This is a genomic window from Streptomyces sp. B1I3, assembly GCF_030816615.1.
GTDB lineage: Bacteria > Actinomycetota > Actinomycetes > Streptomycetales > Streptomycetaceae > Streptomyces.
Map to the genome: position 1 here is coordinate 6,201,863 of NZ_JAUSYD010000001.1, position 57,671 is coordinate 6,259,533.

Below are 57,671 nucleotides of genomic sequence, written 5' to 3' on the forward strand. Positions count from 1 at the left end.
GTCGGCAAGTCCCTGCCGCGCCCCCGTGATCCGGAAGACCTCCGCGCCACCTTGCTTCCGCATCATGTTCCACCACCAGATCGCTGTGCCGGACTCCCTGGACCGGGCCGCTTCCACGGTACGCCCGCGATCCGCCGCGTTCGAGAGCGGGGCGCGCCCACCGGACCGGATCGTCCCCGCCGTACCTCGTACGGACCTGTCCGGCATGCGTCGTACGTCCCCCTGGCCGAGACTGGCTGGACGTGCGCACACCGCGCCGCGCGAGGAGGCGACATGCATTGGTTGTGGGCAATCATCGTGGGTCTGGTGCTGGGTCTGATCGCCCGGGCGATCCTGCCGGGCAAGCAGGACATCCCCCTCTGGCTGACGGTGGTCTTCGGTATTCTCGGCAGCATCCTCGGTAACGCAGTCGCGACCTGGATCGGTGTCAACGACACCAAGGGCATCGACTGGACGCGTCACGTGCTGCAGCTGATCGGCGCCGTGGTCGTCGTCGGCGTCGGCGACATGCTCTGGCAGACGATCCGGGGGCACCGGGGCAGCCGGCAGAGGACCTGAACCGGGCGACGCGGCACCGCGGCCGGCCACGCGTGATGCGTGGCCGGCCGCAGCGCCGCGTTCCGGTGGCCGGCCGGAGTGATCCGGATCAGCCGGCGGTGACCTCGACGGCGGCGAGGTTCTTCTTGCCCCGGCGCAGGACCAGCCAGCGTCCGTGCAGCAGCTCCTCGGGGGCCGGGGCGGCCTCCCCGTCCGTGACCTTCGCGTTGTTCACGTAGGCCCCGCCCTCCTTGACCGTGCGGCGGGCGGCCGACTTGCTGGCCGACAGTCCGACCTCGACCAGGAGGTCCACCACCGGGCCCAGCTCGGCGACACGGGCGTGCGGCACCTCGGACAGGGCGGCGCCCAGCGTCGCCTCGTCCAGCTCACCGAGCTCGCCCTGGCCGAACAGCGCCTTCGACGCCGCGATGACCGCCGCGCACTGCGCGCCGCCGTGCACCAGAGTCGTCAGCTCCTCGGCCAGTGACCGTTGCGCCGAACGCGCCTGCGGGCGCTCTTCGGTGAGCTTCTCCAGCTCCTCGAGCTCCTCGCGGCTCTTGAAGCTGAGGATGCGCATGTACGTCGAGATGTCCCGGTCGTCCACATTCAGCCAGAACTGGTAGAACGCGTAAGGCGTGGTCATCTCCGGGTCGAGCCAGACGGCCCCGCTCTCGGACTTGCCGAACTTGGTGCCGTCCGCCTTGACCATCAGCGGGGTCGCCAGCGCGTGCACGGTGGCGCCGGGCTCCAGGCGGTGGATCAGGTCGATGCCCGCCGTGAGGTTGCCCCACTGGTCGCTGCCACCCTGCTGGAGGGTGCAGCCGTGACGCCGGTACAGCTCCAGGAAGTCCATGCCCTGCAGCAGCTGGTAGCTGAACTCCGTGTAGCTGATGCCCTCCTGGGACTCCAGCCGACGGGCGACGGAATCCTTGGTGAGCATCTTGTTGACCCGGAAGTGCTTGCCGATGTCCCGGAGGAACTCGATCGCGGACAGACCCGCGGTCCAGTCCAGGTTGTTCACCATCGTGGCGGCGTTCGGTCCCTCGAAGGTGAGGAAGGGCTCGATCTGCCCACGCAGCCGCTGGACCCACGCGGCGATGGTCTCCGGGTCGTTCAGCGTCCGCTCCGCGGTCGGCCGCGGGTCACCGATCTGACCGGTGGCCCCGCCGACCAGGGCGAGCGGCCTGAGCCCGGCCAGCTGGAGGCGGCGCATCGTGAGCACCTGCACCAGGTGGCCGACGTGGAGGCTCGCCGCGGTCGGGTCGAAACCGCAATAGAACGTGACCGGGCCGTCCGCGAGAGCCTTGCGCAGGGCGTCCTCGTCAGTGGACTGGGCGAACAGCCCGCGCCACTTCAGCTCGTCGACGATGTCCGTCACGGTCGTTTCTCTCCTCTGAGGGTTCGACTGGGCTCGATCGGGTGTCCGGTCAGTCTATGGGGGTCATACGCCCCGGCTGACCGAGCTCATGTGGAAGTCGGGGATGCGCAGCGCGGGCATGGCGGCCCGGGTGAAGTAGTCGCCCCACTCGCGCGGCAGCGTCTTCTCCGTCCGGCCCGCCTCCGACGCCCGCGACAGCAGCCCGACCGGCGACTCGTTGAACCGGAAGTTGTTCACCTCGCCGACGACCTCGCCGTCCTCCACCAGATAGACGCCGTCCCGGGTCAGCCCGGTCAGCAGCAGCGTCGCCGGATCCACCTCCCGGATGTACCAGAGGCACGTCAGCAGCAAGGCCCGCCCGGTCGTCGCGGCCACCATCTCCTCGAGGGAACGCTCACCGCCGCCGTCCAGGACGAGGTTGTCCATGGCGGGGGCGACCGGCAGGCCGGTCAGCCCGGCGGAGTGCCGGGTCGTGGTCAGCCGCTCCAGCCGGCCCTCCTTGATCCAGTCGGTCGGGGCCAGCGGCAGCCCGTTGTCGAAGACCGAGGCCCCGTCGCCCGACGCGTGGGCGATCACGAACGGGGCGGACTCCAGTCCCGGCGCGTGCGGGTCGCTGCGCAGGGTCAGGGGGAGTGGGGAGAGCGTCTCGCCCAGCCGCGTACCGCCACCGGGCCGGGAGAACACCGTGCGGCCCTCCGCCGCGTCCCGGGCCCCGGCCGACCAGTACTGGTAGATCAGCAGGTCAGCCACCGCGGTGGGCGGCAGCAGCGTCTCGTACCGCCCGGCCGGCAGCTCGATCCGGCGCTCCGCCCAGCCCAGGCGCTGCGCGAGCTCGGCGTCCAGGGCGGCCGGGTCGACGTCCTTGAAGTCCCGGGTCGCCCTGCCCGCCCAGGCGGACCGTGTCCGGTCGGGGGACTTGGCGTTCAGCTCCAGCGTCCCGTTGGGCTGGTCGTGGCGCAGCCGTAGCCCCGTCGACGTACCCACGTAGGTGGAGCTCAGCTCGTGATGGGCGAAGCCGTACAGCTCACGGCCGCCGGCGCGGGCGCGGGCGAAGGCGTCACCGAGCGCCGGAGCGAAGTCGGCGAACACGTCGGAACCGGTCTCGGCCGGAGCCTCGGTGAAATCGGCGGACACCGGCACCCCGGAGACCAGCGGCTGCGCGTCCTCGGCCGGCCCGGCGCCGCGGGCGGCGGCCTCCGCGGCCCGTACGAGCGGTTCCAGGTCGCCGGCGGCCACGGCCGAGCGTGACACCACACCGGACGCCGTCCCCTGCGCGCCGTCCACGGTCGCGATCACCGTCAGGGTCCGGCCCCGCGTCACCCCGTTCGTGGTGAGGGCGTTGCCGGCCCAGCGCAGATTGGCGGAGGAGTTCTCGTCCGCGATGACCACGCAACCGTCCGCGGTGGACAGCTCGAGTGCGCGCTCGACGATCTCGTACGGCTTGCTGACGCGGCTCATCGTCCGGCCTCCTGCGTCGTGTTGAGGATGTTCACGCCTCGGAAGAGGGCGGACGGGCAGCCGTGCGAGACGGAGGCGACCTGACCCGGCTGGGCCTTGCCGCAGTTGAACGCGCCGCCCAGGACGTACGTCTGCGGGCCGCCGACCTTCTCCATCGAGCCCCAGAAGTCCGTGGTCGTCGCCTGGTAGGCCACGTCCCGGAGCTGACCTGCCAGCCTGCCGTTCTCGATCCGGAAGAAGCGCTGCCCGGTGAACTGGAAGTTGTAGCGCTGCATGTCGATCGACCAGGACCGGTCGCCGACCACGTAGATCCCGCGCTCCACCCCGCCGATCAGATCCTCCGTGGAGAGCCCGCCCGGATCCGGCTGCAGCGACACGTTCGCCATGCGCTGCACGGGGACGTGGCCCGGCGAGTCCGCGTAGGCGCAGCCGTTGGAGCGGCCGAGGCCCGTCAGCTTCGCGATGCGCCGGTCCGTCTGGTAGCCCACCAGCGTCCCGTCCTTCACCAGGTCCCACGACTGGGCCTCGACGCCCTCGTCGTCGTACCCGACCGTCGCGAGACCGTGCTCGGCGGTGCGGTCACCGGTCACATTCATCACGGGAGAGCCGTAGGCCAGCTTCCCCAGCTGGTCGAACGTGGCGAAGGAGGTCCCCGCGTACGCCGCCTCGTAGCCCAGCGCCCGGTCCAGCTCGGTGGCGTGGCCGATCGACTCGTGGATGGTCAGCCACAGGTTGGACGGGTCGACGACCAGGTCGTACGTCCCCGCCTCGACGCCGGGCGCCCGCATCTTCTCGGCCAGCAGACCGGGGATCCGCTCCAGCTCGGCGTCCCAGTCCCAGCCGGTGCCGGTCAGGTACTCCCAGCCCCGGCCCACGGGCGGCGCGATGGTCCGCATCGAGTCGAACTCGCCGGTCGTGCCGTCCACGGCAACGGCGGTCAGCTGCGGATGGACCCGCACCCGCTGCTGCGTGGTGACCGTACCGGCCGTGTCCGCGTAGAACTTGTTCTCGTGCACGGTCATCAGCGAGGCGTCCACATGGGCCACCCCGTCCGCCGCCAGCAGCCGTGAGCTCCACTCGGCGAGCAGCCCCGCCTTCTCCTCGTCCGGTACGGAGAACGGATCGACCTCGTAGGCCGACACCCAGGTCCGCTCACCGTGCACCGGCTCGTCCGCCAGCTCGACGCGCTCGTCGGAGCCCGCCGCCGCGATCACCTTCGCCGACAGCTTCGCCATGGCGACGGCCTGCGAGGCCACCTTCGCCGCGGCGTCCATCGTGAGGTCCACCCCGGAGGCGAACCCCCATGCCCCGCCGTGCACCACCCGCACCGCGTACCCGAGGTCGGTGGTGTCCGACGTCCCGGAGGGCCGGGCGTCCCGCAGCCGCCAGGAGGCGCCGCGCACCCGCTCGAACCGGAAATCGGCGTGTACGGCGCCGAGCGCCCGCGCGCGGGCGAGCGCCGCGTCGGCGAGGGCACGCAGCGGCAGGGCCAGGAACGACTGATCTACCTCGTGGGCCACGAAGGGCTCCCCTCCTTTGACAGTTCTGGCAGTGAATCATGGAGCGGACGGTCATCGGGCGGCTACCGGTTTGCGGGGGGAGGGCGACGGGGGACGGCGGTCCGCCGGCGGAGCCCACGACTCCCTGGTCACCCGGGGGGCCTGCAGAACAGGCTGTAGGAACCCGACAGCGCCGCGCGGAAGCCACTGTCGGAGGCCGATTCCTTGTACGGCCGGTGGTACCGATAGGTTTTCGAGGTATCAGACCGTCAAGGAAAGGGTGATCTGTTGAGCCGCTCGGTTCTCGTCACCGGAGGAAACCGGGGCATCGGCCTCGCCATCGCCCGCGCCTTCGCCGACAACGGCGACAAGGTCGCGATCACCTACCGTTCCGGCGAGCCGCCCCAGGCGCTCACCGAAGCCGGGGTTCTCGCGGTCCGGTGCGACATCACCGATACCGAGCAGGTGGAGCAGGCCTACAAGGAGATCGAGGAGAAGCACGGTCCGGTGGAGGTGCTGGTCGCCAACGCCGGTATCACCAAGGACCAGTTGCTGATGCGGATGTCGGAGGACGACTTCACCTCCGTACTCGACACCAACCTCACCGGCACCTTCCGCGTCGTCAAGCGCGCCAACCGTGCGATGCTCCGTGCCAAGAAGGGCCGTGTCGTCCTGATCTCCTCCGTCGTCGGCCTCCTCGGCTCGGCGGGACAGGCCAACTACGCCGCGTCCAAGGCGGGCCTGGTCGGCTTCGCACGGTCGCTGGCCCGTGAGCTCGGCTCGCGGAACATCACGTTCAACGTCGTCGCACCCGGGTTCGTCGACACCGACATGACCCAGGCGCTCACCGACGAGCAGCGCAAGGGCATCGTCTCGCAGGTGCCGCTCGGCCGCTACGCGCAGCCCGCCGAGATCGCCGCCGCGGTGCGCTTCCTCGCATCCGACGACGCGTCGTACATCACTGGAGCCGTCATTCCCGTTGACGGCGGATTGGGCATGGGTCACTGATCACCATGAGCGGAATTCTCGACGGCAAGCGCATCCTCATCTCGGGTGTGCTGATGGAGTCGTCCATCGCGTTCCACACCGCGAAGGTGGCCCAGGAGCAGGGCGCCGAGGTCATCCTGACCGCCTTCCCCCGGCCGACACTGACCGAGCGCATCGCCAAGAAGCTCCCGAAGCCCGCCAAGGTCATCGAGCTCGACGTGACCAACGACGAGCACCTCGACCGGCTCGCGGGGCTCGTCAAGGACGAGCTCGGCTCGCTGGACGGAGCCGTGCACTCCATCGGCTTCGCGCCGCAGGACGCGCTCGGCGGCAACTTCCTGAACACGCCCTTCGAGTCCGTCGCCACCGCGATGCACGTATCGGCGTTCTCGCTGAAGTCCCTCGCCATGGCCTGCAAGCCGCTGATGGCGGACGGCGGCTCGATCGTCGGTCTCACCTTCGACGCGCAGTTCGCCTGGCCCCAGTACGACTGGATGGGCCCGGCCAAGGCGGCTCTGGAGGCGACCTCCCGCTACCTCGCCCGCGACCTCGGCGGCGACAGCATCCGCTGCAACCTGATCTCGGCGGGTCCCATCGGCTCGATGGCCGCCAAGTCCATCCCGGGCTTCGGCGACCTCGCGGAGGTCTGGAACACCCGGTCGCCGCTGGCCTGGGACATGGCCGACCCGGAGCCGGCCGGCCGCGGCGTCGTCGCGCTGCTCTCGGACTTCTTCCCGAAGACGACGGGCGAGATCATCCACGTCGACGGCGGCGTGCACATGATGGGCGCCTGACCCCACGCACGAACGCACGGCCGCGTGCCGCCCCTCACCGGGGCGGCACGCGGCCGTCGTGCGTCCCCGGGTTCGCCGCTGCGGCCTCTCGAGTCGAAAAGCGGGCTGTTCCACCGCAGAATGTGGTGGAACCGGACTTTCGGTCCGGCCGGTCAGGCTGTGGGGAGGAGACGGTTGTGCGCTCCACACATCGCCGAACCCGGGACCCGCGCACCACGCGCCGCCGGACCTGGGCCCTGATGGCCGCAGCGGCGGTCGTCGCCGGTCTCCTCGCCCCGGTCGCCGTGAGCGCGGCCGGCCGGGTGGGGAGCGGGGCGGCGGCACCCGCCGCGAAGGCCCCCGAACCTTCGGGATCCGAATGCCGTACGTCGGTCGCGGGCTCCCGGGTCGTCGCCTACTGCCACAACCCGTACCCCACCACCGATGTCGTCCAGCTCCACACCGAGTGCGCCCGCTGGTGGGACGTGGACGCCGACGGCAAGCCGGTGGCGGTGCGGCCGGGTGCGACCGTCAGGCTCGAGGACCGCTGCTGGAAAGAGGTCGGCTCGGCCTGGGTCAGCCACCACGACGGCTGACGCGGCGCCGCAGGCAGGGCCCGCCCTGTCAGGCGCGCTCCCGCAGCCGGGGCCCGCCCTGTCAGGCGCGCTCCCGCAGGCAGTTCAGTGCGTGGCTCGCGGCCTCGGCGGCCGCCGTCTCCGTGTCACCTGCCCGGATCGCCTCCACCAGCCGTGCGTGGTCCATGTACTGCTCGGGCCGCAGCTCAGGCCCGACGTCTTCGCGCAGGTAGTCGCGGAGCAGGTCGTTCAGATCGGCGTAGAGCTCGGTCAGCACGTCGTTGTGGGATGCGGCGACCACGGCCAGGTGCAGCGTCGCGTCGGCGGCCACGAACGCCTCGGCGTCCCCGGCGGCCCAGGTGGCCTCGCGCCGCGCCATCAGCGCGTCCAGCTGCCTCAGGTCCCGGTCCGTGCGCCGCAGGGCGGCGAGCCGGGCCGCCGACGACTCCAGCGTGGAGCGCAGCTCGGCCACATGACGGGGATCGGCGTCGGCGAACCGGCGCTGCATCACGCCGGCCAGCTCGCTCGTGGCGACCACGTACGTGCCGGAGCCCTGACGGATGTCCAGCAGCCCGTTGTGCGCCAGAGCGCGTACGGCCTCACGGACCGTGTTGCGGGCGACCCCCAGCTGCTCCACCAGTTCGGGTTCGGTCGGGATGCGCGAGCCCACGGGCCACTCGCCCGAAGTGATCTGATTCCTCAGCTGGGCAATCACCTGGTCGGCGAGAGCCGAACGCCGCGGAGACGTCAGCGCCATGATGCTCCTTGTTCGGGTCCGTGAAGCGTGTGCCGGATTCTCTCAGGCGGGAGGTGCCGGGAGTGGACAATCAATCATCCCATGATTCTATGATGGGTCCCATGTCCCACGACGAGACCCCGGCGACCCTGAGCCCCACGCCCACCCGCGGCGCGCACCCGCCCGCCCCGGCTCCCGCCACCGGCCCCGCCCCGTGGCTGCCGCGCCTGGTCGTCGTGGGTCTCGTCCTGGCCGCGCTCAACCTCCGGCCCGCCATCACCAGCCTCGGCCCCCTCCTCGAAGAGGTGCGGGACGGGCTCCACATGAGCGGCAGCGTCGCCGGCGTCCTCACGTCCGTACCGCCGTTCTGCTTCGCGCTCTTCGGCTTCATGGCACCACGGCTCGCCCGCCGGTTCGGCCCGGGCGCCATCGTCTGCGCGGGCATGGCCGCCATCGCTGCCGGCCTGCTGATCCGCCCGTTCGCCGGGAGTACGGCGGGCTTCCTCGCCGCCAGCGCCCTCGCCCTCATGGGCATCGCCGTCAGCAACGTCCTGATGCCCGTCATCGTCAAGCGCTGGTTCCCCGACCGGGTCGGCAGCATGACCGGCCTGTACTCGATGGCCCTGGCACTCGGCACCGCGCTCGCGGCCGCTCTGACCGTGCCCATGACGAACGCGCTGGGCGGCAGCTGGCAGACAGGCCTCGTCGTCTGGGCGGCGCTGGCCGCCGTCGCGATCGTGCCCTGGCTCCCGCTCGTACGGGACCGCGACGGCGCGTCCGGCAAGCCCGCGGAGCAGCTCCCGCCGGCCCCCGCGCTCAGGATCACCCGCAGCCGGACCTCCTGGGCCCTGGCCTGCTTCTTCGGTCTCCAGGCCACGGCCGCTTACATCACCATGGGCTGGATGCCGCAGATCTTCCGCGACGCGGGCATCTCGGCAGGGACCGCCGGAGTCCTGCTGGCCGTGACCATGGCCATGGGCGTGCCCCTCGCCTTCGTCATCCCCCGGGCCGCCGCCCGGCTGCGGAACCAAGGCCCGATCGTCCTCGTCCTGGGAGGCTGCGGCCTCCTCGGCTACGCCGGCCTCTACCTCGCCCCCGCGGGCGGCGCCTGGCTCTGGGCCGTGCTGCTGGGCGTCGCGAACTGCGCCTTCCCGCTCGCCCTCACCATGATCGGGATGCGGTCCCGCACCGGCGCCGGCGTGGTCCGGCTCTCGGCCTTCGCGCAGTCCACCGGCTATCTGCTCTCGATCCCCGGCCCGCTCCTCGTCGGCGTGCTCTACCAGCACAGCGGAGGCTGGGGCCTGCCGATCGGGCTGATGGCGGCCCTCATGATCCCGCAGATGGCGGCAGGCGTACTCGCCGGGCGGGACCGGACGATCGAGGACGAATGCTGAGATGCGAGACTGGGCACATGCCAGTGCTCGATCCGCATCCCCAGAACGGTCAGAAGAAGCTTCTCCTCGTGTTCGGGGCGATGCTCCTCATCTCGGTGATCATCGGTGTGATCGCCACGATCGCCTCCCCCTGACCCCCCGGGTAGTAGGGCTGGCCCCCCCGGTGGTAGGGCTGGCCCCCCGTCCCCTAGGGGGGCAGGTTCAGGGTCGACTGGGTGGATCACCGGATGGGGCCGCCCCCCGTTCTTCCGTAGGTTCTCCGTATCAGAGAGCCGAGGACCCACGGAGGCGGACATGTCGGCCCGTACACAGACCCGGACCCACCGCGCGGCCTCGGACACCGTCGAGATCCGGCTGCCGTGGTGGGCCGTCGCGCTGCCCGCGCTCGCCTTCGCCGCGCTCCTGCTGCTGATCGCGGGGCCCGGCCAGGCACAGGCCGCGGCCGGCGATCCCGCCGTCGGACGGCTGCTCGGGCGCGTCCTGGAGCTGCTGTCCGCCTGAGCGGAGCCGCTGCCCGCGCGACGGTCCCGAACAGGCGGACGGGCACGTCGCACGGCTTGTGTCACCCGCACCGGGCGAGCACGCCAACACCCTGCGCCCGGACGCGCAATTCGTGCGAAGCTGAGGTGTATGAGCGCCGACACACCTCGCAGGATCGTCCTTCTCAGGCACGCAAAGGCGGAATGGTCGCAGCAGTCCGACCATGAGCGGCCCCTCGCCGAACGGGGACGCAAGGACGCCCCCGTCGCCGGCCGCAAGCTCGCCGATTCCGGCACCGTCTTCGATCTGGCTCTGTGCTCGACCGCCGTCAGGACCCGCGAGACCTGGAAGCTCGCGGTCCACGAGTTCGCGCAGCGCCCGAAGACCGTGTACGAGGAGAGGCTGTACGAGGCCTCCCTCGGCGAACTGATCGCCCTGTTCGACGAGACCTCCGACGAGGTGCGAAACCTCCTGGTCATCGGCCACAACCCGGGCATGCACGGCGTGGCCGACGCCCTTTCCGGCCGGGGCGAGGGGGACACGCTCGCCCGGATGACCAAGGACGGGTTCCCCACCGCTGCCTACGCCGTCGTCGAGTTCTCCGGCTCCTGGAAGAACCTGGAACACGGCGTGGGCACACTCGTCGAGTACTGGACCCCGAACGACTGAGGCGGGTCCCCGTCGAGCGCGCCGTATCCCCGAGCCCCGGCGCGCCGTACCCCCCACCGGTTCGTTCGCATGACGGGGCCCCGGCACAGTCGCTGTGCCGGGGCCTTGTCATGCGCGATGCGCTCAGTCGACCAGGCCGTCGGCGGCCTCGACCTCCTCGCGGGTGATCCCCAGCAGATACAGCACGGTGTCCAGGAAGGGGACGTTCACCGCTGTGTGGGCGGCCTCGCGGACCACCGGCTTCGCGTTGAACGCGACACCCAGACCGGCCGTGTTCAGCATGTCCAGGTCGTTCGCGCCGTCACCGATCGCCACCGTCTGTGCCAGCGGGACCCCCGCCTGCTCCGCGAAACTGCGCAGCAGACGTGCCTTGCCGGCCCGGTCCACGACGTCGCCCACGACCCGGCCCGTGAGCTTGCCGTCGACGACCTCCAAGGTGTTGGCGGACGCGAAGTCCAGCCCCAGGCGCTCCTTGAGGTCGTCGGTGACCTGGGTGAAACCGCCCGAGACCACGCCCACTTGGTAGCCCAGCCGCTTCAGCGTACGGATCAGGGTCCGGGCCCCCGGGGTGAGCCGCACCTCGGCCCGTACCTTCTCCACCACCGACACGTCGAGCCCCGCGAGCAGCGCCACGCGTGCGTGAAGGGACTGCTCGAAGTCCAGCTCGCCGCGCATCGCCCGCTCGGTCACCTCGGCGACCTCGTCCTCGCAGCCGGCGTGCGCCGCGAAGAGTTCGATGACCTCGTCCTGGATGAGTGTGGAGTCCACGTCCATCACGACCAGCCGCTGGGCCCGGCGGCTCAGCCCGGCCGACACCACGGCGATGTCGACGCCGATCCCGGCCGCCTCGACCGCGAGAGCGGTCCGCAGCTCCTCCGTCCCGGTGCCGGACACCGCGAACTCGACGGCGGTGACGGGGTACTTGGCCAGGCGGAAGATGCGGTCGATGTTGCCACCGCTCGAGGTGATCCTGGCCGCTATGGCCGCCGTGGCCTGCGCGGTCAGCGGGTTACCCAGCACCGTCACATGGGAACGGCCGACGCCACGGGGCCGGTTGTCACCCGTGCCGGAGATGATCTCGGCCTGCAGCCGCAGCGACTCCGCCCAGCTGTGCACGGTCGCCCGGAGGTCGCCCTCGGTCGTACCGCCCGCGGCCGGGGAGGTCACCAGGGCGCACAGGACGATACGTCCACGGGTGACGACCTGCTCGATGTCCACGACGTCGACGGCATAGGCGGCCAGGGTGTCGAAGAGTCCGGCGGTGATGCCCGGACGGTCCTTCCCGAAGATCTTGACGAGAAGCGTGGGCGTCTCCGGGCCCTGAGGGGGCTCAGGAAGCTCAGGGGACCGGGGAGGCTGAGGGGGCTGAGGTGCGCTCATGGTGGGACCCACCGTATAGGTCGTGCGCGGGGCCGCCGAAGCCCGTCCCGAGTGGCGGACAGACTGTGACGGGACCGCGACCGGCGCACCACGGCCGGGTGCGGGCTGCCCCGGTTGCGGCACTCCGCACCGGTATCTTCCCCGGCCGGACGGCGGATACCGAGGCCTCCGCGCGGTCTTCACGCCGCCCGGCTTTCCGTTCCGGGACCGCTCCTGGAATAGTTCCCCACGATGTTCAGCATCCCTAGGCTCCCTGCGACGGGGGCGACACGGGGGACAACTAGTGGGGCGCGGAGTGCCGGAACTCGTACTGGAATTGAATGGCAGGACCTGGACGCTCGATCCGTCCAGGCCGTACACCCTCGGACGCGATCCGCAGGGCGACCTCACGATCGACGATGCGCGGGTGTCGTGGCGCCATGCCACGATCAGCTGGAACGGCCGCAGCTGGTTCGTCGAGGACCACGGCAGCACCAACGGCACGTACGTGCAGGGCCGGCGGATCCAGCAGATGGAGATCGGCGCGGGCATTGCGGTGCACCTGGGAAACGCCACCGACGGCCCGCGGCTGAGCCTCACCGCCGCGGCCGGTGCGGGGGTCGCCGGCGGGCAGGCGGCGGGGGCGCAGCAGGCTCCCGCGCAGCCGCAGCAGCACGGCGGCGCCCCGGGCCGGCAGGCACCGGTGCAGCAGCAGGCCGCCTGGCCGCAGGGGCAGCCGCAGCAGCAGGTGTACCAACCGCCGGTCCCGCACCAGCAGGGTGGCCCCGGCCCGGTGCCGGGAGCGGGCGGGCGCGGCGGCGGTGCGGGGGTGCCTCCGGTCTACGGCGACCGCAGTCCGACCACGTTCCACCAGCTGGATCTCGGGCGCGTCATGCGCATCGGCCGCGCGCTCGAGAACGAGCTGGTCGTCTCGGACCTGCAGGTCTCGCGCCTGCACGCCGAATTCCGTGCGACGCCGGACGGCCGCTTCGAGATCCGGGACCTCGGATCCCACAACGGCACGTACGTCAACGGCCAGCCGCTCAGCAAGTCCGGCTCCGCGCTCATCGGCCCGAACGACATCGTCGGCGTCGGTCACTCGACCTTCCGGCTGGTCGGGGACCGGCTGGAGGAGTTCGTCGACACCGGCGAGGTCTCCTTCTCGGCCCGCCACCTGACGGTGACGGTCGACGGGGGCAAGGACATCCTCAAGGACGTCTCCTTCGGCGTCCCGGAGAAGTCGCTGGTCGCGGTCATCGGGCCGTCGGGATCCGGCAAGTCCACCCTGCTCAAGGCGCTCACCGGTTACCGGCCCGCCAACCAGGGCGACGTCCTCTACGACAACCGGAACCTGTACAAGCAGTTCGCCGAGCTGCGGCAGCGCATCGGCCTCGTCCCCCAGGACGACATCCTGCACAAGGAACTCACGGTCACCAAGGCCCTCAGGTATGCCGCCAAGCTCCGCTTCCCCGCGGACACCACCGAGGCCGAGCGCACCGCCCGGATCCACGAGGTCCTCGCCGAGCTCAAGCTCGACATCCACAAGGACAAGAAGGTCACCTCGCTCTCCGGAGGCCAGCGCAAGCGCGTCTCCGTGGCCCTCGAGCTGCTGACCAAGCCGTCGCTGATCTTCCTGGACGAGCCGACCTCCGGCCTCGACCCGGGCATGGACCGTGACGTCATGCAGCTGCTGCGCGGTCTCGCCGACGACGGTCGTACGGTCCTCGTGGTCACGCACTCCGTGGCCGAGCTGGCCATCTGCGACAAGCTGCTGGTGATGGCGCCCGGCGGTTCCGTCGCCTACTTCGGCCCGCCCGAGGAGGCGCTGAACTTCTTCGGCTACACCAGCTGGGCGGACGTCTTCTCCGCGTTCGAGAACTACCGCGACTACGACTGGGCGGGCCGCTGGCGCGGCTCCCAGCACTACCAGATGTACGCCGCGGACATCGACGCCGTGGCCGCGCAGCCCGTCCACATGCCCTCGCCGCAGCAGATGCGCCCGCCGAAGCCGTCGGGCTGGGCGGCCCAGCTGTGGACGCTGATGCGCCGGTACGTCTCGGTGATCGCCTCCGACAAGGGCTTCCTCCTCCTGATGGTGCTGCTGCCTGCCGTACTCGGCGTGGTCAGCGTGGTCATCCCGGCGGAGTTCGGTCTCGCGGAGCCCGATCCGCCGTCGCGGTTCAACGGCAAGGCCGGGACCATCATGCTGATCCTCGCGGTCGGCATGTGCTTCGCCGCCGCGGCGAACTCCGTACGAGAACTGATCAAGGAGCGGGTCATCTACGAACGGGAAAGGGCCACCGGCCTCTCCCGTTCCGCCTACCTGCTGTCCAAGGTGATCGTCCTCGGCGTGATCACCGCCTTCCAGGGCGTGATCATCTGCGGGATCGGCTTCTCCACCCGCGAGCTGCCGGAGGAGGGCCTGTTCATGCCCCCCGCCGTGGAGATCTGCCTGTCGATCATCGTGCTCGGCTTCACCTCGATGATGGTCGGCCTGCTGATCTCCGCGCTGGTGAAGACCGCCGAGAAGACGATGCCGCTGCTCGTCATGTTCGCCATCGTCCAGGTCGTCTTCACCGGTGTGCTCTTCCAGGTCTACGGTTCCCCGGGCCTGGAGCAGTTCGCCTGGCTCATGCCGTCGCGCTGGGCGGTCGCCGCGGCCGGCACCACGCTGGACCTCGCCCACCTCATGCCGCCGTGGGATCCGAAGAACCCGACCGACCTGGACCCCCTCTGGGAGCACTCGGCCGGGCAGTGGGGGATCAACATCGCGGTCATGTTCCTCATGAGCGCCGTCCTGTTCGTCGCGGTCTCACGGATGCTGCGCCGCCACGAGCCCGAGGTGATGCGCAAGTAACGCACCGGGGCCGCGCCGGACCCGGAAACGCCCGAGGGCGGCACCCCACGGGGTGCCGCCCTTCGGCATGTGCCGGCCGGTCACGCGACGCTGCGGACCGGCGGGTCGGCTGCTCTGCCAGGCCTCGCTCGGTGCGTGGCTCAGTACGCGCTGTCGACGTTGTCGATCGAGCCGTACTTGTCCGCTGCGTAGTTGGCGGCGGCGGTGATGTTGGCGACCGGGTCGTACTGGTCGTGCTTGGTGCCCTTGACGTGGTAGAAGTCGAAGGTCGGCTTGATGACCTGCAGCAGGCCCTTGGACGGGACGCCGTTGATCGCGTTGATGTCCCAGTTGTTGATGGCACGCGGGTTGCCGCTGGACTCACGCATGATGTTGCGGTGCAGCCCCTCGTACGTGCCGGGGATGTTCTTCTTGTGCATGATCGAGAGGGCCTCGCGGATCCAGCCGTCGAGGTTGTCGGCGAAGACCGGCTTGCGGGCGGCCGAACGGCTGGCCTTCTCGGCGGAACGCTTCTTCGCGTCGGCCGCGGCCTTCGCCTTCTTCTCGGCAGCGGCCTTGCTCTTGGCCTCGGCCACGGCCTTGGCCTTCTCCTCGGCCTTGTCCGCGGCCTTCTTCTCGGCTGCGGCGGCCTTGGCCTTGGCCGAGTCGGCGGCCTTCACCAGCTGCTCGGCGGTGGAGTGCTGCTCGATGATGCTGGCCTGCACGGTCTTGGTCTGCGGCGTACCGGCGAACACGACCGGCGCGCCTGCGGCGGCCTGCGGCTCGGTCGTCGCCGAAGCGTCGTCCGGGACGAGCGAGAACGCGAGAGCGGCGGCGGCCAGGGTGGAAACACCCGCGACGGAGAGCTTCTGCGCCTTGTTCAGGCGACGGTTACGGCTGGTGATGCGGGAGACAGACATACAGTCGTACCTCTTCGAATAGCAGGAGTCCTCGGCGAGGACGCGGACGGAAGCGCCGGGGCGCATCTCCGTCGGGGACAGATGCAATTCTTAGCGCCAGCAAAATGGCCTGGCAAAGGTGTGACGTACGAAGCCGGGTAGTGGAAGAGGGAGCTGTTCATGCGTCCTTGTCCGTTTTGAGCACTGCCGTATTGACCGTTTTGGGACAACTATCCGTCTTCGTAAGTGATGTGGGTCCTATGCCTCGGCTCACATGCGGGGCCCTCCGACCTCACGAAATGTTGCTTGTGTAATGCGGAGAGTCAGCGTCCCTCTGAGGCGGGAGGAGGCGGACGCCCCCGGACTCGCGCCGGAGGCGGAGACGGCTCTCGCCCACCGCCGCCTCCGGGGCGCGCACAGCAGTGCCGTCGGCCCGTGGCACGTGCCGGGACCAGGAGCCCTAGGTCCACAGCCCCACTCCTCGGCCGTCCACAGGCGGATACGGCGGCCGGCTGCCCGCCGGTACGGTGAAGGCATGAGCCACCGCCCACCGTCGGGCCTCGCCGCGGTCAGCGCCGCGCTGCTCGCCATGAGCCGGCACCTCGAGATGCGGGACGTCCTCAAGACGATCGTCGCGTCCGCCCGCGAACTGCTGGACGCCGAGTACGCGGCCCTGGGTGTCCCCGACGACCACGGCGGCTTCGCGCAATTCGTCGTCGACGGGGTCAGCGACGAGGAGTGGAAGGCCATCGGCCCGCTGCCCCGGCAGCACGGCATCCTCGCCGCGATGCTCCACGAGGCGAAGCCCGAGCGGCTCGCCGACGTCCGCGAGGACCCGCGCTTCGGCGGCTGGCCCGATGCCCACCCCGACATGTCCGACTTCCTCGGCCTGCCCATCCAGGACGGCGACGAGATCATCGGCGCGCTCTTCCTCGCCAACAAGCGGTGTCCCCGGCCGCAGGGCGGCTGCGGGTTCACGGAGGAGGACGAAGAGCTCCTGGGCATCCTCGCCCAGCACGCGGCGATCGCCCTCACCAACGCCCGGCTGTACGAGCGCAGCCGCGAGCTCACCATCGCCGAGGAGCGCTCGAGACTCGCCCACGAGCTGCACGACGCCGTCAGTCAGAAGCTCTTCTCGCTCCGGCTGACCGCCCAGGCCGCCGCCGCCCTCGTCGACCGGGACCCGGCCCGGGCCAAGGGCGAGCTCCAGCAGGTGGCGACGCTGGCCGCGGAGGCCGTGGACGAGTTGCGCGCCGCCGTGGTCGAGCTGCGCCCCGCGGCCCTGGACGAGGACGGCCTGGTCGCCACGCTCCGCACCCAGATCCGCGTCATGGACCGGGCCCACAGCGCCCGGGTCACCTTCGGGAGCAGCGGTGTACGCGCGCTGCCCTCGGCCCAGGAGGAGGCGCTGCTCCGGGTCGCACAGGAAGCCCTGCACAACGCCCTGCGCCACTCGGGCGCCGAGCGGGTCTCCGTCACACTCGGCCGGGAGGCCTCCGCGACGGTGCTGCGGATCACCGACGACGGCCGCGGCTTCGACGTCCACGCGGTCCGGCGCGCGGGCCGGCATCTGGGCCTCGTCTCGATGCGGCACCGGGCGGGCAGTGTCGGCGGCAGGCTCACGGTCGCCTCGGAGGCCGGCAAAGGCACCACGATCCGGATGGAGATCCCCTGTGGCTGACAAGATCATCAGGGTGCTGCTGGTCGACGACCACCAGGTGGTCCGGCGCGGCCTGCGCACCTTCCTGGAGATCCAGGACGACATAGAGGTCGTGGGGGAGGCCTCGGACGGGGCCGAGGGCGTCGCGAGGACCGAGGAGCTGCGGCCCGACGTCGTCCTGATGGACATCAAGATGCCGGGCACCGACGGCATCGAGGCCCTGCGCCGGCTCAGGGAACTCGCGAATCCCGCCAAGGTACTGATCGTCACGAGCTTCACCGAGCAGCGCACGGTCGTCCCCGCCCTGCGCGCCGGCGCCTCGGGCTACGTGTACAAGGACGTCGACCCGGACGCCCTGGCCGGTGCCATCCGCTCCGTCCACGCCGGGCACGTCCTGCTGCAGCCGGAGGTCGCCGACGCGCTCCTCGCCCAGGAGGACGCCGGGAGCGGTACGGGCCGGGGGAGCACGCTGACGGAACGGGAGCGCGAGGTGCTCGGGCTCATCGCCGACGGCCGCTCCAACCGGGAGATCGCCCGGGCTCTGGTGCTGTCGGAGAAGACCGTCAAGACACACGTGTCGAACATCCTGATGAAGCTGGATCTGTCCGACAGGACCCAGGCCGCGCTCTGGGCCGTCCGGCACGGGGCGGCCGGCTGACCGGGCAAGCGGCCCGGCCCGGCACCCGCGGCCTCGTCGCCGAGGGTGCCGGGGCCGCCTCCGCCGCGGGCCACGAGGACGCAGGCGCCCACGGCACGGCCGTCGGCTCCCCGGGCGTCGCCTCGGGCGATCTCGCGCAGGCCCCGGTGCACGTCCCGGTGAACGCGGCCGGCACCACCGTCGACGCGGTGGGCCTGCTCGACCCGGCCCTCGGCGACGTCGGCCTTGAACGGCTGACCCGCACCCCGCACACCGCCACCGGGCGGGCCCCTCCAGCCCGCCCGGCTACCGGCGCCTACCGCCCCCGTTCCTCCACATACGCGTTGTACGCCGCGACCTGGGCCCGCCGGGCCACCCGCTCCACCGGCCGCAGCGCCTCGCCCCGGGCCGCGATCTCCGAAGCGCTCACCGCGCCCCCGGGGCCGTTCTCGTGAGCCACCGAGACCAGCAGCCCCACCCGCTGGGCCAGCTCGAGCACCCGTACGGCGCGCGGCGGGTAGCCGGGGGCCAGCACCTCCCGTCCCCGCTCCGCCCGCGCCCGGTACGCGTCCACCGCCGCCTCCGCGACCGGGCCGGAACCGGCGACATCCAGCCGGGACAGCACCGCCGTCGCGTCCCGTAGCGCCTCGGCGAGCTCCCGCTCCGCCTCGCCCAGCGACGGCACGTCGGCCGGGGGCGCCTCCCGTACCGGCAGGCAGTGCCACACCACCTCGACGTGCAGGTCCCCGGCGGGCCCCACCTCGGTCACCTCCGGTACGAGCCCGTACGGTGCCCCGGACGTGACCACCGCCTCCTCCGCCTCCAGCGCACGCGCGTTGAAGGCCGGTGGCCCGCTGAGCCCCAGCGGATGGCCGGGCACCGGCAGCGCGACCCGGTAACCGGTCGCACCGAGCCCCCTCAGCCGTCCGAGTGCCAGCGTGAGCCCGACGGGCCCCGCCTCACCCGGCAGACCCTCGACGCGGTGCACCGCGTCCTCACCGACGATCGCGAGCGCCGCGTCGTCCGGCGACACAAGTCCCGACAGAAGCGCGTTTCCCCATGCGGCGAGCCGCCCTGAGCGTGGTTCCGAAAGCATGGGAACAGCCTAGGGAACAGCCCCCGGGCCTGAGCACTCTCCGGGTGGCGTAGGTTTTCCCTGGGAGCTGTGCCCGCAGGCACGCGACGATCTCGACACTGCATGGGGAGACAACGCGCCATGAGCGATGTACTGGAGCTGGTGGACGTATCAGTGGTCCGCGACGGACGCGCTCTGGTGGACGACGTCTCCTGGTCGGTCAAGGAGGGGGAGCGCTGGGTCATCGTCGGCCCGAACGGCGCCGGAAAGACCACCCTCCTCAACATCGCGTCCAGCTACCTCTTCCCGAGCACCGGCACGGCCAAGGTCCTCGGCGAACAGCTCGGTGGCGTCGGCACCGACGTCTTCGAGCTCCGCCCCCGCATCGGCATGGCAGGGGTCGCCATGGCCGACAAGCTCCCCAGGCGCCAGACGGTCCTGCAGACGGTCCTCACCGCCGCCTACGGCATGACCGCCACGTGGCACGAGAACTACGAGGCCGTCGACGAGGAGCGCGCCCGGGCCTTCCTCGACCGGCTCGGGATGAGCGACTACCTCGACCGGAAGTTCGGCACCCTCTCCGAGGGGGAGCGCAAGCGCACCCTCATCGCCCGCGCCATGATGACCGACCCCGAGCTGCTCCTGCTCGACGAGCCCGCCGCGGGCCTCGACCTCGGGGGCCGCGAGGACCTGGTCCGCCGCCTGGGACGGCTCGCCCGCGACCCGTACGCCCCCTCCATGGTCATGGTGACCCACCACGTCGAGGAGATCCCGCCCGGCTTCACCCACGTCCTGATGATCCGGCAGGGCAAGGTGCTCGCCGCCGGCCCCATGGAGACCGAGCTCAGCTCCCGCAACCTCTCCCTCTGCTTCGGCCTGCCGCTCGTCGTCGAGCACCACGGCGACCGTTACACGGCCCGCGGGCTGCCCCTCTCCTGACTCCTGCCCGGCAGCCGCTTCCCCGGCGCCCTGTCGGCGGAGGTGACCGGCGCCCTACGATGACCGGGTGGACATCGACGCGTGGGTGTGGTGGCTGATCGGCGCGGTGGGACTGGGCATCCCCCTCGTCCTGACCGCGATGCCCGAATTCGGGATGTTCGCCGTCGGAGCGGTGGCCGCGGCCGTCGTCGCGGCCCTCGGCGGTGGCATCGTCGCCCAAGTACTCGTCTTCGTCGTGGTGTCGGTGGCGCTGATCGCCGTCGTACGCCCGATCGCCGCCCGGCACCGGGCGAGCCAGGCCCCGCACGCCACCGGCATCGACGCCCTGAAAGGCCGTCAGGCCGTCGTCCTGGAACGCGTGGACGGCAGCGGCGGCCGCATCAAGCTCGCCGGTGAGGTCTGGTCCGCGCGCTCCCTCGACAGCGACCAGAGCTTCGAACCGGGCCGCCAGGTCGATGTCGTGGACATCGACGGTGCGACGGCCGTCGTCATGTGAGCGAACCCGTCCCACGGCAGGCCACGGTCTGCCACACTCGAAGTCGATCATCATGAGACCGCAACTGTCATAAGGAACGGGACCGTTGTGACCGTTCGACCGCGAACATCGCGATCCGTCGGCAACCGAAGGGCACGAGGCACACGATGCAACCGATCATCATCGTCCTGATCATTCTGGTGGTGCTCGTCTTCATCGCCCTGATCAAGACGATCCAGGTCATCCCGCAGGCCAGTGCCGCCATCGTGGAGCGCTTCGGCCGCTACACCCGCACGCTCAACGCCGGGCTGAACATCGTCGTCCCGTTCATCGACTCGATCCGTAACCGGATCGACCTCCGCGAACAGGTCGTCCCCTTCCCGCCCCAGCCGGTGATCACCCAGGACAACCTCGTCGTCAACATCGACACCGTCATCTACTACCAGGTGACCGACGCCCGCGCCGCGACCTACGAGGTCGCCAGCTACATCCAGGCGATCGAGCAGCTCACCGTCACGACCCTGCGCAACATCATCGGCGGCATGGACCTCGAGCGGACCCTGACCTCCCGCGAGGAGATCAACGCGGCGCTGCGCGGAGTCCTGGACGAAGCCACCGGCAAGTGGGGCATCCGTGTCAACCGCGTCGAGCTCAAGGCCATCGAGCCGCCCACCTCCATCCAGGACTCGATGGAGAAGCAGATGCGCGCCGACCGTGACAAGCGCGCCGCCATCCTCACCGCCGAAGGCATCAGGCAGTCCGCCATCCTCACCGCGGAGGGCGAGAAGCAGTCCGCGATCCTGCGCGCGGAGGGCGAGGCGAAGGCGTCCGCCCTGCGTGCCGAGGGCGAGGCCCAGGCCATCCGTACGGTCTTCGAGTCCATCCACGCCGGGGACCCGGACCAGAAGCTCCTCTCCTACCAGTACCTCCAGATGCTCCCCAAGATCGCCGAGGGCGACGCCAACAAGCTCTGGATCGTCCCCAGCGAGATCGGCGACGCGCTGAAGGGTCTCAGTGGGGCCTTCGGCAACCTCGGCGGAGGCGTCCCCGGCTTCAACACCGGTCAGGAGCGCCGGGAGCAGCCCCCGGTCGACTGACCGGCCCACACCTTCGGGCATGATCGGTGAGGCCCCTCGACCTTCATGGCGGGGAGGCGTCACTGACCATCGAAGGAGATGGCCTTGTCCATCTGGGAAATGCTCGCGGTCCTCGCGGCCGGAGTCGGCGCCGGGACGATCAACACCATCGTCGGCTCAGGCACATTGATCACCTTCCCCGTCCTGCTCGCCACCGGGCTGCCCCCGGTCACCGCCACGGTCTCCAACGCCCTCGGACTGATCCCGGGGTCGGTCAGCGGCGCCATCGGATACCGCAAGGAGCTCGCCGGCCAGCGCCGCCGCATCCTCAAGCTGAGCGTCGCAGCCCTCATCGGCGGCCTCACCGGCGCCACACTGCTGCTGGCGCTGCCCTCCACGGCCTTCGAGACGATCGTCCCCGTCCTGGTGGCACTCGCACTCGTCCTGGTCATCCTGCAGCCCCGCATCAGCAAGGCGGTCCAGCGGCGCCGCGACCGCACCGGCACGCCCGCCCGTCCCGACGGCGGGCCGCTCCTGTTCACCGGACTCATGCTCGCCAGCGTCTACGGCGGCTACTTCACGGCCGCCCAGGGGATCATCTACCTGTCCCTCATGGGCATGCTGCTCGACGACACCGTGCAGAGGCTCAACGCCGTCAAGAACGTCCTCGCCGCCGTCGTCAACAGCGTCGCGGCACTCTTCTTCCTCTTCGTCGCGGACTTCGACTGGACGGCCGTCGTGCTCATCGCCGTGGGCTCCGCGATCGGTGGGCAGATAGGGGCGAAGGTGGGCCGCCGGCTCAGTCCGCGCCTGCTGCGGGCCCTCATCGTCGTCGTCGGCACCGCCGCCATCGTCCAACTGCTGCTGCGCTGAAGGCGGGAGGCCCGTCCCCGGCCGGGGACGGGCCTCCCGTGCACGCCGGTTACGCAGCGGACCGCGCCAGCCACTCCGGCAGCGCGGACCGGTCACCGGATCCCAGCGCGAGCAGCATGGCATCCGCGGGCGAGGGCACGAACGGCTGCCGCAGCAGCGGCATGCCCGCCTGCTCCGGGGTCCTGGCCGCCTTGCGGTGGTTGTCCTCGGCGCACGACGCCACGGTGTTCAGCCACGTGTCCTGACCCCCCTGCGCACGCGGCACCACGTGGTCCACGGTGCTCGCCCGCCGCCCGCAGTACGCGCACCGGTGCTGGTCCCGTATGAGGACGCCCCTTCTGGACCACGGGGCGTGTCTTCGAAACGGCACCCGTACGTACCGGCAGAGCCTGATCACCCTGGGCACCGGGATGTCGACGGCGGCACCACGCATGCGGAGCCCGGGATCCGCCTGCTCGACAACGGCCTTGTCCTGCAGGATGAGCACCACCGCACGGTTCAGCGTCACCGTCGACAGCGGCTCGAAGCTCGCGTTGAGCACCAGTGTGTCCCGCATCCTGCCCACCTCCCGTGTGCCGCCCGCCCCCCGGCGAGCCCGGATCAACTCTGTCCGGGTGAGCCGTGATGGACAACGCAATAAAAAGTGCCCTGCCCTGATCTCTCCAAGACCAGGGCAGGGCAAACAGGAGGAGAACTGTCAGCTGTCGGGAGACGTGTACTCACCGATCAGCTGGGCGCGGGCCAGGGTGTGGAACCGGAGGTTGAAACCGATCACCGCGGGCGATGCGTCGCTGTCCGGCCCGAGCTTCTCCGTGTCCACCGCGTACACGGTGAAGACGTAACGGTGGTTCTCACCGGCCGGCGGCGCGGCACCGCCGAACTCCTTCGCGCCGTAGTCGTTGCGCACCTGGACCGCGCCCTCGGGGAGCCCTTCGAACGTACCGCTGCCCGCGCCCGCCGGGAGCTCCGTCACCGTCGCCGGGAGGTCGAAGACCACCCAGTGCCAGAACCCGCTGCCCGTGGGGGCGTCCGGGTCGAAGCACGTCACCGCGAAGCTCTTCGTCCCCGTGGGGAAACCCTCCCACCGCAGGTGCGGCGAAGTGTTCCCCGCCGACAACACCTGTGCGTCCGCCAGTACGGCTCCCGGCGCGAGATCGTCGCTCACCACGGTGAACGAGGGGACCTCGGGATGGAAGTCGTGCGGCAGTGGCGCCCTCTTCGACTCGGTCACGTCAGCACCTCTCCTGATCGGCTGCGATCTGTCTCCCACCGACCCTAGGGGGTGTCAGAGCCAGTTGCGCTGTCCGCCGACCTGGGCGAGCCACTGGTTGAGGTACGCGGCCCAGTCCGTGTTCCGGAAATCGTCCAGGCCGACCTTGAACGCGCGGTACGAGTCGCTGCCCTCACTGAAGAGCCCGGGCTTCTTGTCCATCTCCAGCACGACGTCCATCTCGCGGTCGTCCGCGACGAACGTCAGCTCGACCTGGTTCAGTCCGCGGTACTGCTGCGGCGGGAAGAACTCGATCTCCTGGTAGAACGGCAGGCGCTGGCGCGTCCCACGGATGTGGCCGCGCTCCATGTCCGCGCTGCGGAAACCGAAGCCCAGCTGCCCGAAGGCGTCCAGGATGGCCTGCTGGGCCGGCAGCGGGTGCACGTTGATCGGGTCCAGGTCACCGGAGTCCAGTGCCCGGGCGATCTCCAGCTCCGTGGTCACACCGATGTTCATGCCACGCAGGTGCTGTCCGGCGAACATCGTGATCGGCGTCTCCCAGGGGATCTCGAGGCCGAAGGGCACGACGTGCACGGCGCCCGCCTTCACCTCGAAGGCACCGCCTAGGCGCTGCTTGGTGAACTCGATGTCCTGCTTCGTCTCCTGGTCCCCGCCCTCCACCTCGACCCGCGCCTGCAGACCGACCGAGAGGCCCTCGATCTGCTGATCCACGGAACCGCCCTGGATGCGCACCTCACCCTGGACGACCCCGCCGGGGACGACGTTGAGTTCGGTGAGCTCGGTCTCGACCGAAGCACCGCCGGCACCCATGCTCGCGAGCAGCCGCTTGAAGCCCATGATTTCTCCTCCTTGGTCCTGACCTCTACATACGCGCCACGACCGTAGCCGGTTCCCGGTGCGGCCTTCCCAGTACCCTCGGACGCCATGAACGAGGGCATGGACCGTACGCCGCTGACGCGGGACTTCTTCGACCGATCCGTACTGGACGTGGCACCCGATCTGCTCGGCCGCACCCTGGTGCGCACGACCGACGAGGGCCCCATCGAACTACGGCTGACGGAAGTGGAGGCGTACGCGGGGGAGATCGACCCCGGCTCCCACGCGTTCCGCGGCAGGACGGCGCGCAACAGCGTCATGTTCGGTCCGCCGGGCCACTCGTACGTGTACTTCACCTACGGGATGTGGCACTGCCTGAACCTGGTGTGCGGTCCCGAGGGCAAGGCGAGCGGGGTCCTGCTCCGGGCCGGCGAGATCCGGGTGGGGGCGGACATCGCCCGCGCGCGCCGGTTCTCGGCCCGCAACGACCGGGAACTGGCCAAAGGGCCTGCCCGGCTGGCCACCGCCCTCGACGTCGACCGGGCACTCAACGGCGTCGACGTCCTGGACGGTCCGCACGGGCCGCTGTCCGTACTACGGGGCACCCCGCCGCCGCGCGAACAGGTGCGGAGCGGGCCGCGCACCGGTGTGGGCGGAGACGGTTCCCACCAGCCGTGGCGCTTCTGGATCGACGGCGATCCCACGGTGAGCCCGTACCGGGCCCATGCGCCTCGCCGCCGAGCAACTTGACTCGACCCCGCCGGTTCCCTAATGTAGTCCGAGCCGCTTGAACGGATGCAGTTGTTGTTGGCACGGTCCATGGGACCGGTCCGAAGCATCGTGAGAGGGCCAACCACTACCTACGATTCGCCCTGGCGGGCGTAATTTCGGCATGCCGGAATTCGTCCTGACGGCTCGATTATGAGCCGCAGAGGAAATCGGCTAACGTAGTGGACACGCCGAAAGGGAAACGCGAAAGCGAAGAACTGGAAAGCGAAACAGCAGGAACCCGCTTCGGCCGGGAATCGGACACGAAAGAGTCTGATAGAGTCGGAAACGCAAGAACGAAGGGAAGCGCCCGGAGGGCCCCGGTGAAACGGGACCGAAGGAAGCGTCCGTTCCTTGAGAACTCAACAGCGTGCCAAAAGTCAACGCCAGATATGTTGATACCCCGGCCTGCTTCGGCAGGTTGGTGGTTCCTTTGAAAAAGTCCTGCCGGCCTTTACCGGTCCGGTAGGCAACAACAGCGAGGACGCTGTGAACAACCGTTCTTATTCCGATCGGTTGTTCCGCTCTCGTGTTGTGATCCCGATTACGGGAAAACATTCACGGAGAGTTTGATCCTGGCTCAGGACGAACGCTGGCGGCGTGCTTAACACATGCAAGTCGAACGATGAAGCCTTTCGGGGTGGATTAGTGGCGAACGGGTGAGTAACACGTGGGCAATCTGCCCTTCACTCTGGGACAAGCCCTGGAAACGGGGTCTAATACCGGATAACACTCTGTCCCGCATGGGACGGGGTTAAAAGCTCCGGCGGTGAAGGATGAGCCCGCGGCCTATCAGCTTGTTGGTGGGGTGATGGCCTACCAAGGCGACGACGGGTAGCCGGCCTGAGAGGGCGACCGGCCACACTGGGACTGAGACACGGCCCAGACTCCTACGGGAGGCAGCAGTGGGGAATATTGCACAATGGGCGAAAGCCTGATGCAGCGACGCCGCGTGAGGGATGACGGCCTTCGGGTTGTAAACCTCTTTCAGCAGGGAAGAAGCGAAAGTGACGGTACCTGCAGAAGAAGCGCCGGCTAACTACGTGCCAGCAGCCGCGGTAATACGTAGGGCGCAAGCGTTGTCCGGAATTATTGGGCGTAAAGAGCTCGTAGGCGGCTTGTCACGTCGGATGTGAAAGCCCGGGGCTTAACCCCGGGTCTGCATTCGATACGGGCTAGCTAGAGTGTGGTAGGGGAGATCGGAATTCCTGGTGTAGCGGTGAAATGCGCAGATATCAGGAGGAACACCGGTGGCGAAGGCGGATCTCTGGGCCATTACTGACGCTGAGGAGCGAAAGCGTGGGGAGCGAACAGGATTAGATACCCTGGTAGTCCACGCCGTAAACGTTGGGAACTAGGTGTTGGCGACATTCCACGTCGTCGGTGCCGCAGCTAACGCATTAAGTTCCCCGCCTGGGGAGTACGGCCGCAAGGCTAAAACTCAAAGGAATTGACGGGGGCCCGCACAAGCAGCGGAGCATGTGGCTTAATTCGACGCAACGCGAAGAACCTTACCAAGGCTTGACATATACCGGAAAGCATCAGAGATGGTGCCCCCCTTGTGGTCGGTATACAGGTGGTGCATGGCTGTCGTCAGCTCGTGTCGTGAGATGTTGGGTTAAGTCCCGCAACGAGCGCAACCCTTGTTCTGTGTTGCCAGCATGCCCTTCGGGGTGATGGGGACTCACAGGAGACTGCCGGGGTCAACTCGGAGGAAGGTGGGGACGACGTCAAGTCATCATGCCCCTTATGTCTTGGGCTGCACACGTGCTACAATGGCCGGTACAATGAGCTGCGATGCCGCGAGGCGGAGCGAATCTCAAAAAGCCGGTCTCAGTTCGGATTGGGGTCTGCAACTCGACCCCATGAAGTCGGAGTTGCTAGTAATCGCAGATCAGCATTGCTGCGGTGAATACGTTCCCGGGCCTTGTACACACCGCCCGTCACGTCACGAAAGTCGGTAACACCCGAAGCCGGTGGCCCAACCCCTTGTGGGAGGGAGCTGTCGAAGGTGGGACTGGCGATTGGGACGAAGTCGTAACAAGGTAGCCGTACCGGAAGGTGCGGCTGGATCACCTCCTTTCTAAGGAGCACTTCTTACCCGGTTCTCCGGGTCAGAGGCCAGTACACCGGCGAATGTTCGGTGCTGGTTGCTCATGGGTGGAACGTTGACTATTCAGTACCTGGTGGTTCAACCGGGTCGTGAGTACTGCTCCTCGGAGCGTGGAAAACGAATCGGGTGAATTCCGGGTACTGGGCACGCTGTTGGGTGTCTGAAGGTATGGCCGTAAGGCTGCCTTCGACGCCGGCCCCAGTGAACTCGTCGGAAGACGGGGTGATGGGTGGCTGGTCGTTGCTTGAGAACTGCACAGTGGACGCGAGCATCTGTGGCCAAGTTTTTAAGGGCGCACGGTGGATGCCTTGGCACCAGGAACCGATGAAGGACGTGGGAGGCCACGATAGTCCCCGGGGAGCTGTCAACCAAGCTTTGATCCGGGGGTTTCCGAATGGGGAAACCCGGCAGCCGTCATGGGCTGTCACCCGCTGCTGAACACATAGGCAGTGTGGAGGGAACGAGGGGAAGTGAAACATCTCAGTACCCTCAGGAAGAGAAAACAACCGTGATTCCGGGAGTAGTGGCGAGCGAAACTGGATCAGGCCAAACCGTATGCGTGTGATACCCGGCAGGGGTTGCGCATACGGGGTTGTGGGAGTTCTCTTGATCAATCTGCCGATTGGTCGGCAAGTCAGAAACCGTTGATGTAGGCGAAGGACATGCGAAAGGTCCGGCGTAGAGGGTAAGACCCCCGTAGCTGAAACATCAACGGCTTGCTTGAGAACCACCCAAGTAGCACGGGGCCCGAGAAATCCCGTGTGAATCTGGCGGGACCACCCGCTAAGCCTAAATATTCCCTGGTGACCGATAGCGGATAGTACCGTGAGGGAATGGTGAAAAGTACCGCGGGAGCGGAGTGAAATAGTACCTGAAACCGTGTGCCTACAAGCCGTGGGAGCGTCGCTGGCAGCACTTGTGCTGTCAGTCGTGACTGCGTGCCTTTTGAAGAATGAGCCTGCGAGTTAGCGGTGTGTAGCGAGGTTAACCCGTGTGGGGAAGCCGTAGCGAAAGCGAGTCCGAATAGGGCGATTGAGTTGCACGCTCTAGACCCGAAGCGGAGTGATCTAGCCATGGGCAGGTTGAAGCGGAGGTAAGACTTCGTGGAGGACCGAACCCACCAGGGTTGAAAACCTGGGGGATGACCTGTGGTTAGGGGTGAAAGGCCAATCAAACTCCGTGATAGCTGGTTCTCCCCGAAATGCATTTAGGTGCAGCGTCGTGTGTTTCTTGCCGGAGGTAGAGCACTGGATAGGCGATGGGCCCTACCGGGTTACTGACCTTAGCCAAACTCCGAATGCCGGTAAGTGAGAGCACGGCAGTGAGACTGTGGGGGATAAGCTCCATGGTCGAGAGGGAAACAGCCCAGAGCATCGACTAAGGCCCCTAAGCGTACGCTAAGTGGGAAAGGATGTGGAGTCGCAGAGACAACCAGGAGGTTGGCTTAGAAGCAGCCACCCTTGAAAGAGTGCGTAATAGCTCACTGGTCAAGTGATTCCGCGCCGACAATGTAGCGGGGCTCAAGCGTACCGCCGAAGTCGTGTCATTCATACACATATCCCCAACGGGAGTATGGATGGGTAGGGGAGCGTCGTGTGCCGGGTGAAGCAGCCGCGGAAGCGAGTTGTGGACGGTTCACGAGTGAGAATGCAGGCATGAGTAGCGATACACACGTGAGAAACGTGTGCGCCGATTGACTAAGGGTTCCTGGGTCAAGCTGATCTGCCCAGGGTAAGTCGGGACCTAAGGCGAGGCCGACAGGCGTAGTCGATGGACAACCGGTTGATATTCCGGTACCCGCTTTGAAACGCCCAATACTGAATCAGGCGATGCTAAGTCCGTGAAGCCGGCCCGATCTCTTCGGAGTTGAGGGTAGTGGTGGAGCCGACGAACCAGACTTGTATTAGGTAAGCGATGGGGTGACGCAGGAAGGTAGTCCAGCCCGGGCGGTGGTTGTCCCGGGGTAAGGGTGTAGGCCGTGTGGTAGGCAAATCCGTCACACATTAAGGCTGAGACCTGATGCCGAGCCGATTGTGGTGAAGTGGATGATCCTATGCTGTCGAGAAAAGCCTCTAGCGAGTTTCATGGCGGCCCGTACCCTAAACCGACTCAGGTAGTCAGGTAGAGAATACCGAGGCGTTCGGGTGAACTATGGTTAAGGAACTCGGCAAAATGCCCCCGTAACTTCGGGAGAAGGGGGGCCATCACTGGTGATTGGATTTACTCCATGAGCTGGGGGTGGCCGCAGAGACCAGCGAGAAGCGACTGTTTACTAAAAACACAGGTCCGTGCGAAGCCGTAAGGCGATGTATACGGACTGACGCCTGCCCGGTGCTGGAACGTTAAGGGGACCGGTTAGTGCACTTTCGGGTGTGCGAAGCTGAGAACTTAAGCGCCAGTAAACGGCGGTGGTAACTATAACCATCCTAAGGTAGCGAAATTCCTTGTCGGGTAAGTTCCGACCTGCACGAATGGCGTAACGACTTCTCGACTGTCTCAACCATAGGCCCGGTGAAATTGCACTACGAGTAAAGATGCTCGTTTCGCGCAGCAGGACGGAAAGACCCCGGGACCTTTACTATAGTTTGATATTGGTGTTCGGTTCGGCTTGTGTAGGATAGGTGGGAGACTTTGAAGCGGCCACGCCAGTGGTTGTGGAGTCGTCCTTGAAATACCACTCTGGTCGTGCTGGATGTCTAACCTGGGTCCGTGATCCGGATCAGGGACAGTGTCTGATGGGTAGTTTAACTGGGGCGGTTGCCTCCTAAAGAGTAACGGAGGCGCCCAAAGGTTCCCTCAGCCTGGTTGGCAATCAGGTGTTGAGTGTAAGTGCACAAGGGAGCTTGACTGTGAGACCGACGGGTCGAGCAGGGACGAAAGTCGGGACTAGTGATCCGGCAGTGGCTTGTGGAAGCGCTGTCGCTCAACGGATAAAAGGTACCCCGGGGATAACAGGCTGATCTTCCCCAAGAGTCCATATCGACGGGATGGTTTGGCACCTCGATGTCGGCTCGTCGCATCCTGGGGCTGGAGTCGGTCCCAAGGGTTGGGCTGTTCGCCCATTAAAGCGGTACGCGAGCTGGGTTTAGAACGTCGTGAGACAGTTCGGTCCCTATCCGCTGTGCGCGTAGGAATATTGAGAAGGGCTGTCCCTAGTACGAGAGGACCGGGACGGACGAACCTCTGGTGTGCCAGTTGTCCTGCCAAGGGCATGGCTGGTTGGCTACGTTCGGAAAGGATAACCGCTGAAAGCATCTAAGCGGGAAGCCTGCTTCAAGATGAGTATTCCCACCACCTTGAGTGGTTAAGGCTCCCAGTAGACGACTGGGTTGATAGGCCAGATGTGGAAGCCCGGTAACGGGTGGAGCTGACTGGTACTAATAGGCCGAGGGCTTGTCCTCAGTTGCTCGCGTCCACTGTGTTGTTCCCGGGTTGCGAACAGTCGCACCGGTTGAACAGTTTCACTTCTTAATTGAAAAGTGTGCTTGTTCGCTAGAGCCCGATAGGGTTTCGGTGGTCATTGCGTTAGGGAAACGCCCGGTTACATTCCGAACCCGGAAGCTAAGCCTTTCAGCGCCGATGGTACTGCAGGGGGGACCCTGTGGGAGAGTAGGACGCCGCCGAACAATCTTTCAAGGACCCTTGGTCCCAGCGTTCATGCTGGGACCAAGGGTCCTTTTTTGTTTTCCCCGAAGCGCGTCGGATGGTCGACTGCGCGAGAATGTCTGTGGTACCCGATGACAGGAGTCACCCCCATGTCCACCAACTCTTCCGACGACCGTCCGGAGCGCGAGCCGCGTCGCCGGGACGCCGGTGACGGGGGCGGCTCCCGAGGCGGTCGCGACGACCGGTCCGGTGCGCCTCGACGTGACAGTGACCGCGGCCCGCGTCGCGACGACAATCGAAGTGGCGGCGCCGGCGGTGGGTTCCGTCGTGATGATCGTGCCCCGCGTCGTGAGGACGACCGTGGTGGATACCGTGGCGGCCAGCGTGACGACCGTGGTGGGCGCCCCAGTGGCGGCTTCGAGCGTCGCGACGACCGCCCCCGCCGTGACGACAACCGTGGTGGCAGCACCGGCGGTGGCCCCCGTCGTGACGACAGCCGCGGTGGCAGCACGGGTGGCGGGTTCCGTCGTGACGACAACCGCGGTGGCAGCACGGGTGGCGGGTTCCGTCGTGACGACAGCCGTGGTGGCAGCACCGGCGGTGGGTTCCGTCGTGATGATCGTGCCCCGCGTCGTGAGGACGACCGTGGTGGATACCGTGGCGGCCAGCGTGACGACCGTGGTGGGCGCCCCAGTGGCGGCTTCGAGCGCCGCGACGACCGCCCCCGCCGTGACGACAACCGTGGTGGCAGCACCGGTGGCGGGTTCCGTCGTGACGACAACCGTGGTGGCAGCACCGGTGGCGGGTTCCGTCGTGACGACAACCGCGGTGGCAGCACCGGTGGCGGGTTCCGTCGTGACGACAGCCGTGGTGGCAGCACTGGTGGCGGTTTCCGTCGTGATGATCGTGCCCCGCGTCGTGAGGACGACCGTGGTGGATACCGTGGCGGCCAGCGTGACGACCGTGGTGGGCGCCCCAGTGGCGGCTTCGAGCGTCGCGACGACCGCCCCCGTCGTGATGACAGCCGTGGTGGCAGCACGGGTGGTGGCTTCCGTCGCGATGACAGCCGCGGTGGCAGCACGGGTGGTGGGTTCCGTCGCGATGACAGCCGCGGTGGCAGCACCGGCGGTGGGTTCCGTCGTGATGATCGTGCCCCGCGTCGTGAGGACGACCGTGGTGGATACCGTGGCGGCCAGCGTGACGACCGTGGTGGGCGCCCCAGTGGCGGCTTCGAGCGCCGTGACGACCGCGACCGTGGCCCCCGCCGCGACGACGACCGACCGAGCAGCTTCCGCCGTGACGACCGCGCCCCGCGTCGTGAGGACGACCGCGGTGGGTATCGCGGGGGTCAGCGCGACGACCGTGCCCCGCGTCGTGAGGACGACCGCGGTGGATACCGTGGCGGCCAGCGTGACGACCGTGGCGGGCGCCCCAGTGGCGGCTTCGAGCGCCGTGACGACCGCGACCGTGGCCCCCGCCGCGACGACAACCGTGGTGGGAACGCCGGTGGTGGGTTCCGCCGCGACGACCGGAGCAACGACCGTGGGCCGCGCCGTGACAACGACCGGGGCAACGACCGCGGCGGCTTCCGCGGCCGGGACGACCGCGGCGGTTACCAAGGACGCGACGAGCGCGACCGTGAGCCGATCAAGCGCCTGCCCATTCCGGACGATGTCACCGGCGACGAGATCGACAAGGACGTCCGCCAGGAGCTGATGAGCCTGCCGAAGACGCTCGCCGAGGACGTCGCACGGAACCTCGTCATGGTGGCCCGCCTGATCGACGAGGACCCCGAGCAGGCGTACGCGTACTCGCGCATCGCTCTGCGTCTGGCCTCGCGCGTCGCCGCGGTGCGCGAAGCCGCCGGCTTCGCCGCGTACGCCACGCAGAAGTACGCGGAGGCACTGGCCGAGTTCCGGGCCTCCCGTCGGATGACGGGTTCCGTGGATCTGTGGCCCGTCATGGCCGACTGCGAGCGTGGACTCGGCCGCCCCGAGCGTGCCATGGCCATGGCCGGCGAGCCCGAGGTGCAGAAGCTGGACAAGGCCGGCCAGGTCGAGATGCGGCTGGTGACCGCAGGGGCCCGCAGGGACATGGGACAGATCGACGCCGCGATCGTCACGCTGCAGAGCCCTGAGCTCGCGTCCAGCGCCGTCCACTCCTGGACGCCGCGTCTGCGGTACGCCTACGCGGACGCCCTTCTGGAGGCCGGGCGCGAGGACGAGGCCCGTGAGTGGTTCACGAAGGCCATGGAGGCCGACAAGGACGGCGCGACCGACGCGTCCGACCGGCTTGCCGAGCTCGACGGCGTCGAGTTCGTCGACGCCCTCGGTGAGGACGACGACGAGCACGACAGCGTGGCCCCCGCCGCTGCGGACGTCCCGGACGCGCAGGACTACGACGAGGACGAGGACGACGTCGACGTCGACGTCGACGTCGACGTCGACGATGACCACAATGACGATGACGTGGACGGACCCGCGAAGGCGTAAGCGCTGAGGCGCGACGAACACAAGGAGGAGGGCGGCACCCCGGCGGGTGCCGCCCTCCTCCTTCGTGGCGGCGCGTCAGTCGGTGCCGAGGTCCCGCAGGACCAGGCCCGTGGCCGGTTTGGGGCCGAACGAGGTCGACTTGCGGGGCATGGTGACGCCCTGTCTGGCCAGGTCGCGGACGACGTCCTCGCTCACCGGATGCATCAGGACGGCCGTGGCGTCGTGCCGCTCCGCCTGCTCGACCGCCGCCTCGGTGTCGTGGATGTAGGCGATGTGGTCCGGGGCGTCCGGTATCCGCCAGACGTGGTCGAGGAGCACGGAGTGCAGCACGGTGGCATCGAGCGCCCGCCAGGCTGCCGGCCGGTCCGCCGGCACCGTGCGGGCCAGGAGGTGTTCATCGGGCCGGTCGACGAGGTGGAAGCGTCCGTCGCCCGCGAGCAGGAAGGCGTTGCCCTCGGCCGCGGCCTCTGCGAGCGCGTCGAGCGCTCCGCGGAGAGGGCCCTCGACGCGCCGGACCCTGAAGGCGTCGTCGAGAGCGCTCAGGGCCTGTGCGACGGGCAGGCGGTGCAGCAGACGGTGGATGGCACGGACCTGCAACGGGTAGCGGGCGGTGTCGACGAGCAGGACCAGGCCGAAGTCCCACGGGCCCGGCCCGGACTGCTCCGCCTGCAGCCTGAGATAGGTCGCCCAGCGGTGATGCCCGTCGGCGATCAGGGCCTGGCGCCGCGAGAGATCGGACTGGATCTCCGCCCGTTCCGCCGGATCCGTCACGGCCCAGAGGCGGTGGGCGACGCCGTCCTCGGTCGTCGTGGCGAGCACCGGCAGGCGCTTCGCCACCCGTTCGATGACGGCCGTCGCACCGGTCGGCCCTCCGTCACCGGCGTAGCTGAGGAGCAGTGGTTCGAGGTGGGCCGCCGCCGTACGCATCAGGGCCGCGCGGTCCGCGACGATGTCGGCCATGACGTCCTCGTGCGGCAGCACGACGCCCTCGGTCGCGGGCGAGAGAGCCAGGGCCCCGATCACACCGCGCTGCAGGAGATCGCCGGTCCGCTGCTCGTAGACGTACAGCACCGGCTCCGGATCAGGGGCGAGGACTCCCTCCGCGAGCCAGCGCTGCAGGGTTTCAGCCGCCTGCCGGTGGCGTGCGTCGGCGCTGTCCGCCTGGGGAAGGATCAGCCGCACGATGTTGTGCGGGTCCGCCGACTCGAGGTGGTGCAGCCCGTCGGGCCGTACGACGACGTCGTACGGCGGAGACGTCACGGCGGCCAGACTGCCGACCCTCTCGGGGACGTACCGCAGTCCGCGGAAGGGGATCAGCCGCAGTCCACGGCCGCCGGCAGGCCCGGGTGTGTTCATTCGTGCATCGTATGTGCGCCCCGGGATGGGCGATGATCGGGGGAGAGCATGGACAGAGGAGCGCAGGCATATGAGTCAGCAGTACAGGTCCCGGCCGCTCGGGAGCAGCACGGCGCTGAGCGAGGCGTACGACACGGCCCTGCTCGATCTCGACGGTGTGGTGTACGCCGGCGGGCACGCGATCGACCATGCCGTCGAGTCGCTGGGCACCGCGAGCGCGGGTGGCATGCGGCTGGCGTACGTGACGAACAACGCCCTGCGGACCCCCGACGCCGTCGCTGAGCACCTGACGGAGCTGGGCATCCCGGCCGAGGCGGCCGATGTGATCACGTCGGCGCAGGCGGTGGCCCGGCTGATGGCCGATCAGCTGCCGTCCGGCGCGCGGGTGCTCGTGGTCGGCGGGGAGGGGCTGCGCGTCGCCCTGCGTGAGCGGGGCCTGGTGCCCGTCGAGTCGGTGCAGGACGAGCCGGTCGCCGTGGCACAGGGGTACGGGGGACCCGGCCTGGAGTGGGGGCGTTTCGCCGAGGCGGCGTACGCGATCGCAGGTGGGGCCGTGTGGTTCGCCTCCAACACGGACCTGACGATCCCGAGTGCCCGGGGCATCGCGCCGGGCAACGGCGCGGCGGTCGAGGTCGTACGGATCGCCACGGGCGCGGAGCCGCAGGTCGCCGGCAAGCCGTTGCCGCCGATGCACCGCGAGACGGTGCTGCGGACCGGGGCCGAGCGGCCGCTGGTCGTCGGGGACCGGCTGGACACCGACATCGAGGGCGCGTTCAACGGGGGTGTGGACTCGCTCCTGGTGCTCACCGGGGTGACCGACGCGGCGCAGCTGGTCGCGGCCGAACCGAAGCACCGGCCGACCTACGTGGACCGGGATTTGCGGGGCCTGCTCACCGGACAGCCCGAGGTCTCGGTGCGCGACGGGGTGTTCGGCTGTGGCGGCTGGACGGCCGAGGCGCGGGGCGACGCGCTCTCGCTGGAGGGCGACGGTGACGCACTGGACGGGCTGCGGGCCCTGTGCGGGGCGGCCTGGACGCACGCCGGAGAAGAGGCGTGCGGGCTCGACGCGGGGAAGGCGGTGGCCCGACTCGGCCTGTAACCGATCGGTGCACCACTCCGGGGAGGCCGGGCACCACACCGGGGGGGCCTGGCACAGCACCGGGGAGGCCGGGCACGCGGAGGCCGGGCACCGGGAAGCCGGAGGCACCGACAAGGCCCGCACCGGAGGGACCCGGCACCGGCCGGCCCGAACCAGCCCAGGCAACCCGAACCAGCCCAGGCACCGGCCAGGCACCCAATCGGGAGGATAGGCTAACCTAACCCGGTGTTGGTCGAGAGTCCCCCCGAATCGAGCGCCGGCCCGGCAGCCGCGCCGGACAGGCCGGTGCGCGCCGGGCGTCACGCGCTGCGCGCCGCCGGGCTGCTGGCAGCCGTGGGCATGCTGGTGGTCGTATGCCTCGCGAGTGTCGCCGTAGGCGCGAAGGCCCTTCCCCTTTCCGACGTCTGGCACGGTCTGTTCCACTTCTCGGGAACCAGCGGTGACGTCCTCGTACGGGACGTGCGCGTGCCGCGCACGGTGCTCGGGCTGATCGTCGGAGCCGCGCTCGGCCTCGCCGGTGCGGTGATGCAGGCGCTGACCCGCAACCCGCTCGCCGAACCCGGGCTGCTGGGGGTCAACGCGGGGGCGTCGGCGGCCGTCGTATCGGCCATCAGCTTCTTCGGCGTCACCTCGCTGACCGGGTACGTCTGGTTCGCCTTCGGCGGCGCGGCGATCGTCTCGGTCGCGGTCTACGTCCTCGGCGGCAGCCGATCCGCGAATCCGGTACGGCTGGCGCTCGCGGGTACGGCGGTCACCGCCGCCCTCTACGGCTACGTCAACGCCGTCCAGCTGCTCGACGCGGCGGCGCTGGACCGGCTGCGGTTCTGGACCGTCGGATCACTGGCCTCCGCGAACACGGAGACCGTCGGCAAGGTGTGGCCGTTCGTCGCGCTCGGCGTGCTGCTGTCGCTGCTGATCGCCCGCCCTCTGAACGCGCTGGAGATGGGCGACGACACGGCCAGGGCGCTCGGGGCACACCTGACCCGCACCCGCGTCCTCGCCATGGTGGCCGTCACCCTGCTCTGCGGGGCCGCGACCGCCGCCTGCGGGCCGATCGTCTTCATCGGGCTGATGATCCCGCACCTGGTCCGCACCATCACCGGCCCCGACATGCGGTGGATCCTGCCGTACGCGGCCGTGCTCGCGCCCGTGCTCCTGCTCGGTGCCGACGTGGTGGGCCGGATCATCGCCCGCCCCTCCGAGCTGCAGGTCGGCATCGTCACCGCGCTGCTGGGCGGACCCGTCTTCATCCACCTCGTACGACGCAAGAGGATGGCCCAGCTGTGAAGGCCGCGCAGGACACCACGAGGACGGTCCGTGCCGTGCGGACCACCGGGGGGTACTCCTTCCGCGTCGACTCACGGGCGTTCCTGGTCATCGCACTGCTCGTCGTCGCGGCACTCGCCGCCGCGGTGGTGCTGATCGGCAGCGGCGACTACTCCATGTCGCCCGGCGAGGTCCTCACCACGCTGTCCGGCAACGGAACGTTCCAGCAGGAGTTCGTCGTCACGGAACTGCGGCTGCCGAGGGTCCTGGTCGGCCTCCTCGTCGGCGCCGCGCTCGGCGTGGGCGGCGCCGTCTTCCAGAGCGTCTCCCGCAACCCGCTGGGCAGCCCCGACGTGCTCGGTTTCGGCCAGGGGTCCGCCGTCGGCGCCCTCGTCGTGATCGTGCTCCTGGGCGGCGGGGCCACCGAGGTCGCAGCCGGCGCCGTGGGCGGCGGCATCCTGACGGGGGCCGCCGTCTACCTGCTGGCCTGGAAGAAGGGCGTGCACGGGTACCGGCTCGTCCTCGTCGGCATCGGGGCGGCCGCGATGCTCACCGCCGCCACCCACTACCTGATCACCAAGGCCGACCTCGTCGACGCCACCCGTGCCGTCGTCTGGATGACCGGCTCCCTGGACGGCAGGGACTGGGCGCAGGTCTGGCCCCTGCTCGCCGTCTGCGCGGTCCTCCTCCCCGTGGTCCTGGGGCACGGCCGGGCGCTGCGCATGATCGAGATGGGGGACGACGCCGCACACGCCCTGGGCGTACGGGTGGAACGCACCCGGCTCCTCGTGCTTGGCTGCGCCGTGCTGCTCGTCGCGGTCGCCACCGCCGCCGCGGGCCCGATCGTGTTCGTGTCCCTCAGCGCCCCGCAGGTGGCCCGGCGGCTCACCCGCGCGCCGGGCCCCAACCTGGCCGCGTCGGCAGCCGTGGGCGCGGCCCTGCTGCTCGTCGCCGACTGGACGGCGATGAACGCCTTCGGCGACCGCCAGCTCCCGGTGGGCGTGGTCACCGGCGTGATCGGCGGCTGCTACCTGCTGTGGCTGCTGGTCTCCGAGCGCAGGGCGGGCCGCATATGAGATCCGGTACCCCGGCGACCGCGCCGGACGGCGACACCGCGCAGACGAACCCACTCGACTCCGGGAGCACGACCATGCAGCGCCTCACCGCAGACTCGGTGACCCTCGGCTACGACCGGCGGATCATCGCCGAGAACCTCTCGGTCGAAATCCCCGACAACTCCTTCACGGTGATCGTCGGCCCCAACGCCTGCGGGAAGTCGACCCTGCTGCGCGCGCTCTCCCGGATGCTGAAACCCAGCGGGGGAGAGGTGCTGCTGGACGGGCGGTCCATCCACCGGATGCCCGCCAAGAAGGTCGCCAGGACGCTGGGCCTGCTGCCCCAGTCCTCCGTGGCCCCCGACGGCATCACGGTCGCCGACCTCGTCTCGCGCGGCAGGTACCCGCACCAGGGACTGCTGCGCCAGTGGTCGCCCGAGGACGAGCGGATCGTCGTCGAGTCCATGGCCTCCACCGGCGTCGGCGAGCTCGCCGACCGTTACGTCGACGAACTCTCCGGCGGCCAGCGCCAGCGCGTCTGGATCGCCATGGCGCTCGCCCAGCAGACCCCGCTCCTGCTCCTGGACGAGCCGACGACGTACCTCGACATCCAGCACCAGATCGACGTGCTCGACCTCTGCGCCGAACTGCACGAGGCCGAGGGGCGCACGCTCGTCGCCGTGCTGCACGACCTGAACCACGCCGCCCGGTACGCGACCCACCTGATAGCCATGCGTCAGGGCGAGATCATCGCCGAGGGCGCGCCCGTCGACATCGTCACCGCCGAGCTCGTCGAGCGGGTCTTCGGGATGCGCTGCCAGGTCATCGACGACCCGGAGACGGGCACCCCGCTGGTGGTGCCGGCCGCCCGCAGGAAACGGGCGGGGGCCACCGCCTGAGCCGGCGGCGTTTCAGAGGAGGGACTTGAGTTTCAGCAGGTCGCGGAAGCCCGCCTCCAGCCGGACACGCCCCGAGGCCCAGGCCTTCGCGAAGTTCAGCTCGCCGTCCACCATCGCCACCAGGTCGTCCCCGGCCATCGCGAGCCGGATCTGCGCCTTCTCGCGGGGTGGGCCGTCGTACGTGTCGAGCACCTGGATCCGGCCGTTCGCCAGCCGTCCGGCGAACGTGCCGTCGAGATCCGTGATGTGGCAGCTCAACGAGCGGTCGAGGGCAGCAGCGCTGCGTACGTCGCCGTCGGCGCCCGCCAGGGTGCCGGAAAGTGTGTCGAGTGCGCTGCGGCACTCCGCCATGGTCGCCATCGTCACCGACGGTACACCGGCCCTTCGGGGTAGCGTTCCGGCATGAGCGACTGGATGCCGGAGCCGGGGACGGTGCGGGAGGACGTGGCGGACGACGTCGCCGCACCGCCCGCCGCGCCCGAGACGCCTTCCTTCGACCCCGCGCCGCCCGCCCCGATCGGTGTCGCGCGCACCCCCACCGGCCACGCCGGGGTGGACGCCCGGCTGGAGCGGCTGGCCGACGCCGACCACCTCCCGGCGGACGGCCACACGGAGGTGTACGAGGATGTACACCGTGGGCTGCGTGACCAGCTGACCGAGCTGGACGCCCGGCCCGCACCCGCACCGACGCCCGCGCACGACAACAGGAGCTGAACCGAACGTGGCAGGAGTGGCACGTCGCCGCCTCGACGCCGAGCTGGTACGCCGCAAGCTGGCCCGCTCACGCGAGCACGCGAGCCAGCTGATCGCAGCGGGGCGGGTGACCGTCGGCGGCAGCGCCGCGACCAAGCCCGCCACCCAGGTCGAGACGAGCGCGGCAGTCGTCGTCCTGAAGGACGACAGCGACCCCGAGTACGTCTCGCGCGGAGGGCACAAACTCGCGGGCGCCCTCGCCGCCTTCGTGCCCCTGGGGCTGGAGGTGGAGGGGCGGCGGGCGCTGGACGCCGGGGCGTCGACCGGCGGCTTCACCGACGTGCTGCTGCGGGCCGGCGCCGGCCATGTCGTCGCCGTCGACGTCGGCTACGGGCAGCTCGCCTGGTCCCTGCAGTCCGATGAACGCGTCACCGTCAAGGACCGTACCAACGTACGGGAACTGACGCTGGAGCAGATCGACGGGAAGGCGGTGGATCTCGTGGTCGGCGACCTGTCGTTCATTCCGCTCGGCCTGGTGCTGCCCGCCCTCGCGCGCTGCTCCGCCCCCGATGCGGACCTGGTCCTCATGGTCAAGCCGCAGTTCGAGGTGGGTAAGGAGCGCCTGGGCAGCGGCGGTGTGGTCCGCAGCCCCGAACTGCGGGCCGAGGCGGTACGGGAGGTGGCGCGGCGGGCGGGTCTGCTGGGTCTCGGCGTCCGGGGGGTCACGGCGAGTCCGTTGCCCGGGCCTTCGGGAAATGTCGAGTACTTTCTGTGGCTGCGGGCCGGAGCACCTGAACTGGATCCCGCGGATGTCGACCGTGCAGTGGCGGAGGGGCCTCGTTGACGACGCATGCGGCACAACCCGGGAACGCGGAACGCACTGTCTTCCTGCTGGCACACACCGGCCGCCCGGCGGCCATCCGTAGCGCCGAGCTGGTCGTCCAGGGCCTGCTGGCGCACGGCCTGGGGGTGCGGGTGCTGGCCGTGGAGGCGGCCGACCTCCCGCTGCCCCCGTCCGTGCAGACGGTCACGGACGCCACCCCGGCGGTCCTGGACGGCTGTGAGCTCCTGATCGTGCTCGGGGGCGACGGCACGCTGCTGCGGGGCGCCGAGATCTCCCGGGCCTCCGGCGTACCGATGCTCGGTGTCAACCTGGGCCGTGTGGGCTTCCTCGCCGAGGCGGAGCGCGACGACCTCGACCAGGTCGTCGACCGGGTCGTCACCCGGGCCTACCAGGTCGAGGAGCGGATGACGCTCGACGTCCTCGTCCACAGCAACGGCGACGTCGTGCACACCGACTGGGCCCTCAACGAGGCGGCCGTGCAGAAGGTGTCGCCCGAGCGGATGCTGGAGGTCGTCCTCGAGATCGACGGCCGGCCGGTCACCGGGTTCGGATGCGACGGCATCGTCTGCGCCACCCCGACCGGCTCGACCGCCTACGCCTTCTCGGCGGGCGGCCCCGTCGTCTGGCCCGAGGTCGAGGCCCTCCTCATGGTCCCCATCAGCGCCCACGCCCTGTTCGCCAAGCCGCTGGTGACCTCGCCCACGTCCGTCCTGGCCGTGGAGGTCCAGCCGCACACCCCGCACGGGGTGCTCTGGTGCGACGGGCGCAGGACCGTCGAGCTGCCCGCCGGAGCCAGGGTCGAGGTGCGGCGCGGAGCGGTGCCCGTACGGCTCGCCCGGCTCCACCAGGCCTCGTTCACCGACCGTCTGGTCGCCAAGTTCGCGCTGCCCGTGCAGGGCTGGCGGGGCGCGCCGCATTGATCCGGCAAGGGACGCGGGAGCCCCGTGTACCCGGGCGGGCCGCCGCGGCCTCGCCCACGGGGGGAACGGGCTCCCGCCTCCGCCGTGCGCGCGGAGCCGCAGGACGCCGCTAGCCGATCCGGCCCCCGTCGCGGGCGAGGCCGTTAGCGCGCCGGGGTCCGGACCTCGTAAGGTCATGTCCGTGCTGGAGGAGATGCGGATACGGTCGCTCGGAGTCATCGACGACGCGGTGGTGGAGCTGTCACCCGGTTTCACCGCGGTGACGGGTGAGACCGGCGCAGGCAAGACCATGGTCGTCACCAGCCTGGGGCTGCTGCTCGGCGGACGCGCCGACCCCGCCCTGGTGCGGGTCGGGGCCAAGGCGGCGGTCGTCGAGGGGCGGATCACGGTCTCCCCTGGCGACGCGGCGGTGGTGCGCGCCGAGGAGGCCGGCGGCGAGGTCGAGGACGGAGCGCTGCTCATCAGCCGTACGATCTCGGCGGAGGGGCGCTCCCGGGCACACCTCGGAGGCAGATCCGTGCCCGTCGGGGTGCTCGCCGAACTCGCCGACGAACTCGTCGCCGTACACGGCCAGACCGACCAGCAGGGGCTGCTCAAGCCCGCCCGGCAGCGGCAGGCCCTCGACCGGTACGCGGGTGACGGCGTCGCCGTGCCCCACACCGCGTACGCGGCGGCCTACCGGCGGCTGCGCGCGGTCAGCACCGAGCTCGAGGAACTGACCACCCGGGCCAGGGAACGGGCCCAGGAGGCGGACCTGCTGCGCTTCGGCCTCAACGAGATCGCGGCGGTCGAACCGCTGGCCGGGGAGGACACCGACCTCGCGGCGGAGGCCGAACGGCTCGGCCATGCCGAGGCCCTCGCCTCGGCTGCGGCCCTCGCACACACTGCGCTCGCGGGCGACCCCGAGGATCCCGAAGGGGTGGACGCCACCACCGTGGTCGCCGCAGCCGGGCGGTCCCTGGACGCCGTGCGGGCCCACGACCCGGCCCTGGCCGCGCTGGCCGACCGGATCGGCGAGATCTCGATCCTGCTCGCGGACGTGGCCGGGGAACTCGCCGGGTACGCCGACCAGCTGGACGCCGACCCGCTGCGGCTGGCCGCCGTCGAGGAACGGCGTGCCGCGCTGACGGCGCTCACCCGCAAGTACGGCCGGGACGGTCAGGACGCAGCGGCGGTGCTCGCCTGGGCGCAGGAGGGTGCAGCCCGCCTGACCGAGCTGGAGGGCGACGACGACCGGATCGGTGAGCTGACGGCGGAGCGCGACGCGCTGCGCAGCGAGCTCTCCGGGCTCGGGCAGACGCTGACCGACGCGCGTACGGAGGCGGCGGCACGTTTCGCCGAGGCGGTGACCGAGGAACTGGCCTCCCTCGCGATGCCGCACGCCCGGGTCTCCTTCGCCATCCGGCAGACCGAGGCGGCGGACGAAGCCTCGGGCATCGACATCGCGGGCCGGAGCGTGGTCTACGGGCCGTCCGGGGCCGACGAGGTCGAACTGCTGCTGGCCCCCCACCCCGGCGCGCAGCCCAGGCCCATCGCCAAGGGCGCGTCCGGCGGTGAGCTGTCCCGGGTGATGCTCGCCGTCGAGGTCGTCTTCGCGGGCTCCGACCCGGTGCCGACGTACCTCTTCGACGAGGTCGACGCGGGCGTCGGCGGCAAGGCCGCCGTCGAGGTCGGCCGGCGGCTGGCGAAACTCGCCCGGTCCGCGCAGGTCGTGGTGGTCACCCATCTGCCCCAGGTGGCCGCGTTCGCCGACCGGCAGCTGCTGGTCGAGAAGACGGTGGACGGCTCGGTCACCAGGAGCGGTGTCACGGTCCTGGAGGGCGAGGACCGGGTGCGGGAACTCTCCCGGATGCTGGCGGGGCAGGAGGACTCCGAGACCGCACGGGCGCACGCCGAGGAACTCCTCGCGACCGCGCGGGCAGGCGGATAGGGCGGGCAGCGGACCGGGCGGCGCATACCGGCGGGTGGACGTCGGCGTCGCCCGGCCGGACTCACCCGTACGAGTGGGGCTGGGCGGCACGGCTGTCGCCACCCGGAGGGGAAGAACGTTTCGCCGGTGCCTGAACGCGCGTACGGGCTGGCATCCTTGGCGCTGTACATTCCGCCGACTCGGGATCCCCGGGAGCCATCCAACGTGTCAGAGCTGCGTACGGTCCAAGTCCTGGGCGGCGGTGCCGGAAGCAGCGCACATGTCACCGCGCTGGCGGCCGGGCTGGTCGCCCGGGGGGTGCAGGTCACCGTCTGCGCTCCGCCCGGTGCGGACCGGGCCCACGGCTTCCCCGCCACGGGGGCCCGCTTCGCCCCCGTGCCCCGGCGCAGTGATCCGGCGGCCGTGGCCGCCCTGCGCGCCGCCTGCGTGGACGCGGACGTCGTCCACGCGCACGGCCTGCACGCCGCCGTCCGCGCCGGGATCGCGCTCAGCGGCCGCAGCACCCCACTGGTCGTGACCTGGCACACCCGGACCCCGGTTGCCGGTGCCCGTGGCCGGCTGCTGCACCTCCTGGAGCGAAGGGCCGCGCGCGCGGCGTCCGTCGTGCTCGGTACGTCGACGGAGCTGGTCGACCGGGCGCGGCGCCGGGGTGCCAAGGACGCCCGGCTCGCCCGCACCGCCGTCCCCGCGAGCCACTCCGCCTCCGCGGACCCCGCGGAGGCGGGCGGCGACGTGACGGGCCGTGACGGCGCGGCCGGCGAGGCGACGGCCGACGGGCGCCCCCGGCGGGACGACGGCAAGGTCCGAGCCGAACTGGGCGCGGTGGGAAGCCCGTTACTGGTGTCGGTGGCGGGTCCCGCACCGCACCACGGCTACGACACGCTGCTGGACGCCGCACGCGTCTGGCGTGCGCACGACCCCGTGCCGCTGCTGGTCGTCGTGGGGGAGGAGCACCGGACCGCGGCCCTCGGCCGTGAGGCCGCCGAGGAGGGGCTGCCCGTCGTCCTGGCCGGCCGGGACCGTCTCGGGGAGATCCTCGCCGCCGCCGACCTGGCGGTGCTTCCCGGCCGCGGGGAGCACCGGCCGGTACTGGGGCGCGAGGCGCTGCGGCTGGGGGTGCCCCTGGTCGCGGCCGAGTCCGGCGGCCTGTCCGAACTCGTCGGGGAGGCGGCCGTCCGGGTGCCGTACGGGGACGCTGAGGCGCTGGCCCGCACGGTGACAGAGCTCCTCGACGACGCCGGACGGCGGGAGCGGCTCGCGAGGGCGGGCCTGCTCCAGGCCGTCGGCTGGCCGACCGAGGACGACACGGTCGCCCATGTGCTGTCCGTCTACGACGAACTGGCCCAGCCGTTGGCGACGCTGCGCACCTGAGGCCTTCAGGGGACGTGGCGGCGGGCCCGCAGCGCCAGGCCGAGCGCCAGCACGGTCTCCGGGTCGTCGAGGTCGGCGGTGAGCAGTTCCCCGATGCGGGCCAGCCGGTTGTAGAGCGTCTGCCGGTTCAGATGCAGCTCACGGGCCGCCTCCGCCTTGCGGCCGGCGTGGGCGATGTACGCCTCGAGGGTGGGCAGCAGCGGGGGCCGTGAGTTCCGGTCGTGCTCGCGCAGCGGCCCGATCGCCCGGTCCACGAAGGACGCCAGGTCGGGCTGGTCCCGCAGTCGCCACAGCAGCAGATCGATGTCGAGGCGCCGTGCGTCGTACCAGGGCAGCTCGCCGAGCCCCTGCGCCGCGGTGGCCGCCTCCGCCGCGTGCCGCAGCCCCGCGCCCGCCGCCGCCCAGCCGCCCGCGTCCGAGACCACGACGACCGGAGTGCCGTCGCCGGCCCGCTCGAGGCCCGCCCGCTCCACCCCGGCCCGCAGCGCCGCCGCCACCCGGTCGGCGGCCGCGGCACGCCCGGTTCCCGGGCGCAGCGCCAGCAGCAGCGGGATGCGGCCCTCCACGGGCCGTACCCCGAGCAGTGCGGGCACCCCGACCGTCGACAGCTCCTCCGTCATCGCCCGCGCCAGCAGGGCCCAGCTGCCCGCCGGGGCGGAGCCGGGGGCGAGCCGCATCACCACCGGCAGCAGCGGATCGGTACCCGGCCTGAACCCCAGCACCCTGGCCTGCGCGGGCGCGTCCTCGGGGGCGATCCGGCCCTCGGCGAGATCGGTGAGGAAGTCCCCCCGCCCCCGCGCCGCCAGCTCCTCCTCCTGGCGGGCCTGCATCAGGACGACCGCCAGGATGCCCGCCGCCCGCTCGGCCGCCATCCGGTGCACCGTCACCAGCGGCCCCGCCACGGCGAGCAGCACCAGCCGGGCCCGTACGGAGCCCGCGCCCTGCCCGCCACCGGGCACCTCCACCAGGACCGCTCCGGCAGGCGGTGTCTCGCGGTCCTCCCGGTCGCCGCGCAGCCCGTCCCAGACCTGCAGCGGATCGGCGCCCACCGGCGCGGTGCCGGTGCCGGCCGCGTACAGCAGCCGGCCGTCCGGGGTCTCCAGGAAGACCGGGTTCGCCGTGAAGTCCGCCAGGATGCCCAGCACCTGTGGCGCACCGCCGCCGTCGAGCACCGCCCGCGTGCAGCGCCGGTGCACCTCCTCCGCCCGCCGGAGCAGGGCGTAGTGCCCGTTGACGATCTCGGTGTGGATCTCCTCGGTCACCGCGACGAACGGCACCTCGCGGTGCAGTTGGACGAGCGGCAGCCCCGCGGTGCGCGCTGCGTCCACGATCGCCGCCGGCAGCCGGCTGAAGCGCGGGCCGAGCTCCACGACCAGGGCGGCGATGCCCCGGTCGGCGAGCCTGCGGACGAAGGACCGCTGTTCGGCGGGGCGCGAACCGAGCGTCAGTCCCGTCGTCAGGAGCAGCTCCCCGCCCTTCAGGAGGGCCGGGATGTTCGGTGCCTCACCCGCGTGTACCCAGCGCACCGTACGGTCCAGCCGGTCCGCGCAGGCCAGGACCTCCGGTAGCCCGCCGCGCAGCCCCGGCAGCTCCAGGGCCCGCCGCACGGTGATCCCGCCTTCTGTCTCCACTGGCTCCGGCCTCGTGCTTCCGCTCGCGTGCGACGGGGCGAACGCCCCGGTCAGGAAGCTACCGGGCCGGGAGGAGCGCGTCACACCAGGGCCACGGCCGGCTTGATGTTGTGGTTCAGGTGGAAGACGTTGCCGGGGTCGTAGCGCGCCTTGACGACGGCGAGCCGCTCGTAGTTGTCCTCCCCGACGCCGGCCACGACCCGCTCCTGGCCCTCGCGCCCGATGAAGTTCAGGTACACGGCGCCGCTCGCCCACGGCCGCACGGCGGCACGCACCTCGCGCACCCACTGCTTGCCCCGCTCGTCGTCCGCCTCGCTCTCCCAGATACCGAACGGATGCACCGCCCAGGGGGAGGAGCGCCAGGGCAGCGGATAATCGGCAGGCCCCCTGGCGACCGCGCCGCCCATCGGGAACAGCACGTGCTGGGAGCCGGAGGGGACGGGCATGGCGGCGGCAGTGGTGCAGAAGGCGGACACGGCTTCGTCGGGAAAACTGTCGAGGTACTCGGCGGACCAGTAGTTCCGCAACCCGGACGGATCGTCCAGCATGCACTGCAGGTCCGCGTACGGGATCTCGGCGACGACTTCCGACTCGTGGTCCAGCGCGAGCAGCGGCGCCGCCACGTCGCGCACCTGCGCCTCCGTTCCGGCGAAGGTGATCAGGACCCCGCAGAGAAGCTTTCCCACCAGGGCTTCGGGCACGAACTCCTCGGGCGGGCCGGTGAGACAGAGACAGCCTCCACCCGCCTCGTCCGGTGCGGACTCCATGAGGTCGCGGTACGTACGGACGACCTCGGGGGCGTTCTCGGGCAGGAAGAGCAGCAGCACCATGCTCATCGCCGGAAGCTCGTGCAGCCGCAGAGTGAGCGAGGTGACCACGCCGAAGTTGCCGCCGCCGCCGTGCAGGGCCCAGAAGAGGTCCGGGTTCTCGTCCGCCGCGGCGCGCACCTCGCCGCCGTCGGCGGTGACCACGTCGGCCGCCAGCAGGTTGTCGCAGGCCAGCCCGAACTTCCGCTCCAGCCATCCCGACCCGCCGCCGAGGGTGAACCCGCCGACCCCGGTGGTGGAGGCCCGGCCGCCCGTGGTCGCCAGTGCGTAGGGCTGGGTCGCCCGGTCCAGGTCGCTCATGGTGGCACCCCCGCCCACCCGGGCGGCCCCGGCCTCCCGGTCGACGGCCACGTCGTGCATGCGGCGCAGGTCGATCACCAGGCCGTCCTCGCACAGCGCCGACCCGGACACACTGTGGCCACCGCCGCGCACGGCGACCTCCAGGTCCTGCTCACGGGCGAAGCGGAGCGCCCGCACGACATCGGCCCGGGAGGCGCATCGGGCCATCACCGCGGGTCTGCGGTCGATCATGCCGTTGAAGACGGTGCGGGCCTCGTCGTAGCCCGGGTCACCGCGGACCAGGGCTTCACCGGCGATGTCGGAGCGCAGGCCGGTCAGATCGGCCTGCGTGAACGGTGTACGGGGCGACATGGCACCCCCCTTCGCAGGGCGTGACTGGACGCCTCCATCGTAGGTCCGGCCGTGGGAAGCGGCCGTCCCGCAGACGTCCGGTCACGCCCGGATCCGGCGTGGGGACCTGTGGATTCCGGTAGCGCTGTCCTGCGGAGACCGAGTGCCTGCGCCTTCACGGCCGGATTCCAGGGACGGAACCACCGGCCGCCGGCCGGCGCCCCCTCCACCCGACGGAGTCCGGCCGGTGGCGCGGCAGCCGGCCGCCGAGCAGCACGAGGCAGGCCGCGGCGGTCAGGAGTCCGCCGACGAGGAAGGCGCCCCGGACGCCGGCCGACGGCAGGATGAACCCGCCGAGCGCGGCGCCCGCCGCGATACCGGCGTTGTAGGAACCGGAGTTCGCCGCGAGTGCGATGTCCGTGCGGCCCGGCGCGCAGTGCAGCATCGCATTCTGTGTGGTCATGAACACCGGTCCGAGCGCACCGCCCATCAGTAGCAGGAACACGACCACAGCCACCGGCTCGCTGCCGGCCGAGTACAGACCGAGCATGCCCACGGCCTGCGTGGCCACGGCAGTGGTCAGCGTGGCCTGCGGAAAGCGGTCCAGCAACGCCCCGGTGATGACCACCCCGGCGAGACACGCCATGCCGAAAGCCACGAACAGGACGCTGACCGCGCCCGGGGAGAACCCACCCACGTCGCCCAGGAACGTCACGACGTAGGTGTATCCGGCGAACGCTCCGGTGGTGGACAGGGTCCCGGCCACCAGCACGATCCCGAACCGGCGGGCGTCGGGGCTGATTCCGTAGGCGGCGGGTTCTTCTTCCGGGCGCGAGGTCGGCAGCAGGACGGCGATCGTCACCAGAGAGACGAGCCCCAGCGCCGCCGGCAGAGCGATGGGCACCGGCCAGCCGCTCTGCCGGCCCAGCCAGGTCCCTCCGGGAACGCCGAGCACGAGGGCGAGCGAACCGGCGACGGACAGCGCTCCGATCACACGCCCACGGACCTCGGGGGTGAACAGGCCCACCGCGACCGGCCCCATCACGGCCCAGAACAACGCCTGGGCGAGCGCGGTCAGCAGCCGCGCGAAGAGGAGCACCCAGTAGGAGGTGGCCAGCGCCGCAACCAGGCTGGACACGACCAGTGCGGCCAGCAGTCCGGTGAGCACATGGCGTCGGGGCACGGTCCGCACGATGTGGGCGAGCGGCAATGACGCGACGGCCACAGTGACGCCGTAAACGGTGACCAGGAGACCGACCGCTGACACCGGCACCCGCAGGCTCTCGGAGATGAGCTCCAGAAGGCCGATCGGCAGGTTCTCCGCGGTGTTGAGGGTGAAGGCGGCCAGCATCAGGGCCACGAGCACCGCCGACCTGTGCCACGGAGGCGGATGCGTCGTGGTCTTGCGGTCTCTTCCTGACCTCGCCCGTCGCGCTTGCTCGGTGGCATCGTTCACGTAGGTAGCTCACCGGGCTGCCCGGTCCCGCCGCAACCGGATTCCTGCCGTGCAGGGAGCTGCCGGGCCGCCCCGGTCGTACACATGGATGACGACCGGGGCGGCCCGGTACACAAAGAGGGCAACTGCTCGGGTGGGAGGCATGGATCCCGCTCACCTGTCGTACCCGACACGGCTACGACGTGCCCGCGCGAACGCCGGCACGGAAAGCGGGATCCCCCGGGGGATCAGCCGACGTACGCCCCGCTCGCCGTCAGCCGCAACGCCGTGTCGATCAGCGGCACGTGGCTGAAGGCCTGCGGGAAGTTCCCCACCTGGCGCTGGAGCCTGGAGTCCCACTCCTCGGCCAGCAGCCCCAGGTCGTTGCGCAGGGAGAGCAGCTTCTCGAAGAGCTGGCGGGCCTCGTCGACCCGGCCGATCATCGCCAGGTCGTCCGCCAGCCAGAACGAACAGGCGAGGAACGCGCCTTCGTCGCCCTCCAGGCCGTCCACACCCGCGTCGTCGCCCTCGGTCGGGTAGCGCAGGACGAAGCCGTCCTCCGTGGACAGCTCCCGCTGGATCGCCTCGATCGTGCCGATGACCCGCTTGTCGTCGGGCGGCAGGAAGCCCATCTGCGGGATCAGCAGCAGGGAGGCGTCCAGTTCCCTCGACCCGTAGGACTGGGTGAAGGTGTTGCGTTCCTTGTCGTAACCCCGCTCGCAGACATCACGGTGGATGTCCTCCCGCAGCTGGAGCCACCGCTCCAGCGGCCCTTCGGCGTCGCCGGACTCGATCAGCTTGATGGTGCGGTCGACCGCGACCCAGGCCATCACCTTGGAGTGCACGAAGTGGCGGCGCGGCCCGCGCACCTCCCAGATGCCCTCGTCAGGCTCCTCCCAGTGGTTCTCCAGGTACTCGATCAGTTTGAGCTGGAGGCCCATCGCGTAGTCGTTGCGGGTGAGCCCCGTCATGTGCGCCAGGTGGAGCGCCTCGGTGACCTCGCCGTACACGTCGAGCTGCAGCTGGTTCGCGGCGCCGTTGCCGACCCGGACCGGGCCGGAGCCCTCGTAGCCGGGCAGCCAGTCCAGCTCCGCCTCGCCGAGCTCGCGCTCGCCCGCGATGCCGTACATGATCTGCAGGTTCTCCGGGTCGCCCGCGACGGCCCGCAGCAGCCACTCGCGCCAGGCGCGGGCCTCCTCGCGATAGCCGGTGCGCAGCAGGGAGGACAGGGTGATCGCCGCGTCCCGCAGCCAGGTGTAGCGGTAGTCCCAGTTCCGCGAACCGCCGATGTCCTCCGGCAGGGAGGTGGTCGGCGCCGCCACGATGCCGCCGGTCGGCGCGTACGTGAGCGCCTTCAGGGTGATCAGCGAGCGGACCACCGCCTCCCGGTAGGGCCCGTGGTAGGTGCACTGTTCGACCCACTCGCGCCAGAAGTTCTCCGTGGCCTGCAACGACCCCTCGGGGTCGGGCATGGCGGGCGGCTCGTGGTGCGAGGGCTGCCAGCTGATGGTGAACGCCATGCGGTCGCCGGGTGACACGGTGAAGTCGGAGTACGTCGTCAGGTTCTGGCCGTACGTGTCGGCGGGGGTGTCCAGCCAGACGGAGTCCGGACCGGCGACGGCGACCGTCCGGCCGTCCACCTTGTGCACCCAGGGGGTGACCCGCCCGTAACTGAACCGCATCCGCAGTTCGGAGCGCATCGGGACACGGCCGCTCACGCCCTCCACGATGCGGATCAGCTGGGGGGCACCGTCGCGCGGCGGCATGAAGTCCGTCACGCGGACGGTGCCGCGGGGGGTGTCCCACTCCGATTCCAGGACGAGTGAGTCCCCGCGGTAGCGGCGCCGGTCCGCGACCGGGGGCTCCGCGCCCTCCGGACGGGCGGGTCCCAGCCGCCAGAAACCATGCTCCTCGGTTCCGAGGAGCCCGGCGAAAATGGCATGCGAGTCGAAGCGGGGCAGGCACAGCCAGTCGGCTGTGCCGTCCCGGCAGACCAGGGCTGCGGTCTGCATGTCTCCGATGAGTGCGTAATCCTCGATGCGCCCGGCCACGTGCGTCTCCAGTCGAACGGCCATGTCGCCCCGCAGGGCGCTTACTGCTGGTCAAGGGGTCGTTGTAGTAGAACCGACGAGCTCTTGCACGGGTGAGCGGGCTGGTGTGGAGCCGCTGGGCCGGCCAACTCGGCAGCGAGTGTCCGAGCAGGATACGACGCACCTGGGGGTTCCGCGCGACTGTCCACCTGTTGTCCTTCTCCTTGCCTCGGCGAATGGGTGGGAGGTGGAAGGGGTGCGGCGATCCTGTGCCGACCATGTGCGAGGCGTGGCCGGAAGCAGCCTCCCTTCGTCGCTGTTACCCTGGTAGCCCGTGGACCGGTGGTCGTCCCTGAGCGGACGAGGCCCCCGAACCGCAGCGACGGCGCCGGAAGGAAACCTCCGTACGGCACGCCGGCACGCACCTCACGATCGCGACCACGGGAGCCCCCTTTGGCTATGCAGCCCACATCCACGACGACCAAGCACATCTTCGTCACCGGGGGTGTCGCCTCCTCCCTCGGCAAGGGTCTGACTGCCTCCAGCCTGGGTGCCCTGCTCAAGGCACGTGGCCTCCGGGTCACCATGCAGAAGCTCGACCCCTATCTCAACGTCGACCCCGGCACGATGAATCCCTTCCAGCACGGTGAGGTGTTCGTCACCAACGACGGCGCCGAGACCGACCTGGACATCGGCCACTACGAGCGCTTCCTCGACGTCGATCTCGACGGCTCGGCCAACGTCACCACCGGCCAGGTCTACAACACGGTGATCGCCAAGGAGCGGCGCGGCGAGTACCTCGGCGACACCGTCCAGGTCATCCCGCACATCACCAACGAGATCAAGCACCGCATCCGCCGCATGGCCACCGACGACGTGGACGTCGTCATCACCGAGGTCGGCGGCACGGTCGGTGACATCGAGTCGCTCCCCTTCCTGGAGACCGTCCGCCAGGTCCGCCACGAGGTCGGCCGCGACAACGTCTTCGTCGTGCACATCTCGCTGCTGCCCTACATCGGCCCGTCCGGCGAGCTGAAGACCAAGCCCACCCAGCACTCGGTCGCCGCCCTGCGCAACATCGGCATCCAGCCGGACGCCATCGTGCTGCGTGCCGACCGTGACGTGCCGACCGCCATCAAGCGCAAGATCTCGCTGATGTGCGACGTCGACGAGGCCGCCGTGGTGGCCTGCGTGGACGCCAAGTCGATCTACGACATCCCCAAGGTCCTGCACACCGAGGGCCTCGACGCCTACGTCGTGCGCAAGCTCGACCTGTCCTTCCGGGACGTCGACTGGACCACCTGGGACGACCTCCTGGACCGCGTCCACAACCCCGACCACGAGGTCACCGTCGCGCTGGTCGGCAAGTACATCGACCTGCCCGACGCCTACCTCTCGGTCACCGAGGCTATCCGGGCCGGCGGCTTCGCGAACAAGGCGCGCGTCACGGTCAAGTGGGTCGCCTCCGACGACTGCAAGACCCCGGCGGGAGCCCAGAAGGCGCTCGGTGACGTCGACGCCGTCTGCATCCCCGGCGGATTCGGTGAGCGCGGCGTGATCGGCAAGGTCGGCGCCATCCAGTACGCCCGCGAGAACAAGGTGCCGCTGCTGGGCCTCTGCCTCGGCCTGCAGTGCATCGTGATCGAGGCCGCGCGCAACCTCGCCGGGATCCCCGACGCCAACTCCACCGAGTTCGACGCGGCCACGAGCCACCCCGTCATCTCCACGATGGAGGAGCAGCTCGCGTACGTCGAGGGCGCCGGCGACCTGGGCGGCACCATGCGGCTCGGCCTGTACCCGGCGAAGCTCGCCGAGGGCTCGCTCGTCCGTGAGGCCTACGACGACCAGCCGTACGTGGACGAGCGCCACCGCCACCGCTACGAGGTCAACAACTCCTACCGTGCGGAGCTCGAGAAGAAGGCCGGACTGGTCTTCTCCGGCACCTCCCCGGACAACAAGCTCGTCGAGTACGTCGAGTACCCGCGCGAGGTCCACCCCTACCTGGTCGCCACCCAGGCGCACCCGGAGCTCCGCTCCCGCCCGACCCGCCCGCACCCGCTCTTCGCCGGTCTGGTGAAGGCCGCCGTGGAGCGCCAGGTCGCGGCACGCGGAACGGGCACCGACGCGTAGGCGATACGGTTGGCCGGGGTACGGATCCTTCACCGGATGCGTGCCCCGGTTCTTCGTTTTCTGTTCGTGGGAGGACGTACATGGGTTTCCAGGACACCCCCGAGGAGTGGCAGGTCACCGCGACGGCGACCCCCTTCACCGGTAACAAGACCAGCGTCCGCACCGACGACGTGGTGATGCCCGACGGCAGCGTCCACAGCCGCGACTACCAGGTCCACCCCGGTTCCGTCGCCGTGCTCGCACTCGACGAGGACGGCCGTGTCCTCGTCCTGCGGCAGTACCGGCACCCGGTCCGGCACAGGCTGTGGGAGATCCCGGCCGGGCTCCTCGACGTCCCGGGCGAGAACCCGCTGCACGCCGCACAGCGCGAGCTGTACGAGGAGGCCCACGTCAAGGCCGAGGACTGGCGGGTGCTGACCGACGTCTACCCCACGCCCGGCGGCTGCGACGAGGCGGTGCGCATCTTCCTCGCCCGGGACCTCTCCGAGGCGGAGGGCGAGCGCTTCGAGGTCGCCGAGGAGGAGGCGGACATGGAGCTGGCGAGGGTGCCGCTGCAGGAGCTCGTGCGAGGCGTGCTCGCCGGGAACCTGCACAACAACTGCCTGGTGGTGGGCGCCCTTTCGCTCACCGCGGTGCTCGCGGGTGACGGGGTCGACTCGCTGCGCCCGGCCGAGGCGCCGTGGCCCGCCCGGCCGTTCGAGGCCTGACCGGCCTCGCTCCGCGGTACGTCCCCGTGGTCCCGGGGCCCGTCCTGCCGTCTGGGACGGTTCCGGGCCGTGGGACGGGCCGTGGGACGGGCCGGGCGGACGGAGAGCCGGCCCCCGTACGGAGCGTCCGGCCGGTCCCGCCCGTAGCCCGGCCGGTCGTCCGATCGTAAGAAACGCTCATCCGATCGAGGGATCCGTCCGCCGCGCTCCGCCGTGATCCTCGACACCACTGAACTACGCTCGAAAGGCCCCGACCGGAGTTCCGGCGGGCAACCGCGTGCAGTGAAGTGGAGCGTGGCTCGTGACCGATCAGGCGGTGGACACCAGCGGACCGGCCGAAGCGGCGGGACCGGCGGGGACCGAGGTACCGTCCGGCGCGACCCCACCCCGATTCTTCGGCCGCCAGAGAGAGTTGAGGGCCCTTCAGGCGGACATCGAACGCGCCGGCCTCGACACCCTGGCCGGCCGCAAGGCCGCACGCGCCCGCGTCCTGCTGATCGCCGGACGACCCGGATCCGGACGCACCGCCCTCGCCGACGAGCTCGCCCGCCGGCTCGCGGAACCGGGCGACTACCCCGACGGCGTGTACCGGCTCGGGCTCACCGAACCGGGCGGCGGACGCGTCCCCACCGAGCGCACCGCGCGCGGGCTCCTGGAGCAGCTCCCGGTCGCCGCCCCACCCGGCGCGGACGAGGACGAGCTCGCCGAAATGGTCCGCGACGCCTTCGCCTCACGCCGCGCGCTGATCCTCCTCGACGACGCCGTGGACGCCGAACAGGTCGATCCGCTGCTGCCCGGCAACCCGGACTGCCTGGTCGTCGCCACCTCCACCGGTCCGCTCACCGGGATCCCCGGCGTCCGTCCGTGCACCCTGGGCGGCATGGAGGCGGACGCCGCCGTCCAGCTGCTCGCCCGCACCATCGGCCAGGTCCGCATCACGGTCGATCCGCGGACCGCCGAGGCCCTGGCCGAGGAGTGCGGGGGACAGCCTGCCGCCCTGACGCTGATGGCCGGCTGGCTCGCGGCCCGCCCGGGCGCGTCGGTCGCCGACGCCGCCAAGCGTCTGCGCGAGCTTCCGGAGGACGCCGAACAGCCCACCGGCGCCCGCCCGCTCGCCCGCGCGTTCCGGCTGGTCCACGACACGCTGCCGCCGGCCGCCGCCCGGATACTGCGCCTGCTCGCGCTCGCGCCCGCCGGACTGGCCGACGCCCACACCGCCTCGGCGCTGGCCGGGTGTTCCGTGTCGGCCGCCCGGACGATGCTGGACGACTTCGTGGGGTACGGGCTGCTGCGGACGAACGGCGCCGTGCTGCCGCAGTACGAAGTGCCGGGCTGCCTCGTCCCGTTGCTGCGGGCCGTACTGGAGGAGCGCGAACGGCCGGCCGAGATCCAGCTCGCCCGGGCGAGGATGCTGGAGCGGACGGTGCGTCAGCTCCAGTCCTGCCGGGCCATCACCGACCCGGAGGGCTCCCCGGCCCGTCGCAGGCTGGCCGGGCTGCCGCGCTCGCTGCGCTTCCCGCACCCGGAGTCCGCGGCCGAGTGGCTGCGCATCCGCCAGCCCGCCCTGCTGGCCTCCGCCCGGCTCGCGGTCGGGGACGGCGAGCTGGACACGCTCGCCCGCCGGCTGGTGGCCGCGCTCGTCCGCGCCCTCGCCGCGCACCGCGGCACCGAGGACGCCGCACCCGAGCTGTACGGACTGCACGGCCTGGTCCTGGACGTGGCCGAGCGCCGCCACCTGCCTCGCGAGAAGGCCGCCGCCCTGCTCAACCTCGCCGACCTCGACGCCAGGACCGGCCGGACCCGGGAGGCGCTGGCCCGCTACCGCGCCGCCCTGGACGCCGGACGTGAGGCCGGCGACCTGTACGCGACCGGGCGCGCCATGGAATCCGTAGGCGGCGCCCACGCGGAGCTGGGCGACTTCGACCGGGCCGCCGACTGGTACGGGCGTGCGCTCGCCCAGCGGCTCGCACAGGGCGAGCGGGCCGACGAGGCACGGCTGTACGGGCGCCTGGGAGCCGTCCACGCCTACGCCGGACGGTACGGCGAGGCCCTGCGCAGCTGGCGGGCCGCCGCGGCCGGCCACCGCAGGCTCGGGGACCGCCCCGCCCAGGCGCGGGCGCTGAGCGAGGCCGCACGGGTGCAGGAGTACGCGGGCAGACCGCAGGAATCGCTGCACACCTGCCGCGAGGCGGTCGATCTGGCGCGCCGGGCTGGTGACGTACGGCTGCAGGCGGCTCTGGAGCTGAGGTTGGCGGACACGCTGGACCGGCTCGGCGACCCCGCGGCGGCCGGACTGCACAGGTCAGCGGCCGACAGATTGCTGGGCGACGAGGCCCCGGCCTACGAAATCCGTAGTGCTTCGACTGAAACTTAATGCTTTGTAAGGCTGGACAGCGCGAAGTCCTTCATTAATGATGGCTCTGCCGCACCTCCCTGCGGTGTCTCCCTTTATGCTTGGTTCATGTCGGTATCCACCGTTATGCCCGAGCTACCTCCGAGCCAAAGGCCGTGATCGACGTGAAGGTCGGCATCCCCCGCGAAGTCAAGAACAACGAGTTCCGGGTGGCGATCACCCCCGCCGGAGTGCATGAGCTCGTCCGCCACGGCCACCAGGTCTTCGTCGAGCAGCACGCCGGTGAGGGTTCGTCCATCCCGGACGAGGAGTACGTCGCCGCCGGCGCGCGGATCCTTCCCGCGGCCGACGAGGTCTGGGCCGCCGCCGACCTGCTGCTCAAGGTCAAGGAGCCGGTCGCCGAGGAGTACCACCGCCTCCGCAAGGGCCAGACGCTCTTCACCTACCTGCACCTCGCCGCCTCCCGCGAGTGCACGGACGCGCTGCTGGAGTCGGGCACGACCGCCATCGCGTACGAGACCGTCGAGACCGCGAACCGCGCGCTGCCGCTGCTCGCCCCGATGTCCGAGGTCGCCGGCCGCCTCGCCCCGCAGGTCGGCGCCTACCACCTGATGCGCTCGGTCGGCGGCCGCGGCGTGCTCCCCGGCGGGGTCCCCGGTACGGGCTCGGCCAGGGCCGTGGTCATCGGCGGCGGCGTCTCCGGCTGGAACGCGACGCAGATCGCCGTCGGGCTCGGCTTCCACGTCACGCTGCTCGACAGGGACATCAACAAGCTGCGCGAGGCCGACAAGATCTTCGGCACCCGGGTGCGGACGGTCGTCTCCAACGCGCTCGAACTGGAGAAGGCCGTCGTCGAGGCCGACCTCGTGGTGGGTGCCGTGCTGATTCCCGGTGCCAAGGCCCCGAAGCTCGTCACCAACGAGCTGGTCGCCAAGATGAAGCCGGGAAGTGTTCTTGTCGACATCGCGATCGACCAGGGCGGCTGCTTCGAGGACTCGCACCCGACCACCCACGCCGAGCCGACGTTCATGGTCCACAACTCGGTCTTCTACTGCGTCGCGAACATGCCGGGCGCGGTGCCGAACACCTCCACCTACGCGCTGACGAACGCGACCCTGCCCTACATCCTGGAGCTGGCGAACCGCGGCTGGGCC

The 57,671-nt window shown here is 70.3% G+C and carries 48 protein-coding genes, 3 rRNA genes and 1 pseudogene (2 of these 52 running past the window's edge); 34 read left to right on the forward strand and 18 right to left on the reverse strand.

From position 1 onward, the window contains the following. Positions 1-66 carry the start of a DUF3099 domain-containing protein gene (locus QFZ58_RS28185; RefSeq protein ID WP_307127706.1) on the reverse strand. The gene continues 312 nt to the left of window position 1, outside the view, so 66 of the gene's 378 nt are visible here — the first part of the coding sequence; the start codon lies at positions 64-66; its stop codon lies beyond the left edge, outside the window. Between the two features lie 207 nt (positions 67-273). Between QFZ58_RS28185 and QFZ58_RS28190 the strand changes: the two genes are divergently transcribed. Then, entirely contained in the window at positions 274-558 is a 285-nt protein-coding gene (locus tag QFZ58_RS28190; protein WP_307127707.1) for a GlsB/YeaQ/YmgE family stress response membrane protein, read from the forward strand. 88 nt (positions 559-646) lie between these two features. Here the strand turns inward: QFZ58_RS28190 and tyrS are convergent, their stop codons facing one another. From tyrS to QFZ58_RS28205, 3 genes are all read right to left on the reverse strand, one after another. Then, the gene (tyrS, locus tag QFZ58_RS28195) at positions 647-1,915 is read right to left on the reverse strand and encodes a tyrosine--tRNA ligase (RefSeq protein WP_307127708.1); all 1,269 of its coding nucleotides are present in this window, start codon (positions 1,913-1,915) and stop codon (positions 647-649) included. A 63-nt stretch (positions 1,916-1,978) separates the two neighbouring features. Continuing rightward, entirely contained in the window at positions 1,979-3,373 is a 1,395-nt protein-coding gene (locus tag QFZ58_RS28200; protein WP_307127709.1) for a metallopeptidase TldD-related protein, read from the reverse strand. Continuing rightward, positions 3,370-4,893, reverse strand: coding sequence for a TldD/PmbA family protein (locus QFZ58_RS28205; protein WP_307127710.1), 1,524 nt, complete (start codon positions 4,891-4,893; stop codon positions 3,370-3,372). Before QFZ58_RS28205 ends, QFZ58_RS28200 begins: the two co-directional genes overlap by 4 nt. Before the next feature lie 267 nt (positions 4,894-5,160). Between QFZ58_RS28205 and fabG the strand changes: the two genes are divergently transcribed. From fabG to QFZ58_RS28220, 3 genes are all read left to right on the forward strand, one after another. Beyond that, positions 5,161-5,880, forward strand: coding sequence for a 3-oxoacyl-[acyl-carrier-protein] reductase (gene fabG / locus QFZ58_RS28210; protein ID WP_307127711.1), 720 nt, complete (start codon positions 5,161-5,163; stop codon positions 5,878-5,880). 5 nt (positions 5,881-5,885) lie between these two features. Next, positions 5,886-6,653, forward strand: a complete 768-nt coding sequence (gene fabI / locus QFZ58_RS28215) for an enoyl-ACP reductase FabI (RefSeq protein WP_307127712.1) — start codon at positions 5,886-5,888, stop codon at positions 6,651-6,653. Positions 6,654-6,892: 239 nt separating this feature from the next. Next, positions 6,893-7,228 carry a hypothetical protein gene (locus QFZ58_RS28220; protein ID WP_307129018.1) on the forward strand — a complete coding sequence of 112 codons (336 nt, stop codon included), beginning with the start codon at positions 6,893-6,895 and terminating at the stop codon, positions 7,226-7,228. Between the two features lie 61 nt (positions 7,229-7,289). On the opposite strand, the gene QFZ58_RS28225 is transcribed toward QFZ58_RS28220, so the two are convergent. Next, complete coding sequence (locus tag QFZ58_RS28225) at positions 7,290-7,964, reverse strand: FadR/GntR family transcriptional regulator (RefSeq protein ID WP_307127713.1); 675 nt, start codon at positions 7,962-7,964, stop codon at positions 7,290-7,292. A 101-nt stretch (positions 7,965-8,065) separates the two neighbouring features. Between QFZ58_RS28225 and QFZ58_RS28230 the strand changes: the two genes are divergently transcribed. The 4 genes from QFZ58_RS28230 to QFZ58_RS28245 all read left to right on the forward strand — a co-directional run bounded on the left by QFZ58_RS28230 (position 8,066) and on the right by QFZ58_RS28245 (position 10,486). Then, positions 8,066-9,337 carry an MFS transporter gene (locus tag QFZ58_RS28230; RefSeq protein WP_307127714.1) on the forward strand — a complete coding sequence of 424 codons (1,272 nt, stop codon included), beginning with the start codon at positions 8,066-8,068 and terminating at the stop codon, positions 9,335-9,337. A gap of 17 nt (positions 9,338-9,354) precedes the next feature. Next, complete coding sequence (locus QFZ58_RS28235) at positions 9,355-9,471, forward strand: SGM_5486 family transporter-associated protein (RefSeq protein WP_307127715.1); 117 nt, start codon at positions 9,355-9,357, stop codon at positions 9,469-9,471. 160 nt (positions 9,472-9,631) lie between these two features. Continuing rightward, entirely contained in the window at positions 9,632-9,838 is a 207-nt protein-coding gene (locus tag QFZ58_RS28240; RefSeq protein ID WP_307127716.1) for a hypothetical protein, read from the forward strand. 129 nt (positions 9,839-9,967) lie between these two features. After that, positions 9,968-10,486, forward strand: a complete 519-nt coding sequence (locus QFZ58_RS28245) for a histidine phosphatase family protein (RefSeq protein ID WP_307127717.1) — start codon at positions 9,968-9,970, stop codon at positions 10,484-10,486. 123 nt (positions 10,487-10,609) lie between these two features. Here the strand turns inward: QFZ58_RS28245 and serB are convergent, their stop codons facing one another. Further along, on the reverse strand, positions 10,610-11,866 hold the full coding sequence (serB, locus tag QFZ58_RS28250; RefSeq protein WP_307127718.1) for a phosphoserine phosphatase SerB: 1,257 nt from the start codon (positions 11,864-11,866) through the stop codon (positions 10,610-10,612). A 283-nt stretch (positions 11,867-12,149) separates the two neighbouring features. Here serB and QFZ58_RS28255 point away from each other — a divergent pair, with 283 nt between their 5' ends. Then, positions 12,150-14,702: an FHA domain-containing protein gene (locus tag QFZ58_RS28255; protein ID WP_307127719.1), complete on the forward strand. Its 2,553-nt coding sequence runs from the start codon at positions 12,150-12,152 to the stop codon at positions 14,700-14,702. Between the two features lie 140 nt (positions 14,703-14,842). Here QFZ58_RS28255 and QFZ58_RS28260 read toward each other — a convergent pair whose 3' ends face one another. Further along, the gene (locus QFZ58_RS28260; protein WP_307127720.1) at positions 14,843-15,601 is read right to left on the reverse strand and encodes a transglycosylase SLT domain-containing protein; all 759 of its coding nucleotides are present in this window, start codon (positions 15,599-15,601) and stop codon (positions 14,843-14,845) included. A 514-nt stretch (positions 15,602-16,115) separates the two neighbouring features. Here QFZ58_RS28260 and QFZ58_RS28265 point away from each other — a divergent pair. The 3 genes and pseudogenes from QFZ58_RS28265 to QFZ58_RS28275 all read left to right on the forward strand — a co-directional run. Further along, positions 16,116-17,261 (forward strand): GAF domain-containing sensor histidine kinase, encoded by a 1,146-nt coding sequence (locus tag QFZ58_RS28265; RefSeq protein ID WP_307127721.1) that lies wholly within the window; start codon positions 16,116-16,118, stop codon positions 17,259-17,261. Further along, entirely contained in the window at positions 17,254-17,898 is a 645-nt protein-coding gene (locus QFZ58_RS28270) for a response regulator transcription factor (protein ID WP_307127722.1), read from the forward strand. The genes QFZ58_RS28265 and QFZ58_RS28270 overlap by 8 nt, the downstream gene beginning before the upstream one ends. Then, a pseudogene (locus tag QFZ58_RS28275) lies at positions 17,895-18,125 on the forward strand (chaplin); the annotation flags it as partial. The gene QFZ58_RS28270 and the pseudogene QFZ58_RS28275, both read left to right, overlap by 4 nt. A gap of 68 nt (positions 18,126-18,193) precedes the next feature. Here the strand turns inward: QFZ58_RS28275 and QFZ58_RS28280 are convergent. Next, the gene (locus QFZ58_RS28280; protein WP_307127723.1) at positions 18,194-18,973 is read right to left on the reverse strand and encodes a hypothetical protein; all 780 of its coding nucleotides are present in this window, start codon (positions 18,971-18,973) and stop codon (positions 18,194-18,196) included. A 120-nt stretch (positions 18,974-19,093) separates the two neighbouring features. On the opposite strand from QFZ58_RS28280, the gene QFZ58_RS28285 reads away from it, so the two are divergent. The 4 genes from QFZ58_RS28285 to QFZ58_RS28300 all read left to right on the forward strand — a co-directional run bounded on the left by QFZ58_RS28285 (position 19,094) and on the right by QFZ58_RS28300 (position 22,315). Further along, the gene (locus tag QFZ58_RS28285; protein WP_307127724.1) at positions 19,094-19,891 is read left to right on the forward strand and encodes an ABC transporter ATP-binding protein; all 798 of its coding nucleotides are present in this window, start codon (positions 19,094-19,096) and stop codon (positions 19,889-19,891) included. Between the two features lie 67 nt (positions 19,892-19,958). Continuing rightward, a complete protein-coding gene (locus tag QFZ58_RS28290; RefSeq protein ID WP_307127725.1) occupies positions 19,959-20,387 on the forward strand; it encodes an NfeD family protein in 429 nt (142 codons plus the stop codon). Between the two features lie 146 nt (positions 20,388-20,533). Then, positions 20,534-21,463, forward strand: a complete 930-nt coding sequence (locus QFZ58_RS28295; RefSeq protein WP_307127726.1) for an SPFH domain-containing protein — start codon at positions 20,534-20,536, stop codon at positions 21,461-21,463. Positions 21,464-21,547: 84 nt separating this feature from the next. Beyond that, positions 21,548-22,315 (forward strand): sulfite exporter TauE/SafE family protein, encoded by a 768-nt coding sequence (locus QFZ58_RS28300; protein WP_307127727.1) that lies wholly within the window; start codon positions 21,548-21,550, stop codon positions 22,313-22,315. 49 nt (positions 22,316-22,364) lie between these two features. On the opposite strand, the gene QFZ58_RS28305 is transcribed toward QFZ58_RS28300, so the two are convergent. The 3 genes from QFZ58_RS28305 to QFZ58_RS28315 all read right to left on the reverse strand — a co-directional run bounded on the left by QFZ58_RS28305 (position 22,365) and on the right by QFZ58_RS28315 (position 24,383). Continuing rightward, positions 22,365-22,871, reverse strand: coding sequence for an HNH endonuclease (locus tag QFZ58_RS28305; protein ID WP_307127728.1), 507 nt, complete (start codon positions 22,869-22,871; stop codon positions 22,365-22,367). Between the two features lie 141 nt (positions 22,872-23,012). Further along, positions 23,013-23,546, reverse strand: coding sequence for a YbhB/YbcL family Raf kinase inhibitor-like protein (locus QFZ58_RS28310; RefSeq protein WP_307127729.1), 534 nt, complete (start codon positions 23,544-23,546; stop codon positions 23,013-23,015). A 54-nt stretch (positions 23,547-23,600) separates the two neighbouring features. Next, positions 23,601-24,383 (reverse strand): sporulation protein, encoded by a 783-nt coding sequence (locus QFZ58_RS28315; protein WP_307127730.1) that lies wholly within the window; start codon positions 24,381-24,383, stop codon positions 23,601-23,603. Between the two features lie 87 nt (positions 24,384-24,470). Between QFZ58_RS28315 and QFZ58_RS28320 the strand changes: the two genes are divergently transcribed. The 4 genes from QFZ58_RS28320 to rrf all read left to right on the forward strand — a co-directional run bounded on the left by QFZ58_RS28320 (position 24,471) and on the right by rrf (position 30,869). Further along, positions 24,471-25,112, forward strand: coding sequence for a DNA-3-methyladenine glycosylase (locus QFZ58_RS28320; RefSeq protein ID WP_307127731.1), 642 nt, complete (start codon positions 24,471-24,473; stop codon positions 25,110-25,112). Positions 25,113-25,687: 575 nt separating this feature from the next. Then, positions 25,688-27,213 (forward strand): 16S ribosomal RNA (locus QFZ58_RS28325). A 306-nt stretch (positions 27,214-27,519) separates the two neighbouring features. Next, positions 27,520-30,644: ribosomal RNA gene (locus QFZ58_RS28330) — 23S ribosomal RNA — on the forward strand. A gap of 108 nt (positions 30,645-30,752) precedes the next feature. Continuing rightward, positions 30,753-30,869, forward strand: a 5S ribosomal RNA gene (gene rrf / locus QFZ58_RS28335). The 16S, 23S and 5S rRNA genes sit together here, the layout of an rRNA operon. 6 nt (positions 30,870-30,875) lie before the next feature. Here the strand turns inward: rrf and QFZ58_RS34545 are convergent. Next, on the reverse strand, positions 30,876-32,468 hold the full coding sequence (locus QFZ58_RS34545) for a hypothetical protein (RefSeq protein WP_373428600.1): 1,593 nt from the start codon (positions 32,466-32,468) through the stop codon (positions 30,876-30,878). A 96-nt stretch (positions 32,469-32,564) separates the two neighbouring features. Here QFZ58_RS34545 and QFZ58_RS28345 point away from each other — a divergent pair, with 96 nt between their 5' ends. After that, positions 32,565-33,341 (forward strand): tetratricopeptide repeat protein, encoded by a 777-nt coding sequence (locus QFZ58_RS28345; protein ID WP_307129019.1) that lies wholly within the window; start codon positions 32,565-32,567, stop codon positions 33,339-33,341. 75 nt (positions 33,342-33,416) lie between these two features. On the opposite strand, the gene QFZ58_RS28350 is transcribed toward QFZ58_RS28345, so the two are convergent. After that, positions 33,417-34,697 (reverse strand): DUF1015 domain-containing protein, encoded by a 1,281-nt coding sequence (locus QFZ58_RS28350; protein ID WP_307127732.1) that lies wholly within the window; start codon positions 34,695-34,697, stop codon positions 33,417-33,419. A 70-nt stretch (positions 34,698-34,767) separates the two neighbouring features. Between QFZ58_RS28350 and QFZ58_RS28355 the strand changes: the two genes are divergently transcribed. The 4 genes from QFZ58_RS28355 (at position 34,768) to QFZ58_RS28370 (ending at position 39,016) form a co-directional block, all read left to right on the forward strand. After that, on the forward strand, positions 34,768-35,796 hold the full coding sequence (locus tag QFZ58_RS28355) for an HAD hydrolase-like protein (protein WP_307127733.1): 1,029 nt from the start codon (positions 34,768-34,770) through the stop codon (positions 35,794-35,796). Positions 35,797-36,021: 225 nt separating this feature from the next. Then, on the forward strand, positions 36,022-37,083 hold the full coding sequence (locus QFZ58_RS28360; protein ID WP_307127734.1) for an iron ABC transporter permease: 1,062 nt from the start codon (positions 36,022-36,024) through the stop codon (positions 37,081-37,083). Next, the gene (locus QFZ58_RS28365; protein ID WP_307127735.1) at positions 37,080-38,138 is read left to right on the forward strand and encodes an iron chelate uptake ABC transporter family permease subunit; all 1,059 of its coding nucleotides are present in this window, start codon (positions 37,080-37,082) and stop codon (positions 38,136-38,138) included. Before QFZ58_RS28360 ends, QFZ58_RS28365 begins: the two co-directional genes overlap by 4 nt. Positions 38,139-38,212: 74 nt before the next feature. Beyond that, entirely contained in the window at positions 38,213-39,016 is an 804-nt protein-coding gene (locus QFZ58_RS28370; RefSeq protein ID WP_307129020.1) for an ABC transporter ATP-binding protein, read from the forward strand. Between the two features lie 12 nt (positions 39,017-39,028). Here the strand turns inward: QFZ58_RS28370 and QFZ58_RS28375 are convergent, their stop codons facing one another. Beyond that, complete coding sequence (locus QFZ58_RS28375) at positions 39,029-39,376, reverse strand: SCP2 sterol-binding domain-containing protein (protein WP_307127736.1); 348 nt, start codon at positions 39,374-39,376, stop codon at positions 39,029-39,031. 42 nt (positions 39,377-39,418) lie between these two features. Here QFZ58_RS28375 and QFZ58_RS28380 point away from each other — a divergent pair, with 42 nt between their 5' ends. From QFZ58_RS28380 to QFZ58_RS28400, 5 genes are all read left to right on the forward strand, one after another. Then, positions 39,419-39,730: a hypothetical protein gene (locus QFZ58_RS28380; RefSeq protein ID WP_307127737.1), complete on the forward strand. Its 312-nt coding sequence runs from the start codon at positions 39,419-39,421 to the stop codon at positions 39,728-39,730. A 7-nt stretch (positions 39,731-39,737) separates the two neighbouring features. Beyond that, positions 39,738-40,553, forward strand: a complete 816-nt coding sequence (locus QFZ58_RS28385; protein ID WP_307127738.1) for a TlyA family RNA methyltransferase — start codon at positions 39,738-39,740, stop codon at positions 40,551-40,553. Further along, entirely contained in the window at positions 40,550-41,473 is a 924-nt protein-coding gene (locus QFZ58_RS28390; protein WP_307127739.1) for an NAD kinase, read from the forward strand. The genes QFZ58_RS28385 and QFZ58_RS28390 overlap by 4 nt, the downstream gene beginning before the upstream one ends. Positions 41,474-41,648: 175 nt before the next feature. After that, positions 41,649-43,403: a DNA repair protein RecN gene (gene recN / locus QFZ58_RS28395; protein ID WP_307127740.1), complete on the forward strand. Its 1,755-nt coding sequence runs from the start codon at positions 41,649-41,651 to the stop codon at positions 43,401-43,403. Between the two features lie 204 nt (positions 43,404-43,607). Beyond that, positions 43,608-44,774: a glycosyltransferase family 4 protein gene (locus QFZ58_RS28400; protein WP_307127741.1), complete on the forward strand. Its 1,167-nt coding sequence runs from the start codon at positions 43,608-43,610 to the stop codon at positions 44,772-44,774. Positions 44,775-44,779: 5 nt separating this feature from the next. On the opposite strand, the gene QFZ58_RS28405 is transcribed toward QFZ58_RS28400, so the two are convergent. The 4 genes from QFZ58_RS28405 to QFZ58_RS28420 all read right to left on the reverse strand — a co-directional run bounded on the left by QFZ58_RS28405 (position 44,780) and on the right by QFZ58_RS28420 (position 51,348). Then, on the reverse strand, positions 44,780-46,405 hold the full coding sequence (locus QFZ58_RS28405; RefSeq protein WP_307127742.1) for a PucR family transcriptional regulator: 1,626 nt from the start codon (positions 46,403-46,405) through the stop codon (positions 44,780-44,782). 80 nt (positions 46,406-46,485) lie between these two features. Continuing rightward, the gene (locus QFZ58_RS28410; RefSeq protein ID WP_307127743.1) at positions 46,486-47,883 is read right to left on the reverse strand and encodes an FAD-binding oxidoreductase; all 1,398 of its coding nucleotides are present in this window, start codon (positions 47,881-47,883) and stop codon (positions 46,486-46,488) included. Between the two features lie 154 nt (positions 47,884-48,037). Next, positions 48,038-49,228, reverse strand: a complete 1,191-nt coding sequence (locus tag QFZ58_RS28415; RefSeq protein WP_373428601.1) for an MFS transporter — start codon at positions 49,226-49,228, stop codon at positions 48,038-48,040. A 317-nt stretch (positions 49,229-49,545) separates the two neighbouring features. Then, complete coding sequence (locus QFZ58_RS28420) at positions 49,546-51,348, reverse strand: glycoside hydrolase family 15 protein (RefSeq protein ID WP_307129022.1); 1,803 nt, start codon at positions 51,346-51,348, stop codon at positions 49,546-49,548. 438 nt (positions 51,349-51,786) lie between these two features. Here QFZ58_RS28420 and QFZ58_RS28425 point away from each other — a divergent pair, with 438 nt between their 5' ends. From QFZ58_RS28425 to ald, 4 genes are all read left to right on the forward strand, one after another. Then, complete coding sequence (locus QFZ58_RS28425) at positions 51,787-53,457, forward strand: CTP synthase (protein ID WP_307127744.1); 1,671 nt, start codon at positions 51,787-51,789, stop codon at positions 53,455-53,457. Positions 53,458-53,537: 80 nt separating this feature from the next. Continuing rightward, positions 53,538-54,164, forward strand: coding sequence for an NUDIX hydrolase (locus QFZ58_RS28430; RefSeq protein ID WP_307127745.1), 627 nt, complete (start codon positions 53,538-53,540; stop codon positions 54,162-54,164). Positions 54,165-54,465: 301 nt separating this feature from the next. Next, positions 54,466-56,538, forward strand: a complete 2,073-nt coding sequence (locus tag QFZ58_RS28435) for a tetratricopeptide repeat protein (protein WP_307127746.1) — start codon at positions 54,466-54,468, stop codon at positions 56,536-56,538. A gap of 143 nt (positions 56,539-56,681) precedes the next feature. Next, positions 56,682-57,671, forward strand: the 5' portion of a protein-coding gene (gene ald, locus QFZ58_RS28440) for an alanine dehydrogenase (RefSeq protein WP_307129023.1). It continues 126 nt past the right edge of the window; the window shows 990 of its 1,116 coding nt (coding positions 1-990); it begins with the start codon at positions 56,682-56,684; its stop codon lies off the right edge, out of view.

Excerpts from the sequence above, each read along its gene's own strand:
- QFZ58_RS28190 (WP_307127707.1), top strand. The coding sequence starts at position 274 with ATGCATTGGTTGTGGGCAATCATCGTGGGTCTGGTGCTGGGTCTGATC.
- QFZ58_RS28200 (WP_307127709.1), bottom strand. The coding sequence starts at position 3,373 with ATGAGCCGCGTCAGCAAGCCGTACGAGATCGTCGAGCGCGCACTCGAG.
- fabI (WP_307127712.1), top strand. The coding sequence starts at position 5,886 with ATGAGCGGAATTCTCGACGGCAAGCGCATCCTCATCTCGGGTGTGCTG.
- QFZ58_RS28220 (WP_307129018.1), top strand. The coding sequence starts at position 6,893 with ATGGCCGCAGCGGCGGTCGTCGCCGGTCTCCTCGCCCCGGTCGCCGTG.
- QFZ58_RS28225 (WP_307127713.1), bottom strand. The coding sequence starts at position 7,964 with ATGGCGCTGACGTCTCCGCGGCGTTCGGCTCTCGCCGACCAGGTGATT.
- QFZ58_RS28230 (WP_307127714.1), top strand. The coding sequence starts at position 8,066 with ATGTCCCACGACGAGACCCCGGCGACCCTGAGCCCCACGCCCACCCGC.
- QFZ58_RS28235 (WP_307127715.1), top strand. The coding sequence starts at position 9,355 with ATGCCAGTGCTCGATCCGCATCCCCAGAACGGTCAGAAGAAGCTTCTC.
- QFZ58_RS28240 (WP_307127716.1), top strand. The coding sequence starts at position 9,632 with ATGTCGGCCCGTACACAGACCCGGACCCACCGCGCGGCCTCGGACACC.
- QFZ58_RS28245 (WP_307127717.1), top strand. The coding sequence starts at position 9,968 with ATGAGCGCCGACACACCTCGCAGGATCGTCCTTCTCAGGCACGCAAAG.
- serB (WP_307127718.1), bottom strand. The coding sequence starts at position 11,866 with ATGAGCGCACCTCAGCCCCCTCAGCCTCCCCGGTCCCCTGAGCTTCCT.
- QFZ58_RS28260 (WP_307127720.1), bottom strand. The coding sequence starts at position 15,601 with ATGTCTGTCTCCCGCATCACCAGCCGTAACCGTCGCCTGAACAAGGCG.
- QFZ58_RS28265 (WP_307127721.1), top strand. The coding sequence starts at position 16,116 with ATGAGCCACCGCCCACCGTCGGGCCTCGCCGCGGTCAGCGCCGCGCTG.
- QFZ58_RS28280 (WP_307127723.1), bottom strand. The coding sequence starts at position 18,973 with ATGCTTTCGGAACCACGCTCAGGGCGGCTCGCCGCATGGGGAAACGCG.
- QFZ58_RS28285 (WP_307127724.1), top strand. The coding sequence starts at position 19,094 with ATGAGCGATGTACTGGAGCTGGTGGACGTATCAGTGGTCCGCGACGGA.
- QFZ58_RS28295 (WP_307127726.1), top strand. The coding sequence starts at position 20,534 with ATGCAACCGATCATCATCGTCCTGATCATTCTGGTGGTGCTCGTCTTC.
- QFZ58_RS28305 (WP_307127728.1), bottom strand. The coding sequence starts at position 22,871 with ATGCGGGACACACTGGTGCTCAACGCGAGCTTCGAGCCGCTGTCGACG.
- QFZ58_RS28315 (WP_307127730.1), bottom strand. The coding sequence starts at position 24,383 with ATGGGCTTCAAGCGGCTGCTCGCGAGCATGGGTGCCGGCGGTGCTTCG.
- QFZ58_RS28320 (WP_307127731.1), top strand. The coding sequence starts at position 24,471 with ATGAACGAGGGCATGGACCGTACGCCGCTGACGCGGGACTTCTTCGAC.
- QFZ58_RS28345 (WP_307129019.1), top strand. The coding sequence starts at position 32,565 with ATGAGCCTGCCGAAGACGCTCGCCGAGGACGTCGCACGGAACCTCGTC.
- QFZ58_RS28350 (WP_307127732.1), bottom strand. The coding sequence starts at position 34,697 with ATGAACACACCCGGGCCTGCCGGCGGCCGTGGACTGCGGCTGATCCCC.
- QFZ58_RS28355 (WP_307127733.1), top strand. The coding sequence starts at position 34,768 with ATGAGTCAGCAGTACAGGTCCCGGCCGCTCGGGAGCAGCACGGCGCTG.
- QFZ58_RS28370 (WP_307129020.1), top strand. The coding sequence starts at position 38,213 with ATGCAGCGCCTCACCGCAGACTCGGTGACCCTCGGCTACGACCGGCGG.
- QFZ58_RS28375 (WP_307127736.1), bottom strand. The coding sequence starts at position 39,376 with ATGGCGACCATGGCGGAGTGCCGCAGCGCACTCGACACACTTTCCGGC.
- QFZ58_RS28380 (WP_307127737.1), top strand. The coding sequence starts at position 39,419 with ATGAGCGACTGGATGCCGGAGCCGGGGACGGTGCGGGAGGACGTGGCG.
- recN (WP_307127740.1), top strand. The coding sequence starts at position 41,649 with ATGTCCGTGCTGGAGGAGATGCGGATACGGTCGCTCGGAGTCATCGAC.
- QFZ58_RS28410 (WP_307127743.1), bottom strand. The coding sequence starts at position 47,883 with ATGTCGCCCCGTACACCGTTCACGCAGGCCGATCTGACCGGCCTGCGC.
- QFZ58_RS28425 (WP_307127744.1), top strand. The coding sequence starts at position 51,787 with ATGCAGCCCACATCCACGACGACCAAGCACATCTTCGTCACCGGGGGT.
- QFZ58_RS28430 (WP_307127745.1), top strand. The coding sequence starts at position 53,538 with ATGGGTTTCCAGGACACCCCCGAGGAGTGGCAGGTCACCGCGACGGCG.